Here is a 57671-nt window from a genome sequence, read left to right as displayed (position 1 = left end):
GCATTAGTTTGCAGCAAAAAGCAAATCTAATAAACTGAATACTAATCCTGATTCCGAATAATCGGGACGGGACTGAACACTGAACACTAAATAATGGATACATTACAGGCTATTGTTTTGGCAATTATCGAAGGAATCACCGAATTTCTTCCGGTTTCTTCAACAGGACACATGATTATTGCTTCTTCTTTTTACGGAATTGCACAAGATGATTTCACCAAACTTTTCACTATAGTAATCCAATTGGGAGCCATTCTTTCAGTTTTGGTACTTTACTTCAAACGCTTTTTTCAGTCTTTTGATTTTTATTTCAAATTATTGGTCGCTTTTATTCCCGCGGTAGTTTTTGGTTTACTTTTCAGCAAAAAAATAGATGCTTTATTAGAAAATCCGTTAACGGTAGCCATTTCGTTATTAGTGGGTGGCATCATTCTGCTAAAAGTAGATGACTGGTTTAGCCATTCAACCGAAACCGAAATCAGCTATTTAAGAGCTTTCAAAATCGGATTATTCCAATGTCTTGCCATGATTCCTGGAGTTTCCAGAAGTGGCGCTTCTATTGTAGGCGGAATGTCTCAAAACTTATCGAGAACCTCAGCAGCCGAATTCTCTTTTTTCCTGGCGGTACCCACTATGTTAGGTGCAACAGTAAAAAAATGCTACGATTATTACAAAGACGGTTATGTATTGACCGAAGACCAAATTAACATATTAATCATTGGGAACATTGTTGCTTTTATCGTGGCCATGTTAGCCATTAAATCATTCATTGGTTTTCTAAGCAAAAAAGGATTCAAAATTTTTGGTTATTACCGCATTGCAGCAGGAATTATTCTACTGATTATCCATTATTTTATTCACCCATTGACTATTATCTAATGAAACCCGAAGAATATTTAGAAGGACAGGTTTTACTGATAGACAAACCCTTGAAATGGAGTTCATTTCAGGCGGTGAATAAATTAAAATACCTACTCATCAACAAAGTAGGATTACCTAAAAAATTCAAAATTGGTCATGCAGGAACTCTCGATCCATTGGCAACCGGATTGCTATTAATTTGCACCGGAAAATTCACTAAGAAAATAGCAGAACTTCAGGGTCAAGCCAAAGAATACACCGGTACTTTTTATATTGGAGCCACTACTCCATCCTATGATTTAGAAACCGAAATTGACGAAACTTTTCCAACGGAACATATTAATGAAGCCTTAATTTACGAAACAGTGAAACATTTTTTGGGCGAAATTGATCAAAAACCACCTATTTTTTCTGCAATAAAAAAAGATGGTAAACGCTTGTACGAACACGCTCGTGCCGGAGAAGAGGTAGAAATTGCAAGCAGAAAAACGACCATTCACGAATTTGAAATCACCCGAATTGCACTACCTGAAATTGATTTTAGAGTAGTTTGCAGCAAAGGAACTTACATCCGTTCTTTGGCTTATGACTTTGGAAAAGCATTGAATTCTGGTTCACACTTAACCGTTTTGAGAAGAACAAAGATTGGTGATTATAATGTAAAAAATGCCATTGACATCACTCTTTTCGAGGATAATTTAAAATCCAATTCCTAATTTCCACCTTATAAATTTGCTTAACTTAGTACAATAAGAACAAGGAATCTGTTTACAGAAACACTATATCGATAATTTAAAAATCCATATATGAAAACCTTAGCTTGTTTACTAATTACAGTTGGTTTTTCTTGGCCTCTTTTTGCTCAGTTTAATCAAGGCTCTTATACCCAATTCAGTATATCTACCCCCATGAGAGCCAACTTAGACGATGACGATGAAGACACCTATTGGTTCACACCTAACGGTTTAAGCCTTAAATTTGGACAAGGCATCCATTTTAACAGAACAATTGCTGCCGGTTTAAACACAGGCGTAGACTGGATAGCCTCCCGAAAACTGGTCGTGGTTCCTGCATTTGCCAATCTCAAATTAAGCCTCAAAGTCACTCCCGAAATGTTCCTTTATCTCCAAACCGATTACGGAAAATCCATTGCCTTAGGCCGCGGAAGCCTGCACAGTGATTATAAAAAGCTGGGACTAGGCATAGAAAGCCCGGATGGCTTTGCTATCTTTATAGAACTAACACAATACGGTTTTAGTCTCGACAGCCCTGAAAAGGTTGCAAACATCAGCTTGGGAATATCCAGTTCTTCATTCAAATCCAAGCAACCTAAAAACAAAATCAGTAACCCTGACTAAGAAAAATAATCACTCCCAATATTTTTAATTTCTTCCTTATAAAATCACTCCCAAATCAGCAAAAAGTGTATTTTTATCAAAATTGCAAAAGATGAACTTAAATTCAAAATCAATTGGCTTAGCGCTTTCGGGTGGCGGGACAAAGGGTTTGGCCCATGCGGGTGCTATCAAATTTTTAGAAGAAAAAAACATTCGCCCTAATCAAATTGCGGGAACCAGTGCCGGTTCTATCGTTGGTGCCATGTATGCCTGGGGAAAAACACCTGAAGAAATCTTAGAATTCTTCAAATCTATTTATTTATTTCACTGGAAACACATAACCTTTACTAAGGCAGGTTTGATTGACTCGGAAGCATTTCGTGAATATTTCCGGGTGGTTTTTGAAGATGCAACTCTGGCTGATTTGAATATTCCAACACAAATCACTGCCACCGACATGATCAAAGGACAATTAAAAATATTTGAACCTGAAACTAAAATTGTCGATGCCCTTATCTCTTCGTCTTCCTTTCCCGGGATTATTTCACCTTATGAAATTAACGGCAATCATTATAGTGATGGCGGTATTTTAAACCACTTCCCTACCGATTTATTAAGAGACAGCTCTGATATGATTATTGGCGTTTATGTAAGCCCTATTAATATGATTACCGCTAAGGATTTAAGTTCTATCAGAGCTGTCACCACCAGAGCTTTTGATATTCTTTCGGAAAACTCTAATATCACAAAGTTTAATCATTGCGACTGGATGATTCAACCTAAAGAACTCAGCATCTACAGCACCTTTGAAACTAATAAAGTCAAGATGGACACTATATTCAATTTAGGTTATCAGGCGGCAAAATACAGTTACGAAAACAAAATCTATAAAATTTAAGTTGCCCTATTTCAGAAAAAAAGAATATCCCTATATTTGCACCAATCAACGCAACAAAGACATGAAATACAAAAGAATTCTTCTAAAATTAAGCGGTGAAGCTTTAATGGGAGATCGTCAATATGGAATAGATCCTGTAAGATTAGCTGAATATGCTGAAGAAATCAAAAAAGTTCACGCCAAAGGAGTAGAAATCGCCATCGTAATAGGTGGAGGAAACATCTTTAGAGGAGTTGCCGGAGCCAGCAGCGGAATGGACAGAGTGCAAGGAGATTATATGGGAATGCTTGCTACCGTTATTAACGGAATGGCTTTGCAAGGTGCTCTTGAGGACAAAGGCATGAAAACGCGTTTGCAAACTGCCTTAAAAATGGAGTCTATTGCTGAACCTTATATCAAAAGAAGAGCCGATCGTCACTTAGAAAAAGGTCGAATTGTAATCTTTGGTGCCGGAACAGGAAATCCTTATTTTACTACTGATACAGCTGCTGTTTTACGTGGAATTGAAATCAATGCCGACGTAATCCTGAAAGGAACCCGCGTAGATGGTGTATATGATTCAGATCCTGAAAAAAATGCTTCGGCAGTAAAATTTGACTATATTTCGTTTGATGATGTCATCAAAAAAGGATTAAATGTAATGGACACAACTGCTTTTACATTAAGCCAGGAAAACAAATTACCGATACTTATTTTTGACATGAACCAAAGCGGAAATCTGGAAAAAATCTGCGATGGGGAAAATATTGGAACTGTAGTTAATATATAGTTTATGGTTTTGAGTTTATTGTTTATAGTTCAGTTAGATTCCAAAAGACACCATCTGAATTAGAACAATAAAACAAAACAAGCTATAAACAACAAACTATAAACATTAAAGAAATGACTGAAGAAATAGATTTTATATTAGAAAGTACCGAAGAATCAATGGAAGGTTCTATAGGACACCTTGAAAAAGAATTTCTAAATATTCGTGCCGGAAAAGCATCTCCTGCTATGCTAGGAAGTGTTTTTGTAGATTATTATGGTTCGTCAACAGCTCTTAATCAGGTTGCTAAAATCAGCACTCCGGATGCCAGAACCATTACATTGCAGCCTTTTGAAAAAAATATGTTGCAAACTATTGAAAAAGCCATTATGATTGCTAATCTTGGGTTCAACCCAATGAACAATGGCGATATCATTATCATTAGTGTTCCGCCTTTGACAGAAGACCGTCGTCGTGAACTGGCAAAACAAGCTAAAGCTGAAGCTGAAGACGCAAAAATTGGTATCCGAAATGCTCGAAAAGAAGCCAATACTGATATCAAAAAATTAGAGAAAGAAGGAACATCAGAAGACATTTGTAAAAGTGCCGAAGAAGAAGTTCAAAATCTTACCAATACTTATATCAAAAAAATTGACGAACTTCTTGCTGCTAAAGAAGCCGAAATAATGAAAGTATAACTTTCGAAAAACTCATTTAAAATCCGTCTTGTTAAAAATAATAAGGCGGTTTTTTTATTCTTACTTTTGCCATACCAAAACACGTTTATCCACGTTTTTGATTCAAACAGCAACCATGAAGCATTTTCTATTGTTATTCTTGTTCTCGATTTCGCTTCAGGCACAATTTCATATTAGCGGAATTGTAAAAGAATCCGGTTCTAACAAAACATTACCATTTGCTACAATAAGCACAAACAATGGCATTAACAGCATTAGCGATGTAGATGGAAAATTTGAAATCAACTCAAAAACTACCATTGTTTCCTTCACTGTTTCTTACATTGGCTACAACAAAATAAAAGTTGAAGTTCAAAAAAACAAGTTGTTTTTTAATTTGAAATTAACTCCAAAAACGGATCGTCTTAACGAAATTATCATCAGCAATGAAAATACAGCATTAAGCATCATCAAAAAAACCATTGCATTAAAAAACAATAATGATCCTCAAAAAAGACTTTCTAATTTTGCATTTAAAAACTACAATAAATTAATTGTTTCCGCCAATCCGGATTCTATTTCAGGACAAATAGATTCTGTCTTTGTTAGAAAATACAAACAAGGAGCCTTATACAAAATCAATTCTACAAATTACAAATTTAAAAATACGGTTAGCAAACGTCACTTATTCCAGACCGAAAAAGTATCCCAACATCAGTTTAGCAACAACCAACTAAAAGAAACTATTTTAGGCACAAAAATGGCCGGATTAAAACAGCCGTTGTACGAAATAATTGCTTTCAACCTCCAATCTTTTTCTATCTACGACCCGAAATACGAACTCTTTGAAACCAAATATAACAGCCCGATAGCTGACGATGCCGTCAAAGAATACAACTACAAATTACTGGATACCGTAGCCATTAATGGCAGGAGTTCCTATATGATTTACTTTAAGAACAAAAAGAAAAGCAAAGCCAAAGGTCTTGAAGGGGTTTTATACATTGACCAAAACAATTTTGCCGTTTCTAAAGCCATTATGCGTATAAGAGGCTTACTCAACATTAGCGGAACACATGAATTCGAATACTTACCCGAAGAAAATATCTGGTTTCCTGTTCATAAAACCTTTCAAATCATCAAAGGCCACAATGACGACGACATCAATATTTTCGGAGGTACCATTCAGTTTGACGGTGATATCGAACAAGATTTCAAGTCCCGAAAAAAACAGCCTTCGGATTATATTTATCTGCGCTCGGAAAACCATATTTTTGACATCCAAAAAAACAAAAATACTCCTATTGAAAACCCTTATTTTACTGTCGAAATTAACAAAAATGCTTTTGACAAAGACGAATCTTTTTGGGAACAGTATCGAAAGGACAGCATTGATATTCGCTTTAAAAAAACCTATAGCGAACTTGACAGTATTGCAATTAAGAAAAAATTTGCCAATAGGCTGTTTTTTGGAAAAAAAATCATCAACGGCTATTTGCCAATTGGTTTTTTCGATCTGGATTTACGAAAAATTTTCAGCTACAACAACTACGAAGGTTTCCGTTTGGGATTAGGCGGAGTAACTAACGAACGTTTATCTAAAAATTTCAGAGTTGAAGGTTATTATGCTTATGGAACAAAAGACGGTATTTTTAAAGGCAGCATAGGTGCTGCAGCAAAAATTAACCAACAAGCTAATTCCTGGCTTGGTTTTTCATACACCGACGATATTCGGGAAATTGCGAGTACTTCTTTTTCAATCGAAAAAAAACCTTATAAAATCTACGACCCCAGACCTATCAATATCAGCACTTTTTACAATTATATTAGTTGGAAAAGCTATTTTGAAACCAAACTAATTCCAAAAACAGAAAGCATTTGGGAAATTGCACAGGCCGAAATCCAACCCAAATTCAATTATGCTTTTAATCCAAAAAATCAATTATATACTCATTACACCATGACAACCGCTATGGTTTCACTGCAATGGAGTCCGTTTAGCGATTTTATGCAAACGCCAACAGGACAAATTGAGATTGAAAAACGCTTTCCAAAATTCAGTTTTCAATACACCCAATCCTTAGGAAGAGTATTAAACAATGACTTTGATTTTAGCAAATTTGACTTTAAAACTGAATATGAAAAGAAATATTTGAACGGTCAAAAAACCAGCTTACTCTTTCAGGCCGGATATGCCTTGGGCGATGTACCGCTAACGCATTTGTACAATACCTCTCCTAACAATATCACTAAAGAAACAATTATTCAAAGAATTACCTTTGGCGGAAAAAACAGTTTTGAAACCATGTTTTTTAACGAATTTTTCTCAAATAAGTACAGCTTATTTCAAATTAAACACGCTTTTAACAGAGTTACATTATTCAAAAAAGTAAAACCTTCGTTAGTTTTAGTTTCCCGAATGGCCTGGGGCGATTTAGACAATCCCGAAGAACACCTGGGACTTAATTTCAAAACCCTGAACAGAGGATACTTTGAATCAGGAATTGAACTCAATCAAATTTTTAATGGATTGGGATTGACTACTTTTTTCCGTTACGGCCCTAATCAACTAGCAAAATTTGAAGACAATATCGCCATCAAACTAAGTTATGTTTTGAATTTAGGGTTTTAGAATTTTAGAATGCAGATTAACAATTTTTGACCCGAGCGATAGCGAACTGGCGAAGCATTTCAGATTTTTATACACTAACACAAAATCTGAAATCATCTTTAAAGTTTTATAATCAAAACTGAGATAACGCAATTACCTAAAAGAGCCATAGGCTCGTATAATATTGTAACAACCTCCCGAAAGCATTCGGGATTAATCCGTTGAGAAAAGATGATAACACATAAAAAAGTTCCGTAGAAATAATTCATTTCAAACACAGCTTTTGTCATTGATTAGATGGTATAAATGAATCGTTCCTACGGAACTTTTTTACTATGCTATTTTTTTAACGGAATAAACTGCCTCGGGGCAGAGCCCACGAGGTATTAAAAAAACAACCGCAGATTCGCAGATTTTCATATTATAATCTGCCAATCTGCGGTAAAAAACCAAGCAGAACTTCGAGGAATTAAACCTAAAGAGATTAAAATCCGTTGTTACAATATCAATCGTCCGCTATGCGGACTATTAAATACCAATCAACAATTTTTGAATTCAGATTTTTATATTAGCATATAACTTTTAAGGACTTATACGTCTGAAATCTAAAATCTAAAATCTAAAATCTAAAATCCTTTTTACGGTTTTATAATCAAAACTGAGGAAACATCTACCAGCCAATTGGTATCCGCATCAATAATATGTTTCCAACTTTCCAAACTTATAATCATTAAGTTCTGACTTTGCAGAAACTCTTTTCTAATAATTTTATCATTCATAATCATAATATGATTAGGAGCAATTTGCTCAATAGAGCGAATCGATTCCTCAATATCACGGGTCTTTTTAATCTCGCCTACAGCGTCCAAAATCGTAATTTGAGAACCATTATTATTGATTAATTTTTTGGCATACTCAATTAAGAAAGCATCTTCTTTGCTGAAAATCGGCATAAAAACCTGATCGATTTCGTCTAAATCCTTATCAATAAAAATTCCGACAGGCATTTTGCTTTTAGCAATAATATGACGGGTTTTTTCGTCAAAAGGGGAATTTTCAAACAAGCCTTCTTTTCCTGTAAACTTATCTATCAATCGATCCGGATTGACAATTTGAGTAGTAAAACCTAAAATTTTTCCCAACAGGGTTTCATCAAAAATAGACTGACCTAAACCAACTAACAACAAGTCATATTCACCCTGATTAGCGGTATCAATTATATCCGTTACAATATCGTTAGTCACCTTAAAAACACTTACCACTTCCTGATTTAACAACTGCGATTCTTTAATTACGGGTGCTAACATATTTCGCTCATGATCTTTTACATCAAACGAATGTATTTCGGTACTTAAAGAACAGTACATTGCAGCAACAATCGAACTATCGGCTTGTTTTTTAACCAAACTATTGGCAATTTTCAATAACTTCTTACCTTTTTGGGAAGTAGAAAAAGAGAATAAAATTTTGTATTTACTCTTATTGGCAATTTCCTCGGGAACTACTGTAGCCTTATCTTTAAAAATAAGATTGATAAAATCTAGAGCCGGTCCGGTCATAAAAGTGGTTACTAATGCCATGATAACCATCATTGTAAAAATCTCAGTTGACAAAACCCCTAAATCATAACCAATATTCAAAACGACCAGCTCCATTAACCCACGGGTATTCATTAAAGCACCAATAGCCAGACTATCTTTCCAGCTTTGCCCCATAAATTTAGCCGCAAGGGCACTTCCGAAAAATTTTCCAACCACAGCAACAGCAATAATTAAAGCTGTGATTTTCCATAAATAAGGATCGTTTAACAAGCCTATTTGGGTACGCAAACCTGTAAAAACAAAAAACAAAGGCAATAAAACAATAATAGAAACGTCTTCTACTTTTTCGATAAAAATATTTCTAAATTTACTGTTTTCAGGCATAATAGCTCCAGCCAAAAAAGCTCCAAATAACGCATGAATCCCTATTAATTCAGAAGCATAAGAAGAGAATAAAAGGGTTAAAAAGAAAATAGCCACCACAGGTTTATTCAAACTTTCGGGAGTGGAATTCAAATCGCCTACACGTTTTAGAAATGGACGAACTATCTTAAGCATTACAATTACATACAAAACAGCCAAACCAATTACATATAATGCACTGGTAAATGAACCTGCTTTAACAATAGCAATTACTACAGCCAGAATACACCAGGCCGTAATATCATCGGCAGCGGCACAGGTGATAACAATAGTTCCTAATTTGGTTTTTTGCATTTCACGTTCCTGAACAATTCGGGCCAGCACCGGAAATGCTGTGATACTCATGGCAATTCCCATAAACAATCCGAAAGAGGAAAACTCAACTCCCATGGGTGCAAAAATAGGATAAATAAAAAAAGCCAAAGTCAATCCTAAAGCAAACGGAATAACAATACTGGCGTGACTAATCACAACCGCATCACTGGCTTTATTCTTAAGCACTTTCAGGTCTAATTCCATCCCAATAACAAACATGAAAAATATTAAACCTATCTGACTCAAAAACTGCAAATTCCCTAAAGATGCCACAGGAAATAAGGCAGCGGAGAATTCCGGAAAGTACATTCCAACTACCGATGGTCCCAGAAAAATTCCGGCAATCATTTCGCCTATTACTGATGGTTGTCCTATCTTTCTAAAAAGCCAGCCAAACAAGCGTGCTACCAAAATAATAGTCACAATTTGAGCCAATAAAATAGCCAAAGGATGCTGCAAGTTTTCAACCATCGAATGTATAAAATCATTCCAGTGATTGCTTTCTATGCGTTTATGAACAATTCCACGACCTACTTCAAGCGAAGGCCCTATAGAAAGCAGCCAATATATTAAAGCTGTAAAACCACCTATAACAGAAACGTAAAACAAAGAATTCTTAATATTAGCCATACGCCATTTTTAAAATTTATTGGCAAATATCAGAAGTGATTTTTAAGTACAAAAAGAATTTTAAGGCTAATTTTTAATCTATGTAATAAACAGGAAAAAATTTGTAATAAGTTAGATTTTTATCTTTTTCAAAAAATCAGCCCGATAGGTTTCACTCAGTATTAGCGTAGTATTCTTAGCATTAGCATCTAAATGATGTAGCACAATTTCGTTATGATTGAAAAACTTTATCGCCTTTAAGGACACTATTTCTTTCTTGTTAATACGACAAAAATCAGCTTCGGGCAATTCATCCAAAAGCGAATCGAACTTTACATTTTTTAAATTCAAAAAACTGCCATCGGTTAAAAGCACCGTTTTGTCACGGCTATCGCCCAAAGCGGTTTTGATATACAAAACTTGGTTAAAATACAACAGACTCTTTCCTTTATCAGTATTGAGCTGAATGAACTTTTTAGTCTTTGCAGCATTCTCAAAACGTTCCACAGCCTTTATAATTGCTTTTTGCAAACGCTCTAATTTTACCGGTTTGGTAATATAATCAACGGCATCAATAGTAAAAGCATCAGCAGCATAAGCTTTATATGCTGTACAAAAAACAACTAATTTGTCTTTTAGCAAAGTTGCCAAATGCAAGCCGTCAATTCCGGGCATTTCGATATCTGATATTAATAAATCAAAATCGAGATTTGGAATTTCGGTCAACAGTTTCTCCGGATTATTAAACGTCTTTACGATTTCAACTTCGGGAATTTGTTCGCAAAGCATTTTCAAATACGTTAATCCCGGCAACTCATCGTCCAGCAGTAAACATTTCAGTTTTGTATTCAAGCAAATTAATCTTTAAATGAGCAATATAGATATCGTTTTCTACAAACTTATCGAGCTTAAAATTATTTTTATAAATAATGCGCAAACGTTGTTCTAAAGTGGCATTTCCTATACCGCTTCTTTCTTTTTTCAACACCTTTTTGTCCGAAATTTTATTCGAAACTGTCATTGCAAAAGCATTGTTTTTAAACTCAAAAATAACCGAAATAAAAGCATCAGGGCTTTGCAAATCAGCGTGTTTAAAAGCATTCTCAATCAAATCAATCGAAATTAACGGTGCCAGTAAAGGCTCTTCATACAATTTATTTTCCTTATCGATATGCGTTTTTATCTTTAATTCAAAAAGCGGACTGATTTTAATTTTGTTGATTTCGATTAAGTTCAGTGCAAAATCAATTTCTTCTTTTGGAGTAACAAATTTTTTCTTGCTTTCATACAAAATATAATCCAGCACATTAGCTAATTTATCCAACGCAAAATAAGTTTGGTAGGCATGGGATTGAATCGAATTGAGGATATTCTTAAAAAGATGCGGATTTAGTTTTGACTCTAAGGTTTCCAATTCCAAATCATTGACTTTCCTTTCGAGTACATAAAAATTATTTTCGAGCTCTCTTTTTTCTTTTTTGGCTTGCAGCAAATGATACAATACAAAGCTAATAATTACTATTAAAAGCAAAATGATGAGACCCAAAATACAACCCAGATTATTCGTTTCCTGCATACTATTGAAGTTGTCAATTGATTAATGACTCGACACAAATTTTAAGCCGATGATAGACGAAATAAGTGTCATTAAAAAAAATAACCTCCAAAAACCCGCCGGTTCTTTAAAAACAAAAATACCAACTAAAACGGTTCCTACAGCTCCAATTCCGGTCCAAACCGCATAAGCTGTCCCAATGGGTAAGACCTGAGTAACCTTGTACAGCAAAAACATACTTACTGATAGACAAACAAAAAAACCAAGCATCCAATAGGTCGAAATTATTCCCGTTGTTTCTTTAGCTTTTCCAAGACAGGAAGCAAATGCTACTTCAAACAATCCTGCAATTACCAGCAAAATCCAATTCATTTTTGTTCCATTTTTAAATAAAATACAAATATGGGAAAAGCTACCATAGGAATTATAAAAACCTTAAAGAATTCGCACATCTTCAATGGTAAATTTTTGTTAACATACGGTGAAAGCTAGTGTATTATTTATGATTCCGAGCATTATTCACTACATTTGCGCCCGTTAAATATTCATTATGATTAAGTGGTTTAGTTTAGGATTCTGGGAGTTAATTGCCCGTGTTGTCCTCCGAAATAAAATTTTAATGCTATCGATTATTGTTGCTGCAACAATTTTCTTGTCGATGCAATGGAAAAACATCCATTTTACTTTTACAGAGGCCAATATGTTACCCAGCGATAACATTGCTAATGTTGAATACAATGCGTTCTTAGATAAATTTGGCGAAGAAGGAAATCTGGTTATCATTGGGGTAAAAGACAACACTTTCTTTACTCCAAAAGCTTTTAAAGCCTGGAACACCTTGATGAATAGTCTAAAAAAAGACAAAGCTATTGATCTGGTAATTTCGATTAATGACCTGAAAAAATTACAAAAAAACGATTCCCTTCAAAAATTTGAATTAATTTCTTTTGTTGACCAAAGTAAAACCGTTGACGAAGCTTATTTAAAAAACATCCAAAAGGATCTTTTTAATAACATGCCTTTTTACGAAGGATTGTTGTTCAACAAGAAATCCGGAAGTATTCGCTCTGCCGTTTACATGGACAAGAAAATTGTAAACACTAAGGAGCGCAAAGACTATATCTTAGAAAAATTAATCCCTGCAGTTGAAAAATTCGAAAAAGAAACCAATATCGATTTGCGTGTTTCGGGTATGCCTTACATCCGAACCCTGAATGCCCAGACAATTACTGACGAAATCAGTATTTTTATTGGAGCTTCATTATTAGTAACCTCTTTACTGTTTTTCTTCTTTTTTAGAAGTTTCAGAGCCACTTTAATCTCCATCATTATTGTGATTATTGGTGTTATGTGGTCCTTTGGATTTTTAGGATTATTTAATTACGAAATCACGGTTTTAACAGCTCTGGTTCCTTCGTTGATTATTGTTATTGGGATTCCAAATTGCATTTTCCTGACTAATAAATACCATCAGGAATACAAGGTTCACCGCAATAAAGTCAAAGCTTTACAAAGAGTAACCACTAAAATTGGTATGGCAACATTGATGACAAATGTTACCACTGCTATTGGTTTTTTTACCTTTATTTCTTCAAATAACAAATTGCTTATCGAGTTTGGAAATGTAACTTCCATCAACATTATGGCGTTGTTTTTCCTGTGTATCATAGTAATTCCTATTTTCCATAGTTACATCCCGGCACCAATAGACCGTCACATCGAACACTTAGACAGAGGTTCGGTAAAAAGATTCATGGATTGGATTCTGCGCAACGTAAAAACCAATCGCTTTTCTATCTATGTTGTTGCCATTTTATTACTTGTTATTAGCATCATCGGAATTTACAAAATGCGTATTTCGGGAAGTTTGATTGAAGACATGCCTAAAAAAGAAGCCTTTTTCCAGGATATTGTTTTCTTCGAAAATGAATTTGATGGTGTAATGCCACTGGAAATTATGATTGACACCAAACGTAAAAAAGGCGTAATGAAACTCTCTACGCTAAAACGAATGGACGAATTAGAACAGGCTATTGATGAAATCCCTGAACTGTCTAAACCTATCTCTATTGTCAATTTAGTAAAATATTCCAAACAGGCTTACTATAACGGAAACCCGGAATATTATGAATTACCTACTTCTCAGGAACAAGGATTCATTTTGTCCTATTCTAAAAATGCCACTAAGAATTCCAAAGAAAACCTAATGAAAAGCTATGTGGATTCGACAGGACAATTTGCCCGAATTACCACTTTTATGAGGGATGACAACGGAGGAGCAATACCAAAAGTGGAAGCTGAAATCAGAAAACAAGCCGACAAAATATTCCCACCGGATCGCTACAATGTAAGCATTACCGGAAAAGCATTGGTTTTCCAAAAAGGAACGGGTTACTTACTGGATAACTTGCTTTCGTCACTGGTTTTTGCCTTTTTCTTAACGGCACTTTTAATCGGATTTATGTTCCGTTCGTTCAAAATGATTTTGGTTTCCATCATTCCAAATTTATTACCATTATTGTTAACCGCAGGACTTATGGGCTTTTTAGACATTCCGTTAAAACCATCCACAATATTGGTATTCGGGATTGCGTTTGGACTTTCGGTAGATGATACTGTTCGATTCCTGGCACAATACCGTGAAGAATTAAAGAAAAACAACTGGAAAATTCGCAAATCAGTTTATGCAACTTTTAACGATGCCGGTTTGAGTATGTTCTATACTTCTATCGTATTATTCTTTGGATTTTCGGTATTTATGCTCTCCAGTTTTGGTGGAACCATCGCCCTTGGCGGATTGATTTCATTGACTTTATTATTCGGAATGCTGTCTAATTTAATGTTATTACCTGCTTTGGTATTAACCTTAAACAAAACATTGGCAAACGAACAGGAATTTATCGAACCAAAAATTGACATCATCGAACATAGTGATGAAGAAATCGATGCTTTGAAAAAAACTAAATTATTATAAAGGAAAAACAATTAAAATGTTAATAGATCAACAAGTTACACTAGTAAATAAGTACATCGAAAAATCAATCGATTTTGGTTTTGAATACGCACCAAAATTAGTTGGCGGAATGATCGTTCTGGTAATTGGTTTATGGTTTACCAAAATAGTTACCAAAGCAGTTGGAAGATCATTAGAAAAATCAAAGATTGATCAATCTCTGATTCCATTTTTAAGAAGTTTAACTAACATCACCCTAAAGGTTTTAGTCGCCATCACCGTAATGGGCATGATTGGCATCCAAATGACTTCGTTTGTAGCTATCCTGGGAGCTGCAGGTCTGGCCGTGGGTATGGCACTATCAGGAACACTTCAAAATTTTGCCGGAGGTGTAATTATTTTAATCCTGAAACCTTTTAAAATAGGTGATACCATCGAAGCACAGGGTTTTGTAGGAACTGTAAAAGAAATTACTATTTTTTCAACCCTACTCAATACTGCCGATAAAAAATTAGTTATTATCCCTAACGGACCACTTTCAACAGGAGCATTGACCAATTATTCTTTTGAGACAACACGAAGAGTGGACTGGACATTCGGAATTTCCTATGGCGATGATGTTGAAAATTTCAAAAAAGCGCTGAATGATTTTATTGCTGAGGATTCGAGAATTTTAAAAAATCCTGAGCCTTTTGTAGGACTTTTGGCACTTGCAAGCAACTCTGTTAATTTTACGGTAAGAGTATGGGTAAATAGTCCGGATTATTGGAATGTATTTTTTGACATGAATGAAAAAGTATATACCAAATTCCCTAATTACGACCTTCATATTCCTTTTCCTCAAACGGATGCTCCAATTAATAAGAAATAAAAAAGAACCTATTTTTTTTCAAAATACCAAAACTCCCCTCTTTTGAAGACGGGGAGTTTTTTATATAAAATAGTTTTTTCTTACAAACAAAATAAAATTGATATATTTGAAATTGATTATTATAAAACCAATTCCAAATGACCAAAAACTTAATCTTCCTTTTTTTATTAGTTAGTATTATTTGCAATGCTCAAAGCACAACAATCACTACAACTGGAAAAGACTCCATCTTAATTTGTCCTTTTCCAACAAACTGCGGTTATTACAAAGGAGAAACAACCATAGTAAATGGGAAAAGTGAAGCCAATGGAAAAGGCAAAGCAAATTTACGTGGCGGTATTGCAGAAGGCAACTGGAAAAACAATAGACTAGAAGGTTATGGAACTTATGAAGTTAAAAATGGATATAAATATATTGGCAATTTTAAAGATGGCCAGTTTTTCGGGCAAGGCTCAATAATTTATAATATTGGCAACAAATATGTTGGCGAATGGAAAGACAGTAAATTCTACGGACAAGGTGTTTTTTACACATCAAATGGCACTAAATATGCTGGCAAATGGAGTTCTGGTATAGGTAATGACTTAGGATTTGTTATTTTTATTAAAAACTCTATGTATACCGGTACAAAATATAACGGTAAAGGAACTCGAATAAACCAAAATGGAGATGTTTATACAGGCGATTTTAAAGATGGAAAACCAAATGGTCAAGGAACTAGAAAATACCCAAATGGAGCTGTTTATACAGGTGCATTTAAAGATGGAAAACCAAATGGTCAAGGAATAGAAACTTATAAAGATGGCCGGAAATATACTGGTCAATGGAAAGAAGGCAAATTTGATGGAAAAGGTACACTTAGAAATACTATAATAGACTTCAGTTATACTGGTGATTGGAAGGACGGAAAGCTTAACGGCAAAGGAACTTACATTGATACGAAACAAAAATACATTGGGGAATTTAAAGATGACCAAATGTACGGACAAGGAACAATTTCATACGAAAACAAAGAAAAATATTCCGGAGAGTGGAAAGAAGGCTATCGAGCAGGACAAGGCACTTACACTTGGCCTAATGGAGACACCTATACAGGTCATTTTGAAAAAAACAAACATCAAGGCCAAGGAACCATGATTTATGCCAATGGAGAAAAATTTGTTGGCGAATGGAAAGTTAGCAAAGAATTTAACGGAATTCTTTACAATAGCAATGGAACAAAAAAATCCAGCTATAAAGACGGTCTTCTAATAGAATAAAACGAGTACTACTTCATCAAAAAAATCGCTTATTTTTTTTCGAAAAACAAAAAGATTCTTAACAATACCAACAATTAGACAATACTTCTTCATCGAATGGGCAGTTGTGGAAAAAAATCTTATTTTTACTAATGACCGTATAGAAAATTACATTGAAAATGAGTTTTTAAAAACAGGTCTTAGCATTTAAATACCACTAACTAGCACACAAACAATATGGGGCATACCAATTCGGAAACAGAAAGACTAGCCGTTCCTAATAATTACAAAAATTGGAAAAAATGGGGCCCTTATTTAGCCGAAAGGCAATGGGGAACTGTTCGCGAAGATTACAGCGAGCACGGAGAAGCCTGGGAATTTATCGATCACGACAAAGCGCGTAGCAACGCCTACCGATGGGGAGAAGAAGGAATAGGAGGTTTTTGTGATTCCCGTGAGATTTTATGTCTGGCTCCTGCCTTTTGGAATGGCAAGGATCCTATTTTAAAAGAACGTTTGTTTGGTCTTACCAACAATCAGGGGAATCATGGCGAAGACGTAAAAGAACTCTACTTTCATCAACTTTCCACGCCTACGCACACGTACAACAAATACCTTTATAAGTATCCACAAAATGAATTTCCTTACAGCGATTTAGTCAACAACAATAGGAAAAGTAGGGAAGAAACCGAATTTGAACTACTGGATAGCAATGCCTTTAAAGACAATGCTTATTTTGATTGTTATATCGAATATGCTAAAGCCGGTATAGATGATATCCTGATGAAAGTTACCGTGGTCAATAGAGGTACGAATGATGCCAGCATACATGTGTTACCTCATCTTTGGTTTCGCAATTTCTGGAAACACAACAACAGACATCCGAGACCTAATATGGAGTCGGTTTCTAATAATGCGATACTTTCTAAAAGCAGCAGAAACGGAGACTATTATTTCTATCATGAACATGGCGAACAGCTATTTTGTGAAAACGAAACCAATAACGAACGCATTTATAAGTTTGATAACGAATATGAGTACGTTAAAGACGGAATTAACAATCATGTTGTAAACGGAGAATCTTCTGTGAACCCTAACAAAATTGGGACTAAAGCAGCTATTTGGTACAAACTAGATTTAAAAGCAGGTGAAGAAAAAAGTATTAATCTTCGCTTAAGTAACGTTGCCTTAGAAAATCCCTGGGCCGATTTTGAAAATCTATTTGACCAAAAGAAACAGGAATGTGAAGCTTTTTATAACGAAACCATAAATGAAAAAATCCCCGAAGCACACCGAGCGATTGCAAAAAGTGCTTTTTCAGGTTTGTTATGGACCAAGCAATTTTATTATTTTAATATCCACAAATGGCTATTTGGTGGTACCGAGGAAACACCGGCAAACAGAAGCAATCCGCGTAATTTTAGCTGGCAACATCTTAACAACCGTCACGTTATTTCTATGCCCGACAAATGGGAATATCCTTGGTATGCCGCTTGGGATTTAGCATTTCACATGGCATCGTTTGTAGAAATCGATCCTTGTTTTGCTAAACAGCAGCTGCTGTTAATTTTACAGGAAAGTTATATGCACCCTAATGGTCAAATTCCGGCTTACGAATGGAATTTTAGCGATGTGAATCCTCCGGTTCATTCCTGGGCAGTTTGGCATGTTTACGAAAAAGACAAAGTTCGCACTGGCAAAGCCGATACCCCATTTCTGGAAAAAGCATTCCAAAAACTACTTATTAATTTCACTTGGTGGGTAAACCAAAAAGATACCAGCGGAACCGACTTATTTGAAGGTGGATTTTTAGGATTGGATAACATTGGGGTTTTCGACCGCAATCACATGCCGGAAGGAATTAAGAAAATGCAACAGGCCGATGCGACGAGTTGGATGGCTATGTTCTCGTTAAATATGCTTCGCATGTCGCTCGAGCTAGCAAAAACCAACAAAATCTACGAAGAAGTATCTGCTAAGTTTTTCAGACACTTTTTGAATATTGCGTGGGCGATGCACCATATCGGAAAAAAAGACATTTCGCTTTGGGACGACGAAGACAATTTCTACTATGATGTTGTCGAAATGTCAAATGGAAAAACGGATCGTTTAAGAGTTCGCTCTTTAGTGGGCGTGATTCCAATGTTTGCTGTCGAAATCATGCATAAAGATTTATTTGATGAATTAAAGGATTTTAGAAGACGCGCCAACGAAATTATAAGAACACGTCCAGACCTGGCTTCGTTGATTTCTAATCTAGAAAAAGCCAACGAGGAAGGGAATTTTCTATTCTCGATTATGCGTGGTTTTAGGTTAGAGAATCTGTTAAAACGCTTACTGGACGAAAATGAGTTTTTATCCGAGTTTGGAATTCGTTCGCTTTCTAAATTCCACAAAGACCATCCATTTGTGTTTAATGGTTCGCACCAAATTCAGTATGAGCCTGGTGAAAGCCGTTCGGCTATGTTTGGCGGAAATTCTAACTGGCGAGGCCCTATCTGGATACCATTGAATTATATGATTATTCAATCCCTGCGTAAATATTATACTTTTTATGGGCCAACTTACATCTACGAATTCCCAACAGGTTCCGGAAACAAATTAAACTTAAAAGAAATTGCAAACGAACTGAGCAAACGTTTAATTAAACTTTTTGAAAGAAACGAAGAAGGCAAATTTCAATACCATGCCGATGACCATGAAAAGCTTTTTACAAAAGACGAGCATTTTAGAAACGAGCACTTCTTTTATGAATTTTTTGACGGTGATACCGGTAAAGGACTCGGTGCTTCTCATCAAACAGGTTGGACAGCGCTTATTGCTAATTTGATTTTGGAATTAGACGAATAAAATATTTTTACAAATTATAAAATCCCGTCTCGTTTTTAGGAACGAGGCGGGATTTTATATGCAAACTAAATGACTTTAAAAAGAATTGACAAGCTTAGGGTTACTATACTTTACAAACTTTCGCATTGCAAATTAAATGTTCCGTACCTACGGCACTCAAACAAATTATCGTCAATTGTGGATGGATTAAAATCCATCCCTACAAAATATACCGAGCCTACGGCTCTTTGACATGCTTCTATAAAATGAATTGTATTTCTATACCCAATTTACACCGAAAAGTTCCGTAGGAACGGTATGTTTATAGCTCCGTAGGAACGACACATTTTGTAGCCCCGAAATTTATTTCGGGGGAAATTGTTGATACGCATTAGAAAGTCCCGTAGGGACGACACATAATTCTTTTAATTAACCGATTAAAAACCTCGTGATTCTTTGTATTTCCTTTGGGCATCTTTGTGAAATAGCTCACCCCAATGCTCTTTTTTGATGATAAACGATAATTCCACTACACCCTAGCCCCGATAGCAATGGAAATCCTTAATGTTTTTGTTGCCAAAAACATTAAGATTGAAATGGATTGCTTCGCCAATTCGGCTTTCAGCCTCGTGTGCGGGAAATTGCTACAAAAATCAGCAATAACAGCTCCCGATTGCTTTGTTAGTGGCAATGGCATTTCCAAACAAATCCTTTATATTTGCAATACGAACAAGAGCGAATTTTAAAATCAACTCTATACATAAAATGAGGCATACAAAAGTTAAAGACTTACTAAATAGTACCACGACGCTTCAGGAAGTAAATGCAAAAGGTTGGGTAAGAACTTTTAGAAACAACCAATTTATTGCTTTGAATGATGGCTCGACCATCAAGAACATACAATGTGTAGTCGATTTTGAGAATACTCCTGACGAAGTTTTAAAAAGAATTACTACCGGAGCTGCAGTTTCTGTAACCGGAAGTTTGGTAGAGAGCAAAGGTGCTGGCCAAAAATATGAAATTAAGGTAGCGAAGTTAGAAATCTTAGGAGACTCAGACCCAGAGAAATTCCCGATGCAACCCAAAAAACACTCTTTGGAATTCCTTCGTGAAAACGCGCATTTGCGTGTGAGAACGAATGCTTTTGGTGCGATTATGCGTATCCGTTCGGTATTGTCATTTGCGGTGCACAACTATTTTCAACAAAAAGGTTTTGTGTATGTCAATACACCAATCATCACTGGAGCTGATGCGGAAGGTGCCGGTGAAATGTTTCAGGTAACTTCGTTGCCTTTGGAAAATTTGCCAAAAACAGAAGAAGGAACTATCGATTATAAAAAAGATTTCTTTGGAAAACATACCAACTTAACGGTTTCCGGACAACTGGAAGGCGAAACTTTTGCGATGGCTTTGGGACAGATTTATACTTTTGGACCTACATTTAGAGCGGAAAACTCCAATACTTCCCGACATTTGGCTGAATTCTGGATGATTGAGCCGGAAGTGGCTTTCAATGATTTGGATGCCAATATGGATTTAGCAGAAGATTTTATTCAATATGTAATTAAATATGCTTTGAATAATTGTGGAGACGATTTGAAGTTTTTAGAAGGAAGACTTTTAGAAGAAGAAAAATCAAAACCTCAGGCGGAAAGAAGCGAAATGACTTTGCTTGAGAAACTGAATTTTGTTTTAGAAAACAATTTCAAACGTGTTTCTTATACCGAAGCCATTGATATTTTAAGAGAATCCACTCCAAATAAAAAGAAAAAATTCAGCTATATCATCAACGAATGGGGCGCCGATTTACAATCGGAACACGAGCGTTACTTGGTAGAAAAACACTTTAAATGTCCGGTAATTTTGTTTGATTACCCTTCTAATATTAAAGCGTTTTACATGCGTTTGAACGAAGACGGAAAAACCGTTCGCGCCATGGATATCCTTTTCCCGGGAATTGGAGAAATTGTTGGAGGCTCACAAAGAGAGGAACGTTTTGATGTTTTGGTCGAAAAAATGAAAGCCTTAGGAATTGACGAAAAAGAACTATCATGGTATTTAGATACCAGAAGATTCGGTAGTGCCGTTCACTCAGGTTTCGGACTTGGATTTGAAAGATTAGTGCTTTTTGTAACGGGGATGTCCAATATTCGTGATGTAATTCCGTTTCCTAGAACACCGGGAAGTGCAGATTTTTAAAAAAAGTTAGAAGCTGGAGGTTAGAAGTTTAACAAAACCTCGAACCATAAGTTCAAAAAATAAACATTTATGAGTTATGCATCAAAAGCGAACTCTTAATTTAAAAAAATTAGAAATTAGAAGTTAAAGGTTAGAAGTAATGAGTTAGGCAGCAAATCCCAACTCATAACCCATAACTCATAACCCACAACTAGAAATATGCTAAAGCAATTCTTAAATTTAAAATTATCACAGAAATTATCTCCACAGCAAATTCAGCTGATGAAGTTAATTCAATTGCCTACGCAAGCCTTTGAACAACGTCTTTTAGAAGAAATGAATGAAAATCCAGCTTTAGAAACTGGAAAAGAAGAAGAGGAATACGAAAAAGACGAGTTTGAAAACGACGATTATGATGATTACGATGACTCTGAGAGCATTGATGCCGACGACATCAATATTGACGAATATTTAAGCGACGACGACACTCCTGATTATAAAACCCAGGCTAATAATTACAGTGACGACGATGAATCGCGCGAATCGCCACTAGCGGCACCTATCAGTTTTCATCAGGATTTAATCAATCAATTAAATACTTTTATTCTCGACGATCACGAAAGAGAGATTGCCGAATTTTTGGTGGGCAGTATTGATGACATGGGTTACATCCGCAGAAGCATTCCCGATATGGTAGATGATATGGCATTTACTCAGGGAATTTACACCGATGAATACATGGTAGAACGTATGTTGCAGGTCATTCACCAATTAGAACCTTCAGGTGTGGGCGCTCGCGATTTACAGGAATGTCTATTATTGCAACTAAAACACAAAACACCTACAGATTCGGTTGAATTAGCTGCAGACATTATCGAAAATCAATTTGATGCTTTTACCAAAAAACATTACGACAAACTCATCCAGAAATACAACGTTTCGAATGAGCAATTGAAAAAAGCGATTTACGAAATTGAAAAACTGAATCCAAAACCGGGAGGCGGTTTTACAGGAAATAATAAAATCACTGAAAATGTGGTTCCGGATTTTGCCATTCGAATTATTGATAATGAACTCGAACTAACCTTAAACGGTCGAAATGCACCTTCGTTACACGTTTCTAAGGATTATCAGGAAATGATGCAAACCTACAAGGCTTCAAGAGACAAATCGAATTCTCAAAAAGAAGCCGTTCAGTTTATCAAACAAAAACTAGATTCGGCCAAATGGTTTATCGATGCTATCAAACAACGCCAGGAAACATTGTTTGTAACCATGAACGCCATCATGCACTATCAGGAAGAATATTTCTTTGATGGTGACGAAACCAAGTTGAAACCAATGATTCTAAAAGACATTGCCGATATTGTAGGACTTGACATTTCTACAGTTTCACGTGTTGCCAACAGCAAATATGTAGAAACGCCTTATGGCACAAAACTAATTAAGGAATTTTTCTCGGAAGCAATGAAAAACGACCAGGGTGAAGATGTTTCAACTTTGGAAATTAAAAAAATACTTCAGAATATTATTGAAGAAGAAGACAAGAAAAAACCACTTCCTGACGACCAACTTGCCGAATTATTAAAAGAAAAAGGCTATCCTATTGCCCGAAGAACTATTGCCAAATACCGCGAACAACTCGATATTCCGGTAGCAAGAATGCGAAAAAAGATATAACATTTTCATTTATTTCGAAAATAAGAAAGGCTGTTTCAAATTCATAAAACAGCCTTTATCTATATAAAAAACAATCTATTATTCTTTCTTACTGTCAATAATAGCTCCTGTACCAGCACCAACACCTGCACCAGCCAAACCACCAATAATAGCACCTTCGCCTTTTTTCTTACTGATAATTGCTCCTGTTGCCGCACCTACTCCGGCACCAATAACAGCACCTTTAGCCGTACTACTCCATTTTTTCTTCTCCGGAGCCGGAGCCGCCTGAGTAGTTTGGTTAACAACCACTACTTCTTTCTCTTTAGCTGCTTGCTGTTTTTCCATTTCTATTTTCATGGAATCAATAGCCTTTTGTTTTACTATTTCCATTTTCATAGAATCAATACTCGCTTGTTTGATTGAATCGATAGTTGCCTGATTATCGTTCATTACGCCTTCTTTATCCGCTTTTTTACAAGAAATAATCATTAAAGAAGCTACTAATACATACATATATTTCATGACCTAAGATTTTAAATATTAATACTAAACAAAGATACACCCAACTCCTACCAAAATCTTTTATATGATTCTGCTTATTTTTTACAGAATTTTAATTTCATCTTCAGGAAAACCTTAATCTTCCTGACTTTTCTGCATGGCTTCAAAATATGCCGCACGACTTAAGGGTTCGTATTCCTCTGTTTCTCCTAACAAGACTAATTTATCATTGGCTGTTTTTCTGAAACTATAATGCGCCAAATTACCTGTTCGGGTACACACCGCATGAACCTTGGTTACATATTCGGCTGTTGCCATCAGAGCTGGCATGGGACCAAAAGGATTTCCTTTGAAATCCATGTCTAATCCGGCAACAATAACACGGATTCCTTGGTTAGCCAAATTATTGCAAACGGTCACAATTTCGTCGTCAAAAAATTGTGCTTCATCAATGCCTACCACATCACAGCCCTGAGCCAGAATAGCAATATTAGCTGCTGCGGGAACCGGTGTGGAACGAATTTCATTGGCATCATGTGAAACCACCATATCCTGATGGTAACGGGTATCGACTTCCGGTTTGAAAATTTCTACTTTTTGTTTGGCAAACTGTGCTCTTTTTAATCGACGAATCAATTCTTCCGTTTTACCCGAAAACATCGAACCGCAAATAACTTCAATCCAACCAAATTGCTCTTTATGATTTACTGTATTTTCGAGAAACATTTTGTATTTTTCTAACTTAAAAAATGAATAGTTTTTATTACTTTGTAAACTTATAAATCGACTTAAGATTTTATACTTTTACACATTCTCAAAAGTAGAAAATTTTTAGCAATTCGAAGGTTTATGACTGTTTTATTAAAAACAATCGTTTAAAGCCTTACGCTAGTAAATAAACTAAAAAGACATTCGCCAAAATACATACTATAATTTAACTATTATGAAAAAAAGATTAGAAGCCGATTTAATTAGCATTGCTCACCGAATTTTACAACTCAAAGATAAATCCGACATCAATCAATTGTATTTGGAAACCCAAAAACTCTACGAAAAACTCTCTGTTTTAAAATTTATAGACGAAAATTATGCAGATGTAAAACCTACAATTGGCAACTACAGCGAGATTGAAAAAGAAATTGAAAACATCTACGACAAAGAAGCTTCTCAAACAGTTGAAACTGAAATAACAGAAATTAACTTAGCCCCGGAAACTGAAATTGTGGAAACACCAGAAGAAGTTCAAGAAATAGTTGCTCCGGAAACCGAGATAGAAAACCCGGATGACGAAATTCCTTCCGAAGAAATAATCGCTATTGAAGAAGCCGAACTAGAAAATAACGAAGCTGATTTCCAGGAAGAAGAACCTGAAATTGAAGACGAAGCTGAAATTGAAACTGAAGAGATTGACGAGAATACAGCCAAAGAAGAAGTAGAAATCCCTGAATTCAAAGCTGCATTTGAACTTGACAAAGAAGCTGAAACAGAAGAATTAGAAGAAGCTAAAAAACCGGAAGCTGTTCAAATCTCATTTGAAGATTTATTAGGATTAAGCTATAACGAACCTGAATTTGTAAAAGTGGACGAGGTAGCCGCTCCTCCTGCTAAAGATATTATTTTTGAAAAAATAGAAGAAGTTGAAGCTGCGGAAGAGGTTGGAAAAGAAATTGAAGAAACAGAAACTCCACTACAAAAAGAGATAGAAACTACTGAAAAATCAAGTCCAAAAACAGTTTCCCTAAATGAAAAATTCTCAAAAGGAATAGATATCGACTTAAATGATCGCATTGCATTTGTAAAACATCTTTTTGGCAACAGCAACGAAGATTACAACCGTGTAATGAATCAGTTAATTACCTATGATAATTTTTACGAAACAAAAAGTTTCATAGACGAAATGGTAAAACCAGATTACAATAACTGGGAAGGAAAAGAAGAATACGAAGAACGTTTTATGGAATTAATCGAAAAAAAATTCCTTTAAAAACACACAAACAGTAAATCACTGTTTAAAGTTTTAAAATTACTTATGTCAAAATTATATATCGTTCCCACGCCCATTGGAAATCTTGAAGACATGACTTTTAGAGCCATTAGAATTCTAAAAGAAGCCGACTTGATTCTTGCCGAAGACACACGTACCAGCGGAAAACTCTTAAAGCATTTCGAGATTAGCACCCACATGCACAGTCATCACATGCACAATGAGCACAAAACCATCGAAAATGTAATTTCCCGACTCAAAGCTGGCGAAAATATTGCACTTATTTCGGATGCCGGGACACCAGCCATTTCTGATCCTGGTTTTCTTTTAACGCGTGCCTGTGTCGAAAACGGAATTGCCGTAGAATGCCTTCCGGGCGCTACCGCTTTTGTTCCCGCCTTGGTCAATAGTGGCTTGCCAAATGATAAATTTGTTTTCGAAGGTTTTTTGCCTGAGAAAAAAGGCCGTCAAACCCGATATTTAGAACTAGCCGAAGAAACCCGAACAATGATTCTGTATGTTTCTCCACATAAATTAGTCAAAACACTGGCTGAATTTGTGACTTTTTTTGGCGAAGACCGACAAATATGTGTTTCCAGAGAACTCTCTAAATTACACGAAGAAAACCGCCGGGGAACAGCAAAAGAAGTTTTGGCTCACTTTGAAAAAACAGCTCCACGTGGCGAAATTGTTGTGATTGTAGCTGGAAAAACCATCACTAAAGAACCTAAGAAAAGTAAATTTTCGAAAGAAGAAAAAGAAGAATAAAAATCCATTTTGTCACATCGAGCGAAGTCGAGATGCTGCGATAAGTTCTCGACTCCGCTCGAACTGACAATAAAATCATATAATAAAATAGTAATAAATCATGAGCATCCAAGCCTTTTTAGAAAAAGTAAAACAAACTCCGGAAACAATAACTTTTCCTGAAACTATAGCTGTAATCGAAGAAAATTATCTTTTTACTCCAACAGCTTTCCAAAATGGGAATACCCATAATGCAGCAGGAACCAATTCAGGTTCTTGTAAATTATTTGCTTTTGCCCAATTGCAAAACTTATCCAAAGACGAAACCTTAGCTTGTTTTGGTGCTTTTTATCGTGACGAAGTATTGGGAGATCCTGAAGGAACCAATCACCAAAATATCAGAAACTTTATGATTCACGGTTGGGACGGAATCCAGTTTGAAGGAACAGCTTTAGAATTAAAATAAAAATATTTTAGATTTCTGCATTCTGAAATCTAAAATCTAAAATCTAGTATCAAAATGCGTTGGACTCTTAAACCCAAACCTTCGGAAGACAAAATCAAACATTTGGCGCAAGCCTTAAACGTTGAAGATTTTGTTGCCCAATTGTTAGTACAACGCGGCATTGAAACTTTTGAAGAAGCCAAACATTTTTTTCGCCCTTCCTTAGAACATTTACACGATTCTTATCTAATGAAGGATATGGATAAGGCAATCGAAAGAATTGAAAACGCCATCGAAAACCAGGAACGCATTCTTGTTTTTGGGGATTATGATGTAGATGGAACAACAGCAGTTTCGCTTGTTTCTTCTTATTTAAAAAGTTTTTACCCCAATGTGGCCACTTATATTCCGGATCGTTATGACGAAGGTTATGGGGTTTCTTTTAAAGGAATTGACTTTGCCGACGACAATGGATTTTCATTAATTATTGCACTGGATTGTGGTATCAAATCCATTGATCATGTGGCTTACGCCAAAGAGCGAAACATCGATTTCATTATTTGCGACCACCACCGTCCCGGAGAAACTTTACCCGAAGCCGTTGCTGTTCTCGACCCAAAGAGAAACGATTGCAACTATCCTTATGATGAATTATGTGGTTGCGGAATTGGTTTTAAACTTATTCAGGCTTTGGGATTGAATCGAAATCAAACTATCGAAGATTTAGCTCCTTATTTGGATTTGGTTGCCACCGCCATTGCTGCCGATATTGTTCCAATGACTGGCGAAAACCGGGTATTGGCTTATTTTGGTTTGCAGGTCATTAATAACAATCCAAGACCGGGAATTAAAGCTTTGATTCATCAGGTAAAAAAACAAAAATTAGACATTACCGACGTTGTTTTTATAGTTGCACCCCGAATCAATGCCGCAGGACGCATCAAACACGGCAATCATGCAGTGGAATTGTTAAGCGAATTTAACTTTGAACAAGCACAACAATTTGCTTCTGAAATTGAAAAATACAATGCCGACCGCAAAGATTTAGACAAGCACATTACCAAAGAAGCTTTTCAGCAAATAGTAGAAAATGATGAGCAAAACCGATTTACGACCGTAGTTTTTCAGGAAGACTGGCACAAAGGCGTTATCGGAATTGTAGCTTCCCGGTTAATCGAAACTTATTATCGTCCTACCTTGGTTTTTACCAAAAGTGGCGATAAATATGCTGCTTCAGCTCGCTCAGTAAAAGGATTTGATGTTTATAATGCTTTAGAAGCCTGTTCGGAACATTTGGAGCAATTTGGAGGACACATGTATGCCGCAGGAATGACTTTAAAGGCTGAAAAATATGCTGTTTTCAAAGAAGCTTTTGAAAAACAAGTACAGAAAACCATCCATCCTGACCAACTAATCCCTGAAATAGAAATTGATGCCGAAATCAACTTTTCGGACATTACACCAAAACTCAGCCGAATCCTGAAACAATTCGAACCTTTTGGCCCTCAAAACATGACACCTGTTTTTTTAACCAAAAATGTTATCGACACCGGTTATGCTAAAAAACTGGGGGCAGAAGACGAACATTTGAAACTATTTGTAAAACAAAATAATTCCGAAGGTATTGCCGCTATAGGTTTTGGATTAGGAAACAAAATCGATTTAACCACCAATCAAAAAACATTTCAAATTGCTTATTGCATTGATGAAAATGAATGGAATGGTAAAGTTTCAACTCAATTACGATTAAAAAGCATTCAATAATGAATTCCAAAAAATTAGACAAAAAAGACCCTTACGCAGCCTTGCGTTACAAAGAATTTAATACTTTTTTATTGTTGCGCTTTGCTATGGTTTTTGCCTGGTCAATGCAATTTATCGTTATCGAATGGCAGGTTTACAGCATCACTAAAGATGCACTTTCACTAGGAATAATCGGCTTAATGGAAGTAATTCCGGCGGTTTCATTAGCCTTATTTGCTGGACATATCGTTGACCAAAAAGAGAAAAAAGGATTATTGATGAAATGTATCTTTGGTTTTTCAGTAATTAGCTTTGGACTTTTCCTTCTCACTTGGCCAGCCGTAGTCGAAGGATTTTCGAAACAAATTATATTGTATTCCATCTATTTTCTGGTTTTTTTAGGCGGATTAGTTAGAGCCTTTCTTGGACCAACTATTTTTTCTCTTTTGTCTCTAATTGTACCTAAAAAAGTCTATCCAAATGCAGCCACCTGGAGCAGTAGTGTTTGGCAAATTGGTTCGGTTGTAGGACCTGCTGTCGCTGGTTTTTCAATTACTTTAATGGGAGTTCATTGGTCGTTATGTCTGGTTTTTGCCTGTTCAATAATGGCCCTTTTAGCCTTGTCCCAAATAAGTGAAAAACCTATTTTAAATCCAAAAATTGGAGAGCCTGTAATGCAAAGTTTGACCGAAGGTATTAAATTTGTTTTCAATAATAAAACGGTTCTAGGGGCTATTACTCTGGATATGGTTGCAGTTCTCTTTGGAGGCGCCGTAGCCTTATTACCTATTTTTGCTCAGGACATTCTAAAAGTAGGACCGGAAGGTTTCGGATTCCTAAGAGCAGCACCAGCTGTCGGGGCGTTTTTAACTATGCTAATTACAGCTTATGTTCCTCTGAGTAAAAATGCAGGAATGAAATTATTGGGAGCCATTTTTGGTTTCGGAGTCTGTATTATTGTGTTTGGACTTTCTACCCTATTTTGGGTTTCCCTTTTTGCCTTATTCTTCAGTGGTGTTTTTGATGGTATTTCGGTAGTCATTCGTCAAACCATTTTACAGATTAAAACTCCTGACAATATGCGCGGAAGGGTTTCTGCTGTGAACTCGATGTTTGTGGGGTCTTCAAATGAGTTAGGCGCATTCGAAAGTGGATTGACTGCCCGATTGATGGGAACCGTAACAGCGGTTGTTTTTGGCGGAAGCATGACGCTTTTAGTGGTTTTAACTACCGGAATTATCTCTCCATCTTTTAGAAAGTTAGATTTGACTAAAGATATCGAAGAACATGAAAAAGAAGGATAAATAAAATCTCTAAAATTCTTTCTAACTTTGTTATTTTTATTTAGAATTAATATAAATAAAATATTTATATTTGTTTCATACATTAGAAATTATGGAACAAATACACCAAATTTATTTAAATAGTCTGGGAATAGCTTTTTTTTGGGAAAAAGAAGAAGGAAACATTCCAAACAGAGTTCAATTGATATTCAAGGAAATAGGTTTGTTTTTCTCTATAACTGAGCTCCGAGAATTTGAATATTTAATCAATGAAAGTATTGCCAAAAACAGCTGCTGCGAAGGCTGCGCCTTAAGAAACAGCAATTGCAAATTTTTACTAAAAACACCCTTGCATCAAATTGATTTATCCGTTTCTATGGACGAATTGAATAAGATTAAAGATTTAGTAAACGGAACTTTGTTTAGAATAAATATGGAAAGTTATTTAAACGGAGAAGGTAAAAATTAATTTTCGAATGTCTTGATTTCGAAATTTTCTCCATCGAAAACGCCATAAGTAAAATACGAAATCCAGTCGCCTAGATTGACATAGTCGGAGTTTTTACCTACTGAATGAATCATTGGTAAATGACGATGACCAAAAACCAAATAATTATAATGTTTGGTTTCTAATTTTCGTTTGGCGTAAAGAATTAGCCATTCATTGTCTTCTCCTAAAAATTTAACGTCAGATTCTCCGGAAATCAATTTGTTCTTTACCGAAAGATATTGTGCCAAACGCACTCCAATATCCGGATGAAGCCACCTGAAAAGCCATTTAGAAAACGGATTGGTAAACACTTTTTTCATGCGTTTGTATCCTAAATCACCAGGTCCTTTACCATCTCCGTGACCTATAAGAAAAGTTTTTTCATTAAAAGTAAATTCCTGATTATCGTGATAGACTGGAATATTCAATTCTTTTTCAAAATAGTCATCCATCCACAAATCATGATTTCCAACGAAGAAATAAATTGGGATTCCGCTGTCGCGAATTTCGGCCAGTTTCCCTAAAACACGTACAAAACCCTTTGGAACTACGGTTTTGTATTCAAACCAAAAATCGAATAAATCGCCTAAAAGAAAAATGGCTTCAGCATCTTTTTTCACTTCGTCAAGCCAGGCAACGAATTTCTGTTCTCTGGGAAAACTCGATTCGGCTGTTGGCGCTCCAAAATGTTGGTCAGAAGCAAAATAGACTTTTTTCATTTAGATAAACTTGGAATTTGGAATTTAAAAAATTGGAATTTCTACAAATTATCACTCGCAAACCATTCTGCAAACGAAGATTCTGTTTCCTGCAATTTTAAGGAGAAAAGCGTAATTCTTTCAGGCAATCTTCTGATTATTCTTTCTGCAAAATCAACTACCATATTTTCACTGGTAGGCTGGTAATCCACTAAAATTACGTGATGTCCACGGTTTTTTAATTCCTGAGCCAACTCTACGTGAGGAGTTGTTTCGTTAAAAACAGTCGCATGATCAAACTGATCTACAATTTCTTCTTTGACGATTTTTTTTAAATCCGAAAAATCGATTACCATTCCGAATTTCACATCATTACGGTTTGTAATTGGTTTTCCAATAACCGTTACAGACAATTTATAACTATGACCATGTACGTTTTTACACTTTCCGTCGTAGCCGTATAAGGCATGACCTGTTTCGAAACTAAATTGTTTTGTAATTCTGATATTACTCATCGTGGATTTATTTTGAGTGCAAATTTAAGGAATTGATATGAGAAATGACTTGCCTTCTATGAACTTATGCAGATTGCAAAATATAAGCTTTTGACTTTTTAAACCATTTAGAAATTAAGAATCATTTAGAAATACATCTTCTATGAACTTATACTATTACAAAAACTGATCTTTTAATTAAGAATAAAACTTAAATGACTTATATGGTAAATCAATTATTTACGTTTAAATTGTTCCAAAGCATTTCTAGTAAAATCAGACATAACCAATTTTCCCGTAATTGCGGCTCTTCCCAACAAAAGTGATTCCCAATTTTCAGTTCCTTCCCAAATCACTTTCTTCATTTCCAATAAAGCATCAGGATTATAGGAAGCTAATTTGAAAGCAAAATCGACAATAGCATTATCTAATAATTCTGGAGTTTCAAAAACGGCAGCATACAATCCTTTTTCTTGTGCCCAAGCTGCCGATTTCCATTCGTGAGCGGCTAAAGTCATTTCGGTCATCGCTGTTTTCCCTATTTTTCTACTCACGGCTGGTTCAATCACAAAAGGACCAATTCCAATGGCTAATTCCGATAATTTAATCGAAGCATTTGCTGTTGCAAAAACATAATCGCAGGCTGCTGCAATGCCCACTCCTCCTCCAACTGCTTTTCCATGAATACGTCCGATAATCAGTTTAGAACAACAACGCATCGCATTAATTAAATGAGCAAATCCGGAAAAAAACTCCAATCCTTCTTCGGGATTTGAAACAGCCAAAAGCTCATCAAAAGAAGCACCTGCACAAAAAGCAGCCGTTCCCTGACTCTTTAAAACAATTACATTAACAGTATCATTATCACTTAATTTATTGATTTCGGAAGTCAACAAGTCTAATAACGAACGAGGAAAAGAATTACTTGCCGGATGTCCAAACTCGACCGTAGCAATATTATTCTCAATAGTGGTATTTAATGAACCATTAGAATTTTGCATATCCATTGAATAGTTTTTAGGTAAAGTTAAAAATATTCGACAGAAAGAATACTTTTTTCAAAAGTTGTTTTTTTAATCCTATAAAATGCTATATTTGCGACTCTATTGGGGGATTAGCTCATTTGGCTAGAGCGCTACGCTGGCAGCGTAGAGGCGACCGGTTCGAATCCGGTATTCTCCACAAAATCATAAACTCAAGTCCAAAAGGCTTGAGTTTTTTTTATCCTAAACCTATGTTTTACATCTATATTTTATATTCTGAAACATTAGACAAATATTACGTTGGTCCTTGTCAGGATATACAAGCACGTCTTCAAGACCATTTAAACAGCAGAAGTAAATACACAAAACAAACAAAAGATTGGGTTTTAAAATATTCCGAAAATTTCCAATCAAGAGCTGAAGCAGTTCGGCGAGAATTAGAAATCAAGAAAAAGAAAAGCAGAAAACATATTGAATATCTCATATTGAGCAACTCAATTACCTAGAGCGTCCCGAAAGCATTCGGGAAGGCGACCGGTTCTCCCGAAATTTCGGGACGGTATTCTCCACAAACAAAAACCGTCTCGTTTTTTTAGAACGAGACGGTTTTTTTACTTTCTGAAAAATTCAAAAATCGCTATTTAATTTCAATAACACTAATAGCATATCCTCCGCCTGGAGCAGAAAACTGAGACAACTTAGACTTACTATTTACTTTTATTTTTCGAATATTATAAGCCTGTGGATTAGTTTTATAATGCGCATCTTTTGCGTCAGCATAAATAGTAGCTTCATATTTTTTTCCTTTTTCAAGGAAATCGAATGTAATATTTGAAACACGAGCTGTTTCGCCGTTTACATTTCCAATGAACCAATTGTTAGTTCCTTTGGCTTTTCTGGCAACACTAATATATTCACCCGGTTCAGCTTCTAAATATTTACTGTCACTCCAGTCTATTGCTACATCCTTAATAAACTGAAAAGCATCTGCAAAGCGCATATAATTTTCTGGTAAGTCGGCTGCCATTTGTAGCGGACTATACATAGTTACATACAATGCCAGTTGATTAGCCAACGTACTGTTTAAGTGCGAAGTATTGCCTGGATTTAATTTACTAATATCCATTTCAAAAATACCCGGAGTATAATCCATTGGTCCACCAATCAAACGAGTGAATGGCAAAATGGTAACATGATTTGGTTTAGACCCACCAAAAGCCTGGTATTCGGTTCCTCTTGCCGATTCGTTTCCAATTAAATTTGGGTAGGTTCTACAAATTCCTGTTGGTCGGATTGCTTCGTGCGCATTGACCATAATTTTGTAATCGGCTGCTTTTTCAATAGCATATTGATAATGGTTTACAGTCCATTGATTGTAGTGATTTTCACCACGCGGAAGAATTGGCCCTACATAACCACTTTTTACAGCATCATAGCCATTGTCTTTCATAAACTGATACGCTTTATCCATGTGACGCTCATAATTGCGGGTAGAACCTGAAGTCTCATGGTGCATAATCATTTTCACGCCTTTAGATTTTGCATAATCACGAATCCCTTTTACATCAAAATCCGGATAAGGAGTTACAAAATCAAAAACATAATCTTTAAATTGACCAAACCAATCTTCCCAACCTTCATTCCAGCCTTCTACTAAAACTGCATCAAATCCATGAGTAGCTGCAAAATCAATGTATTTTTTCACATTAGCAGTATTGGCTCCGTGTTTGCCATTTGGTTTGGATTTAGCATAATTAGTTACTCCTAATTGTACTGTTGAAAAATCATCAGTATAAGCCCAAGAACTTTTTCCGGTAATCATTTCCCACCAAACACCAACATATTTAACCGGTTTTATCCAAGAAGTATCTTCAATTTTACAGGGATCATTCAAATTCAAAGTCATTTTTGAAGACAAAATTTCGGTAGCATTATCACTAACCATAATTGTTCTCCATGGCGAATGATCCGGTGCCTGCATGTAACCTTTGTCTCCATTAGCATCAGGTGTTAACCAGGATTCAAAAATCATGTTTTTATCATCCAGATTCAGGTGCATACAGGAATAATTAATCAAGGCAGCTTCGTGTAGATTAATATACAATCCATCGGCTGTTTTCATCATCAAAGACGTTTGTACTCCGGTAGGCGAAAATGTTTTTTGAGATACATTTTCGGTAGTTGCTTTTGTTGTTAAGCCTCTAATTTCGGATAATTTTGAAGTGGTATAATCGTATTCCTGAGTATCATAATCTCCCGGTAACCAAAAAGCAGTATGATTTCCTGCCATAGCAAATTGGGAGCGCTCTTCTTTGATTACAAAATAAGTCAGATTCTTTTGCGCAGGAAATTCATAACGAAATCCAAGTCCGTCATCAAACAAACGAAAACGTATAATCAATTGTCTTTCGCTCACTTTTTGATTTAAGGTTACCACTAATTCGTTATAATGATTACGAATAGAAGCTACTTCGCCCCACACTGGTTTCCAAACTTCATCAAACGTACTGGTCTTTGTATCTGAAATTGTAAAATCGTTCAATAATGATTTAGCATCATTTTTTAGTTCTAATCCTAATTTACTTGGTTTTACAACAACTTTTCCTTTGTAATTTAAACTGTAAACAGGCGTACCATCACTTTGCAGGGAAAACTCCATTTGGAATTTTTGATCAGGTGATTTTAACTGCTGCGCAAAAGTGGTATGAACTAATGCAAAACAGCACAGCGTTAATAAATAGAATTTCTTCATTTGGTTATATTAATAGATTAATAATTTGCTTAAAAAAGCATTCGATAACCAAATTTATATTGATTTTATCCGACTAATTTTTATTGATAAAAAATGGTAGTCAAAAACAATACAAAAACACAATAACTTACTGATTTACAAGAAATTACATAGTTTTAAAAGAATCAAAAAAGTAGTAAATCTGTAGTTTAAAAATCAACTTTTATAGTCAAAAAATGAAGATAAACCTAAGTAAAAAAAGTAAATTACTTATTTGTTGATTCTATACGCATCACATTTGCCTCAAATTCATCACGAGGTCCTAAAGCCTTATTTCTTAATTTAGTTCTATAATTATAAATAGTTGATAATGAGTAACGTAAAAACTCCGCTATTTTCACACTGTCTGAAATTCCTAAACGAATCAATGCAAAAATTCGCAACTCGGTATTCATCAATTCGCCTTGTTTTAGCTTAATATCTTCATTGTCAACTAGCAATTTATTAAAATCTTCAATAAAGTTAGGAAAAAGTAACAGGAAAGTTTTATCAAAGTTGTGATAAAAATCTTTTAGTTCTTCCTCAATAAATTCTTTTGATTTGATCACTTTTACCAATTCGGCGGTTTTTCCACTGCTGACAATGACATTTAATTTTCGTCGGTATTCGTCTAATTTGCTAATGTAAACCGAACATTGATCCATATAGCGACCGATGTAAATTTCTTTAACCAAATTAGCTTCTTTCAGCGTATTATTGGTTTCATTCAACTTTTCGTTAAAAAGATGCAATTCATTATTAAGTGCAACTAACTGAGCATTTGTCGAACTAATTTCCTGTTTGGCTTTGGATAATTTTTTCATTTGTTTGAACAACAAAAACAAAACAACCATCAGAAATAACGACAAAATACTGGCACTCACCAAAAACGTAATCAATTGTTTGCGATTAGTATCATTTTGTTTTTGATAAGCATCATTAATGATGGGCATCATCTTCGAAATTTCGTAGGTTCTTAAACGTGCATTACAAAAAAGCGCATCGTCCAGTGAACGTTTGATATATTTATAAGCACGATCAATATCACCTTCTTTGTACATCATAAACGCTAACGAACGAAGAGAAATGTATTCTTTTTTCTCTAATTGCAAATCGGATATTGCCGAAAGAATCAACCATTTTTTTTCCTGTTGCAAGTCTTTTTTTCGAAAATAAGTTTGCGAAATGATATAAGCCACAACCGCTTTATCAGTATTATTATCATCCATTTTAGAGAAATAATTTTCTAATAAGCGAATTGTTTCATCGTATTTTCCTTTTTCAAAAAGTTTATTAGCCTGAGTAATAAAATAGGAATTTGAACCCACAGCATCGGACTGAAAGGTCGAATCGCGGTACTTCATCGTCAACAAATCGTATTTCTCTTTCTCCTGATTTGAAGCAGCATATTCGGCCATATTAAGGTAAATAGAGCTATTCACACCATAATACAAACTCTTAATTTCGGGAGTGGACTTAATGTCAAAACGGTACAATATATCAGTAGCTTCTTTGTACATCCCCAAGGTTCCCATGATAGAAGCCAGATTTATCTTTGCCGTATTTATCTTAGTTAAATCTTTTAAAGTATTGGCAACCGCCAGACTTTTTCTGGCATAGTTTAAGGCTGAATCCGATTGATAAAACTTAAACTCAGTAAACAACTTTTCATAAATTTCATATTTATGAACCTCTGTAGAAGTCAGTTTCAACAGACTGCGCAGTTTATTAATTTCGGCTTCTTTTTTATCATGATATAATTCACTTTTGTCTATAACAGCATCTAACTCTTTTAATAATGAGTCTATTCCAGCTTGAGAAAAAAGAAATAATGGAAAAAAAATAACAAGGATTGAAGTCCAAAATTTAAACATTGCAGTGATTTTAGTTTTATGTTAAATTAAAACTAATTTATTAAATATTCCTTATTTTAATGCTTTTTTTAAGTCAAAAAAAATAGTATTTATAAAAAAGCCAATCTATATTATCTAAAAATATAAGACACACTAATAGAACCATAAAAATAACCGATGTTTCTGTAGAATTTTAGTTCTTTCCCTCTGTAAACAAAAGCATAGGAAAGATTCAAATTCTTTCGGCGATACCTTAAACCTGTTTCGGCATTAAAACGAAAAGGAATAATATCAAAAGTAACCGGACTGTTATCATTAAAAAGACTTCCCTGAATGGTGGCATCATAAAATTGATAATTAACTGTAGGCAAAACATAGAAATACAATTCGTTATCTAATAAACTATTAGCTTTATTTAGTGAAGCTCCGTAAAAATTGGAATCCGAAAAAGGAACTAATTTTTTTATCCCGATTCTGCCAACAAATCCGGTTGAAAGTGATGTAAATATGGTTCCTAACTTCGCTTCCGATTGCCATCTAAAATCGATTGTTTTACTCTTCAGAGCATTAAAAATTGGCTTAGAAAACATAAAATAAGTTTGTATTCCCAGCGTATTTTTAATTTGATAATCCCATTCTTCAAAAGCGGTATAATCAAATAATTTATGTGTTTCTGATTGAATTTTGTCAGCAAAAGAATTTGGTCCTACGTACCCCAGTTGAATGTGTTTTTTAAACACAGACTGATTGGCATAAAAATTAGTACTGGCAAATTCCCCAAAAAGATAACCCGCAAAAGGCCTGTCAAACATTTGCTCTTCATCTTTATAAATAAACCGGGGGCTGTACATATACTGTCCTATCCTTATTTCATTGATTTTTTTTAAAAGTTGAGGCTTTTCCTTTTTAGACAAATACCGATAAAAAATTTCTAAACCATTGGTATAATACTGATCGTTTTTAGAAGAAGTATATAAATCATTATCGGTAACAACACCTATTTCAACCGCAGTATGCTGCCCCGATACCACCACCGAAAACAGAAAGAACATATTGAAAAAAAGTACTGTTATTAGTCGCATCTAATATTCAATTTTTCCAACGGTACGCATCACACGCATAATTTTATCTTTTCTTCGATTGATATAAGAAGACGAACTGGTTGCAGTATATTTTCTGGGATTTGGCAGGATGGCAGCAATTCCGGCTGCCTGTTTTCGCGTTAAATTGGCAGCATCTTTTCGATACCAATGTTCTGCGGCGGCCTGAGCTCCATAAACGCCATTACCCATTTCTATACTATTAAGATACACTTCCATAATGCGTTCTTTTCCCCAAATCAACTCAATCAAAACCGTAAAATACGCCTCTAAACCTTTCCTGATATAGCTTCGGCCCTGCCACAGAAATACATTTTTGGCCGTTTGCTGTGAAATAGTACTTCCGCCTTTTATTCTTCGACCTCTTTCGTTGTTTTTATAAGCTTTTTGCATGGCTCTAAAATCAAAACCATTATGTGTTAAAAACAAACCGTCTTCGCTGGCAATAACTGCTTTTTGTAAATTGACTGAAATATTCTCTAAAGGTTCCCAGTCATGACTAAAATAAACCGGTTTACCAGCCACTTTATTTTCTATTGCGCGGATAACCATCAAGGGAGTAAATGGCACCGGAACAAATTTAAAAAAGACAACAGAAAACAAAGAAAGTCCAATAAACCATAGAATTATTTTGAACAAAAACACTCTCAATCGAGCCATAAAACCTTGAGATTGTTTTTTTACGGGTCTTTTACCTGAGGAATTAGAAGTGATTTTTGTTGCCATTTATCTGTACTCTTAATGCTATTTTCTTTAAAAGATTTTAAAACCCTAACACTCAAAATCGATTAGAATTTTATAAAAAGTAAAATTACTTTTTTTAGCTAATCATCCAATAGATTTGTCTTTATTTCTAATTCATTTTAAATTAAGTTAAAAAAAATCTGTTGCCATTAAATTAAACTATTTTTATACTCCCAAAACAATAGTAGCTCAAAAACAATGACACAACATAGAATGACAGCCCATTTGCTATGGCAATTAGGAAGAATAACAGCGCTTGGATTTTGTAAAGACAAACAAAATATTGTTTACAAAGTCAGCACCCCTTCGGTTGAAGAAAACAAACAAAACACAAAACATTATTATATTCCAATAGAAGGCGGAAATCCAAGCGAAATTGAAGACCCAAATACTATTTTAACCAATAAAAATCTATCACCCGATGGCAAATACCTGCTTTCCCATCAAGAAGTAAAACTTCAAAATATTTTGGGAAAAGATTATTATCCCGAACTGGAAAAAGCCGAAGTACAAATCTATGATTCTTTAAATTACCGCCATTGGGATACTTGGAACGAAGGCAAATTCAATCATGTTTTTTATAAAGAAAATAAAGAAGATGCTACGCAAATTGACATCATGAAAGACGAACTTTTTGATTGTCCACAAAAACCTTTTGGTGATGATGAAGATTACATTTGGTCGCCCGACAGTAAAAGCATTCTTTATGTATCAAAGAAAAAAACAGGCACCGAATATGCTATTTCTACCAATAGTAACATTTTTCAATACGAACTAGCAACAGCAACAACTACTAATCTCACCGAAGAAAATTTAGGTTATGATGTTGCTCCGCAATTTTCAAAATCAGGAATTTTGGCTTGGTTACAAATGCATCGCGATGGTTACGAAGCCGATAAAAATGACATTATAATTCTTTTTCAAGGAATAAAAACCAACCTCACTGCACACTGGGACGGAACTGTGGATAGTTTTATTTGGAGCGAAGACAGTCAAAAAATTTACTTTATTGCCCCAATTGATGGCACCAAACAATTATTTGAAATTCATTTGCCCGAACTTACGAAGATGCTGCCTCAAATAAATCAAATTACCGATGGATACTTTGACATTACTAAACTTATTGGTCTAAACAACAATAAAATTCTCGTTTCCAGAGAAGACACCAACCATGCAGCAGAAATTTTCTCTTATGATTTAATGGAGAAAAATTGGCAACAATTAACCAATATCAACACAGAAATTTATCAGTCTTTAGCTTTAAGCAAAACCGAAAAAAGATACGTAACTACCACCGACGGAAAGAAAATGTTGGTTTGGGTAATTTTCCCGCCTGATTTCGATGCTTCTAAAAAATACCCCACCTTACTTTATTGCCAGGGTGGTCCGCAATCTGCCTTGAGCCAATTTTATTCATTCAGATGGAATTTTCAATTAATGGCGGCCAATGATTATATTATTGTAGCGCCTAACCGCCGTGGAATGCCGGGTCACGGAGTAGAATGGAACGAACAAATCAGTAAAGACTGGGGCGGTCAGGTTATGAACGATTATCTTTCGGCTATTGATGATATTTCCAAAGAATCTTATGTTCATCCTAACCGATTGGGTTGTATTGGAGCGAGTTACGGCGGTTATTCTGCTTTTTATTTGGCTGGAATACATCAAAATCGTTTCAAAACTTTCATTGCTCACGATGGCGTTTTTAATACCCAAAGTATGTTTGGAACTACTGAAGAAGTATTCTTTAACAACTGGGATTTTGGCGGAGCTTACTGGGAAAAAGACAATGCTGTTGCTCAAAAAGCCTACAACGAATTCAATCCGATTAATTTTGTAGAAAAGTGGAATAAGCCTATCTTGATTATTCAGGGAGGAAAAGATTTCCGAGTTCCTATTGGTCAGGCTCAGGAAGCCTTTCAGGCAGCACAATTACGCGGGATTAAAAGTCGTTTTCTCTATTTTCCTGACGAAAACCACTGGGTTCTCAATCCGCAAAATGCACAGGTTTGGCAAAGAGAATTCTTTAAATGGCTGAAAGAAACTTTATAAAACCAGAAATTCAGAATTAAAAATGAGCAACAAAAACAGTAATATTCCTGTAAAAGTATTTATCAGTTACATTCTACTTGTGGCACTTGTAACCAGTGTGGGCTGGATTTTGTATTCTGAAAACAGGGATTATTCAAAAATTGAAAACAAAATTGCTTTCGAAAAAAACAAGGTGCTAAAAATAAGCCAACTCTTTTCGAATGTATATAAAACGGAGAATTTAGCCCGAAAAACCATTCAATCTAATTCAGAAACCGACTATAAAAACTACATTCAGGAAACCGATTCTTTGCAAAAGAGAATTGGCTCCTTAAAAAAAACACTTTCGAGTGACTATCAAATCAAATTATTAGATAGTGTAATGATTTTGCTTACCGAAAAAACGCAAAATATTAAACAACTCAAAACCATAAAAAACAAAACTTCTGATGAGGCTTCGGTTAACGAAGCCATCGAAGAACTAACCCAATTGGAATTTTCGCTTAGCAAATTAAAACTGGAAGATTTCACCAAAAACCCCGAAAACCTTAGCAGCTACCATCGCAAAGTTTTACAAAACTACGTTGACTATCTCAATCAGAATATTCCTGATGACACCAGCAATACATTGACAAAAAAAGAAACCGATTCAATTTTAGCCGCTTCTAAACGATTGCTTAGTAAAGTAAAAATAGAAACCGAAAAGAAAAAAGAATCCTTAAATATCCAGGAAAGCAAGTTACTTACTAATGAACTTTTAATTTCAGATCAACTTAGAAAAGTACTACGAATTATCGAGCAGGAAATCCTGACTTCATCAATAAAAAACAACACCGAAAAAGAAAAATCACTAAAAAAAATCAATCAGATTGTAACTTATGCCGCTATTTTAGGTTTATTGCTCACTGTCTTTTTCTCGGTACTAATTGCCAATGATTTTTCGAAAACACAGCTGTATAAAAAACAACTGGAAATAGCCAATTTTAAAACGCAAAACCTGTTAAAAAACCGGGAGCAACTTATCTCTACGGTTAGCCATGATCTTAAAACGCCATTGAGCACCATAACAGGTTATGCCGAATTATTAGGAAATTCGACCTTGACAAGCAAACAAAATTATTACACTAATAATATCAAAAACTCTTCAGAGTACATTTCGAGATTAGTCCAGGATTTATTAGACTTTTCGCAAATTGAAGCCGGAAAAATCAACTTAGAAAAAAATCCGTTTTCCTTAGCCGAAACCATCAACGAAGTAGCTAAAAATATACAGTCTGTTTACCCACAAAAAAATATCGATTTACAAATTTCTATAGACGAAAAATTCCAAAATCCTATCATTGGTGACGTTTTTCGATTGAAACAAGTATTAATAAATATCATTGGAAATGCTTATAAATTCACCGAGGAAGGCTACATAAAAATAAACGCCACTCTGAATTCTGATGAAAACAAAGCTTTGATAAGCATCGAAGATTCGGGAATTGGGATTGAAAAAGAAAGTCAGGATTTGGTTTTTGAAGAATTTGCTCAGGCCAATGAAAATATCGAAAAAAAATATGGCGGAACAGGTTTAGGATTAGCCATTTCTAAGAAAATCATTGCGCTGTTAGGCGGTGAGTTGTACCTGAAAAACAGTTCTAAAAAAGGAAGTTGTTTCGAAATAAGTTTAGCCATCTGCTTTGACAAAGAAGCAAAAATTGAACAAAACAATCCATCAATTTACATTCCAACTTTGCAAAACAAAAAAATTGTGGTGGTTGATGACGATGTTAATTTACTACAATTAACCTCGGAAGTTTTAAAAGAATATTATCAGCTAATTTCTTTTTCGAATGCTGAAGAAGCATTAGGATTTATGACTTCAGAACATTTTGATGTATTGATAACCGATATTCAAATGCCCGAAAAAGATGGTTTTGAATTGGTTAAGGAATTGCAAAAAAGAACTATTTACAATAACCAACCTCTGATTGCCGTAACCGGAAGAACCGATTTGAGTGAGGATATTTACACCAAAGCCGGATTTGTCACAGTACTTAAAAAACCGTTTACACCTAATATACTGTTACAAACTATTGATGCGGTTTTCAAAAAAAATATTTTCCCTTTGCAAGATTCTAAAACTAAAAATTCTGAAAATCAATTTACTTTGGATTCCTTAAAGTTGTTTTTAAAAAACGATGAAGAAGCGATACAAACAGTTCTTGAATCTTTTATGAACACTACAAATTCGAATCTTATTTTACTCGAAAATGCTATTCAGGCAGTGGAACACCAAAAAATAAAAGAACTTGCTCACAAAATGGCTCCGATGTTCAAACAAATTGAAGCTACCGAAATTGCTGCAATTTTAGATTTACTTGAAACCCATGAATTTTCCAAAACAGAATTGGCTACTCGTTTCACGGATTTAAAATTCAAAATCAACGAATTATTTACAGCACTTGAAAAGCAGAGTTAATTTATATCATACAACTTGAGTTTATTGTACAAGGTTTTACGGGTAATTTGCAACAATTTTGCCGCTTCTGATTTATTGTTTTTGGTTTTAACCAAGGCATTTTCGATAGCCTCTTTTTCGTTTTCAGACAAAGAAAACTGTGCTGTTTTAGTTTTATTTTGATGAAAAAATTCAGCAGGCAAAACCGCGCTTTCAATAAAATCGCCTTGGGTAAGCAAAGTTGCACGCTTGACACAATTTTGCAATTCTCTTAAATTACCTGGCCAATCGTAGTTTTGAAAAATAGTAACAACTTCTTTAGAAAAACCAATCACTCCTTTATGTAGTTGCGCATTGGCTTTTTCAAGAAAAAATTCGGCAAACAAAATCAAATCTTCTTCCCGCTCTGTAAGTGACGGCGAATGAATCGAGAATTCATTAATTCGATGATACAAATCTTCTCTAAAATCACCATTTTTGACTGCTTCACGCAAATCTTCATTGGTTGCTGTTATAATCCGAATATCAACTTCTATTTCCTTGTTACTCCCAACCGCTTTTATTTTACGCTCCTGCAAAGCACGCAGCAGTTGAATTTGATTTTCATAAGACAAATTCCCTATTTCATCCAGAAAAATAGTTCCTCCATTAGCGGCTTCAAAATAACCTATTTTATCCGAAATGGCACCTGTAAACGATCCTTTTAAATGCCCAAAAAATTCGCTGGCAGCCAACTCTTTTGGAATAGCACCACAATCAACCGCGATAAAATTATTGTTTTTTCGATGACTTTGTTGGTGGATACTTTGTGCAATTATTTCTTTTCCGGTTCCGCTTTCGCCAATAATTAATACCGACATATCGGTTGGACTCACGAGTTGGATGTGTTCGGATAATTTTTTGGAAGCAGCAGAAATTCCCTGAACATATTCGGTTGTAGTAGCTGGTTTAGCTCTTTTAACAGTTTGTTTTTTAGCTGTATCCGCAATTGTTTTTGAGACTAAAGCATTCGTAATAACCGCTAAAACTTCATCAGGATTGAAGGGTTTCGAAATATAATCGGAAGCTCCGTTTTTTATGGCTTTTACGGCCGTGCTCACTTCTGAATAACCAGTCATTAAAACCACAGGAATAGTTGGAAAAGCTGATTTGAATTCTGCTAATAATTCAATCCCATCAGCATCAGGAAGACGCAAATCTGTTAAAATCAAATTGAATGTTTCGTTTTGAATTGCTAAACGAGCTTCGGTTGCTGAAAAAGCAATGTTAACCACATAATTATTTTTGATTAGAAATTTTTCTAACAATTTGCAAAACGAAATATCATCTTCAATAATTAAAATCTTCAACATTAGACAGCCACTTTTTATGCTAAATTAAGGCTAATATTATTGTATTTTCATAAAATTATGCAAAAAAGAAGGCTGTCCTTTCGAACAACCTTCTTAGAAAAACAATAAGCTAATTCGCATGCTTATTTTTTCAACCAGTTTCCATCAACATCTGTAAAAACAGTAGCCGATTGGTCTTTAACTGTGATTTCTAGTTTGTATTCTTTTTTCTCGTTTACATAAGCCTTTGCCAAAACAGCATCCGGATAGGATTTTTTCAAAGCTTCGGTTACGGCAGTAGGCAAATCTTCTGTTTTAACTTCAGTAAACTCTTGTGTTGCGGAAGCTGTTTGCTCTGCCGGAGTTGCATTTTGAGCCTGATCCTGAGCGTTCATTGTGGTTAAACTTCCTAATAGAATTGCGGCTGATAAGATTATTTTTTTCATAATGTGTATCTTTTAAAATGTTATTTTTTTAGAATCTGTCGAATGAAATCTTAGCTATTTTTAATCCATTTTCCGGTTTCGTCTGCGTATAAAGCTCCTTCTTTCTCACCCACTTTTACCTCAAGTTGGTATTCTTTTTTCTCGTTAACCGAAGCTTTCTTCAATATCGCTTCAGGAAACGCTTTCTTCAAAGCCTCAGTTACTGCTGCCGGAACTTCTTCTAATTTAATTTCAGTATAAGTAGTTGTTGCTTGTGCTACCTGCTCTGTTGCAGTTGCTTCTGCTGCCGGAGTTGCATTTTCTGCCTGATCCTGAGCATTCATTGTTGTTAAACTTCCTAATACGATTGCGGCTGATAAAATTAATTTTTTCATAATGTGTATAATTTAAAGTGTTATTAATGTTTTACACTTTGGACAATGAAATTATTATACCATTATTTTTTTTCGACACACAAAAACACATAAAACACTAACAAACAACAAAATACACACTTACAACTCTTTCAAAACTTTGTACAATAGTGTGTAAATTGTACCTAAAGTGTATCTTTTTTACACAGTTAAGGGCATAAAAAAAGCCGCCACAAAATATCGTGACGGCTTGATTCTATAATAGAAAGAACTTTATTCCGGTTCATTCATTTTAAATGTATCCATAAAGGCAGTGGTATAATCACCCGCAATGTAACGAGGATCATCCATTAATTGCCTATGGAAAGGTATTGTTGTTTTGATTCCTTCAATTACGAATTCGTCTAAGGCTCTTCTCATTTTACTGATTGCTTCTTCACGAGATTGTGCAGTAGTAATCAATTTAGCAATCATCGAATCATAATTTGGTGGAATTGTATAACCAGAATATACGTGAGTATCTAAACGCACTCCGTGTCCACCCGGCATGTGTAATGTAGTAATTTTTCCTGGCGAAGGTCTAAAATCATTGTATGGATCTTCGGCATTGATACGACATTCGATAGCGTGTAACTGCGGTAAATAGTTTTTACCCGAAATTGAAATTCCGGCAGCTACCATAATTTGCTCACGAATTAAATCGTAATCAATTACTTGCTCCGTAATAGGATGTTCCACCTGAATACGTGTATTCATTTCCATGAAATAGAAATTACGGTGTTTATCTACCAAAAATTCCACAGTTCCGGCACCTTCATATTTAATATATTCGGCTGCTTTTACTGCTGCTTCACCCATTCTCTGACGCAATTCGTCAGTCATGAATGGCGAAGGAGTTTCTTCAGTTAATTTTTGGTGACGTCTTTGTACAGAACAATCTCTTTCAGAAAGGTGACAAGCTTTTCCATAAGCATCTCCAACAACCTGAATTTCGATATGACGTGGTTCTTCAATCAATTTCTCCATGTACATTCCGTCATTTCCAAAAGCAGCTGCTGCTTCCTGACGAGCACTTTCCCAGGCTTTATGAAGATCTTCTTCTTTCCAGATAGCACGCATTCCTTTTCCACCACCACCGGCAGTAGCTTTCATCATCACAGGGTAGCCTATTTCTTTAGCTACTTTTTGTGCTTGTTCGAAAGATTCTAAAATTCCTTCAGAACCAGGCACACAAGGAACACCAGCCTCAATCATAGTAGATTTTGCAGAAGCTTTATCTCCCATTCTGTCAATCATTTCAGGCGCAGCTCCAATGAACTTGATACCGTGCTCCTGACAAATTTTTGAAAATTTAGAATTTTCAGAAAGGAATCCATATCCCGGATGAATTGCGTCAGCATTAGTAATTTCGGCTGCAGCAATAATATTTGACATTTTCAAATAAGAAAGGTTACTGGGAGCAGGCCCTATACAAACCGCTTCATCAGCAAACTTAACATGCAAACTTTCGGCATCGGCAGTAGAATAAACCGCTACTGTTTTAATGCCCATCTCTTTACATGTTCTAATTACACGAAGTGCAATTTCCCCTCTATTTGCAACTAATATTTTTTTAAACATCTTTTAAAAGTTAGAAGTTAGAAGTTAGAAGTCCCGATAGCTATCGGGAGAAGTCAGGAATGCAATTAATTTGAATCTAAATATTAATTCAGTGTTCAAAACTGCAATCTAAAATCTGTAATCTAAAATCTTAAATTTATGATGGATCTACTAAGAATAATGGTTGATCAAATTCAACTGGTGACATATCATCAACTAATATTTTAACGATTTTTCCAGAAACTTCAGATTCGATTTCGTTAAATAATTTCATTGCCTCAACCACACAAAGTACATCTCCTTTAGCGATAGAAGTTCCTACTTCAACAAACATTGGTTTGTCCGGAGAAGGTTTTCTATAAAAAGTACCAATCATTGGCGACTTAATAGTGATGTATTTAGAATCATCAGTAGCTGGTGCAGCAGCAACCGGAACAGCAGCGGCAGGCGCAGCAGGAGTTGCTACAATTTGTTGTACTGGAGCCTGAGCTGGCAATTGTTGTACATAAGTTGGCTCAGGAGTACTTGTTTCTAATGTTGTTCTAATGGTAATTTTAACATCATCCATTTCTAACTTTACCTCAGCAACACCAGAATTAGATACAAATTTGATTAGGTTCTGAATTTCTTTTAAATCCATAATATTTGTGATTTTAGTTTAAATTTATTGTTTGTTGTATGCCCATTTCAGATAGATAGAACCCCAAGTGAATCCTCCTCCAAAAGCAGCAAAAATAATAGTATCTCCTTTTTTAAACAAATGTTCGAAATCATTTAAAACCAAAGGCAAGGTTGCCGATGTTGTATTTCCATATCTTTCGATATTCATCAATACCTTAGATTCCTCTAAATTCATTCGGCTTGCAGTAGCATCAATGATGCGTTTATTAGCCTGATGTGGTACTAAAAAGTTAACATCCTCATTAGTAAGATTGTTTCTTTTCAGGATTTGTTCACTTGCATCAGCCATATTGGTTACAGCATATTTGAATACTGTTTTACCATCTTGTCTAATACTGTGTCTTTTCTCTTCTATAGTTTGAATCGTTGTTGGATGAAGTGATCCTCCAGCGTCAATTTTCAGGAAATCACGTCCTACACCATCACTTCTTAAATATTCATCCTGTAATCCTAAACCTTCGTGATTAGGTTCGAATAATACTGCTCCAGCACCATCACCAAAAATAATACAGGTTGTTCTATCAGTATAATCAACGATTGAAGACATTTTATCAGCACCAATTAACAATACTTTTTTATATCTTCCTGATTGTATGTAAGCTGCAGCTGTGGACATTCCGTATAAAAAACTGGAACAAGCTGCCTGTAAATCATAAGCAAAAGCATTTGTAGCCCCAATTTGAGTAGCCACATAAGCTCCGGTTGCCGAAACCTGCATATCGGGCGTGGCAGTTGCCATTAAAACTAAATCAATTTCTAAAGGGTCGATATTGGCTTTAGCAATTAAATCTTCAGCTGCTTTTATGGCCATATAAGAAGTTCCTTTATCAGCATCCTTTAAGATTCTTCTTTCTTTTATTCCTGTACGCGAAGTAATCCACTCGTCGTTTGTATCAACCATTGTTTCAAGAACCTGGTTTGAAAGTACAAAATCAGGAACATAAGCTCCAACAGCAGTAATTGCGGCCGTAATTTTATTCATTTTATTCGGATATTTTTCCTTCCGTTTTTACACAAAAGAAAACGTTTAAAAAGGGGTTAAAAATACAAAAAAAATCTAAACCCTTTATCTTTAAAAACCTCTTATTTAACGAAAATCTTAAACAACAAAAAACTCTCACAATGTGTGAGAGTTCTCGTGTTATCTATAAAAACGTATTATGCAAAAGTAGCTTCTGACTTATCAATAACCACTTGTCCTCTGTAGTACATTTTTCCTTCATGCCAGTAAGCTCTGTGGTATAAGTGAGCTTCTCCTGTAATAGGACAAGTAGCGATTTGTGCTACAGTAGCTTTATAATGTGTTCTTCTCTTGTCTCTTCTTGTTTTCGAGGTTTTTCTTTTAGGATGTGCCATTTTACTATATTATTTATCCGTTAATAGTTGCTTTAATTTGTCCCAACGCGGGTCTATATTCTCTTCTTTATTCTCTTTTTCACTTACTTCTTTTACCTGTAATTCATTCAGTTTATCCAAAACTTCCGTTTTTAAACTACCGTCTTTAACACCTGGATGAACTCGTTTTAAAGGCACAGAAAGCGCAATCATTTCATAGATATACTGTGCTATATCTATTTCAAATTCACCAAAAGGCAAAATCAACAACTCTTCATTATCATTATTAAACACTTCCCCAAAACGAACGATTAACTTCATTTTACCTTTAATTGGCAAATCAAAATCCTCACCCGTTAAGTCGCAAGGCACATTTACTGTTCCTTTGTGCTTAAAATTCAACTCAAGCATATTGCTTTTCTTCTCTAAAACTACAGCTACTTTGATATCCGAATTTTGAAATTCGTCATACTCAAAGTTCTCAAAGAACGCATTACTTATTTGATACTCAAAATGATGTTTCCCTAGCTTTAAGCCTACGAAAGGAATTAAAAATTCTTTTGTCCTATTCATTTCAACAAAATTTTGCCCAATTCCGAAGCTTCGGAACGGGAGTGCAAAGATATAAAATTATTATAAATCCAATAACCTTATCAATCTTTTTTTATCTACATTTATTTTTCCTTAACTTTTAGCGGCTTTTCAGTCATTTCTTCATACTGAATCCTTGAACGATAGACATCTAAAGCTAAATATACCGCTTCTTTAAATGAATTAAAATCCGCTATTCCTTTACCCGCAATATCATAAGCTGTTCCGTGATCCGGAGAAGTCCTCACCTTACTCAAACCGGCTGTAAAATTAACTCCTTTTCCAAAAGACAAAGTCTTAAACGGCACCAATCCCTGGTCGTGATAAGTCGCAATAACAGCATCAAATTTTTCGTAATGACCACTTCCAAAAAAACCATCCGCAGCAAAAGGACCAAAAACCATCGTTCCTTTGTCGAACATTTTTTTTAAAACCGGCTTTATCAACTCCTCATCTTCCTTCCCAATTACACCACCATCACCACAGTGTGGATTCAAACCTAAAACAGCAATCTTTGGATTACCAATACTAAAATCACGTATTAAAGACTGTTTTACTGTTTCAATTTTCTTCACAATCAAATCTTCAGTCAGTCGCGATGCCACTTCGTTTATAGGTACGTGATCCGTCAATAAGCCTACCCTTAAATTATCCTGCACCATAAACATCAAAGCATCACCTTCTAGTTCCTGATCCAAATAATCCGTATGACCCGGAAATTTAAAATCTTCCGATTGTATGTTGTATTTATTTATTGGTGCAGTTACCAAAACATCTACCAATCCTTCTTTCAATGCTTTTGTAGCAGCAACAAAAGATTTAATAGCATATTCTCCAACCTTATCATCATTTACTCCCAAATTCAAATCAACCCCTTCTTTCCAAACATTCAACACATTGATTTTACCAGGAACAAGTTGGTCTAGCTTATCAATTCCATGCAAAACAACTGTAGATTCCAGATTTCTTTTTATAAAAGACAAAATCTTTACATTAGCAAAAACCACAGGCGTACATAGTTCTAACATTCGAGCATCTTCAAATGTCTTTAGAACCACCTCGCTTCCAATACCATTCAAATCTCCAATCGAAATTCCTACGATAATATTTTCTGCTTTTTTAATCATATCCACAAGTATTTATTGCTAATTTTGAAGTGCAAATTTAGTAAAATAAAACAAGAATGTTTACAGGAATCATAGAAACCCTTGGAACCATCCAGGAAATAAAAAAAGACAAAGACAATATCCACGTAACGATTGACTCTTCAATTACAAACGAACTCAAAATTGATCAAAGCGTAGCCCATAACGGAATTTGCCTAACCGTAGTAGCCATAAAAGAAAACAGCTACACTGTAACCGCAATTGACGAAACTATAAAAAAAACAAACTTAGGAGAATGGCAAAAAGGAGATTTAGTCAATCTGGAAAGAGCAATGAAACTAGGCGATCGCCTGGATGGACATATCGTTCAAGGTCATGTTGACCAAACCGGGACTTGCATTTCCATACAGGAAACTAACGGAAGCTGGCTTTATACCTTTGAATACGATGACAAACTAAACAATCTAACCATCGAAAAAGGCTCTATCACTGTTAACGGAGTAAGCCTAACTGTTGTAAACTCTAAGAAAAACCAATTCAGCGTAGCCATCATCCCTTACACTCACGAGCATACCAATTTTAAAAATTTTACAGTGGACTCAAAAATTAATTTAGAGTTTGATGTTATTGGGAAATACGTTTCCAAACTACACGGAAACAAACCATAAAAAGAAACGCTCGGTTAAACCGAGCGTTTCTTTTTTACAGTAAAAACACATATTTTATAAAATCCGAATAACAAGCCTAAAGCCAACAAGCCCAACAAACCTTTATCTATTGGCAATCCAGGAGGCGAGGGAGGACACACAGGACACGGAGGCTCCTCCCCTCCCTGTGCAACAGCCGCAACACTCACATAGAAGCAGGCAATTAAAAAAATATATTTATTTAACATTTCTCTCATAGAATAGAAAAAAAATGTTTAGAAATTCCAAGCATATTCAACCAAATACATTAGACTCAATCTACATAAACTAAACATTGAAAGCAAAGATATAGCATTTGAATTGATTTACTACAAAATAAAAAGCCTTTAAAACGTTAATTTTAAAGGCTTTTTATCGATTATTAATCAACTTACATCGATTGACTTTTGTTAAATATCGTAACATTCTATTGAATTAAAAGAATTTAAACCCAAATTAAAAAAATCAGCCCCTCATTCCGTCCCCTAAAATTAAAAAAGCCTCGTAAAGTATTAATTTACAAGGCTTTTTAAACTTAAAATGTGGTCCCACCTGGGCTCGAACCAGGGACCACCTGATTATGAGTCAGGTGCTCTAACCAGCTGAGCTATAGGACCGGTTAAGAGTTTGCAATATTACTATTATTTTTTGGTTGCTCCAAATATTTTTGACTTAGTTTTTTAGGCAATCACTAATATAAAAAATCCATTAATACAAAAGTACTGATTATTAGAATCATACTTTGATTATAAAATCTAAATGCTTTGACACAATTCCACCAAAACCCCATTGGTACTTTTTGGATGCAAAAAAACTACCCATTTATTATCAGCACCCTTTTTAGGGATTTCATTCAAAACAACAAAACCTTCACTCTTTAACCTTTCAACTTCTTCCTGAATGTTCTCAACCTCAAAAGCAATATGATGAATTCCTTCTCCTTTTTTTTCTAAAAATTTTGCTATCGGACTCTCTGGATTTGTTGCTGCTAAAAGTTCAATTTTATTGGCATCTGTTTTAAAAAAAGAAGTCAAAACCCCTTCGCTTTCTACTTCTTCTAGCTTATAAGGCGAAACTCCTAATAGTTTTTCAAACAAAGCATTCGAAACATCAATATCTTTTACTGCAATTCCTACATGATCTATTTTTTTCATAAAATCCCAAATTTTAAACAACAAAAACTCCAAAATCAATTTTAAAGATACTTATTATACAACTCAACTCCCTTAATAATTCTATAAAAAGTTTTAATTCCAGTAATTATAATTGTTATTTTGTACTTCTAAATTCTAAATTACATGTTGAAAGACAAACTAAAATACATTTCGATACTATTAATCCTGATTATAGCAAGCTGCGCCAAAAGAGGAAGCATTACCGGCGGATTAAAAGATACCATTGCTCCAACTTTAAGAACAAGTTTCCCAGAAAATTTCAGCACTAATTTTAACGATAAACAAATCAAATTAGAGTTTGACGAAATTGTAATCCTTAAAGGCTTGAGCAAACAATTAGTGATTTCGCCACCCATGAAATACGAACCTCTAATTATTCCTACCACTGCCAGCAAATACATTACTATAAAAATAAAGGACACCCTTAAACCCAACACTACCTACAGCTTTAACTTTGGACAAAGTATAACCGACAACAACGAAGGAAATCCGCTCAACCAGTTCAAATATGTTTTTTCTACAGGAAGCTACATCGATTCTTTAGCTCTTAACGGAAAAGTAAAATATGCTTTCGAAAAAGAAGCAGAACCCTTTGTTTCAGTTATGCTTTATGAAGTAAATGACAACTTCAACGATTCGATAATTTACAAAGAAAGCCCAAGATACATTACCAACACCTTAGACAGTTTAAAAACATTCTCTCTGGAGAATTTAAAAGAAGGAAAATACTTTTTAGTCGCCTTAAAAGACCTAAACAAAAACAATAAATTTGACCCAAAAACAGAAAAAATAGGATTCATAAAAGACTTTATAACTATTCCAAACGACACTGTTTTTGAACTAGAATTATTTCAGGAAAAAATCCCTTTTAAAGCATTCAAACCTACACAAGAAACAGCAAACAGATTACTGATGGGCTACGAAGGCGACCTTTCTAAAACCAAAACAAAACCCCAAATTAGCCTAAAAAACAACAACGAAATACTCCCAAGCATTGTTACTAAAATGCCAAAAAAAGATTCGCTCCAAATATGGTTTAAACCCATCAAAACCGATTCTTTAAAAGTAGCTATTAGTCATAATCAATACGAGAAAGATTTTAGTCTTAAAATCAGAAGTCCCAAAAAAGACAGCTTAAGCATCAACGCCATAAGCCCAACGAGTTTTAAAGATATTTTTGCTCTTGAATCATCGACTCCCTTAGTTAAATTTGACGAAACAAAAATCAACTTGATTGATGGTGATTCTACCGCTATAAAATTCACCAAAACCTATGATGAATTCAACCAAAAATTATATTTAGACTTCAAAAAAGAACCTGCTAAAAAATACAATTTTAGCATTTTACCAGGCGCATTAACTGATTTTTACGAGCAAACAAACGATACTTTAAACTATCAAATAAGCACCAAAGAGCTTGAACAATATGGTAATTTGAAAGTAAAACTCGAAAATGTAAAATCATTTCCCGTCATTATCGAATTATTAAAATCTACCGGTGAAGTTGTTAGCAGCGAATATATCGAAAAGTCAGGCACAATTGATTTCAATCTGCTGGATCCTGCCAAATTTAGCCTACGCGCTATTTACGACACAAATAAAAACCAACAATACGATCCCGGTAACTATTTAGAGAAAAAATATGCCGAAGAAGTGGTTTATCTTTCCGGAGAAATTGATGTAAGAAGCAATTGGGATGTAGAACAAACTTTTGATTTAAGTATCCCCTACACACCTCCTCCTCCAATCAAAAAAGAGGACTTAAAAAAGAAGAAAAAACAATATTAAAACAACTTAAACGAATCCCGATCATTCAAAAAACCCAATTTTTGTCGGGTTACAATCATTTTTTGTTTGTCTAATTCGGCTATAAAAACATTTTCTTCCTCCGTTGGAGCCACTATATAATCACCCAGACAATCCAGCAACTGAGAATGTCCGGAATAATGATGCTCGTTATTATCAATACCAATTCTATTGACACCAATAGTATAACTCATATTTTCTATGGCACGGGCTTTAAGAAGCGCATCCCAGGCATTTACTCTTTTTTCCGGCCAACTTGCCACATATAAAAGCAAATCATAATTTTCTACATTTCGGGAAAACACTGGAAAACGCAAATCATAACACACCATCGGACAGATTTTCCAGCCCAGATAATTCACAATTAATTTTTGGTTGCCTGCCGTATAAACTTTATCCTCACCAGCCAGCGTAAACAAATGCTTTTTATCATAAAACTGTATTTCACCTGAAGGAAACACAAACAGCATTCGGTTATAAAAATCACCCGATTCTTGAATAACCACGCTTCCTGTAATAGCCGTTTTTTTGGCTTTCGCCAAAGATTGCATCCATAACACCGTTTCTCCCTGCATTGTTTCAGCAACAACGCCAGGATTCATTGTAAAGCCTGTAGAAAACATTTCAGGAAGCACAATCAAATCAACAGACTCTTTTATTCCATTGATTTTTTCTTCGAAAGAATCTCGGTTAGCTTTAGGATTTTCCCAAACTAAATCTGACTGGATTAAGGCTATTTTCATAACAAAAAAGTTGTTTCACAAAGATACACAAAGTTTGTCCCAACAAAAAAAGCGCATTCAAATCAATGAATGCGCTTTTATAAAATATATTGAAAAAATATTATCCTTTCAAACTTGCTGACATGTACTCTCTATTCATACGAGCAATATTTTCTAGAGAAATTCCTTTTGGACATTCTACTTCACAAGCTCCAGTGTTAGTACAGTTACCAAAACCTTCCTCGTCCATTTGGCTTACCATGTTCAATACACGATCAACCGCTTCTACCTGACCTTGTGGCAATAGCGCAAATTGAGAAACTTTAGCAGCAACGAATAACATAGCCGATGAGTTTTTACAAGTAGCTACACAAGCTCCACATCCAATACAAGTTGCAGCATCAAAAGCAGCATCAGCATCTTTTTTATTTACCGGAATTGTATTTGCATCGATAGTGTTTCCTGAAGTATTTACCGAGATAAATCCTCCTGCGTGTTGAATTCTGTCAAAAGAACTTCTGTCAACAACTAAATCTTTAACTACAGGGAAAGCAGCTGCACGAAATGGCTCAATAGTGATAGTATCACCATCTTTAAACATACGCATGTGCAATTGACAAGTTGTAACTCCTCTGTCCGGTCCGTGAGCTTCACCATTGATGAATAAAGAACACATTCCGCAGATTCCTTCGCGACAGTCGTGGTCAAAAGCTACTGGCTCTTCACCAGCATTGATTTGTTGTTCGTTGAATACGTCAAGCATTTCAAGAAATGACATATCAGGTTCAATTCCGTCGATTTTATAATCGACCATTTTCCCTTTATCTTGGGCGTTTTTTTGACGCCATATTTTTAATGTAAGTTTCATTTTGTCTAAGTATTAAGTATTAAGAAACAAGTATCAAGACTTTCTCAGAATACTATTTATAACTACGTTGAACTAATTTTATGTTTTCGTAATTCAATGGTTCTTTGTGTAATACTGCATCACTCGGTTTTCCTTTGTATTCCCAAGCTGCAACGTATGCAAAGTTTTCGTCATCACGAAGTGCTTCTCCTTCTTCGGTTTGGTATTCCTCACGGAAGTGACCACCACAAGACTCTTTACGGTGTAAAGCATCTTTAGCAAACAATTCTCCTAATTCTAAGAAATCAGCAACACGAATTGCTTTTTCTAATTCCTGATTGAATTCTTTATCTGTTCCAGGTACTTTTACATCTTTATAAAACTCCTCACGTAAAGCGGCAATTTCTTCCATTGCTTCAGTTAAGCCTTTCTCATTACGAGCCATACCTACTTTATTCCACATAATTTTACCTAATTTTTTGTGGAAATAGTCAACTGAATGCGTTCCTTTATTATTGATAAAGTTTGCAATCAAATCTTTTACTGATTTTTCAGCTTCTTCAAATTCAGGTCTATCTGTAGAAATAGGTCCCATTTTGATATCCGGAGCTAAATAATCACCAATTGTATAAGGTAATACGAAATATCCGTCAGCCAAACCTTGCATCAAAGCAGAAGCTCCCAAACGGTTAGCTCCGTGGTCAGAGAAGTTAGATTCTCCAATGGAGAAACATCCCGGAATTGTAGTCATCAGGTTATAATCAACCCAAGTTCCTCCCATTGTATAGTGAACCGCAGGGTAAATCATCATTGGAGTTGTATACGGATCCTCATCTACAATTTTATAATACATTTGGAACAAGTTCCCGTATTTACTTTTTACAATTTCAGTTCCTAATTTAGTTACTAAAGCTTTATCATTAGCATCTAAACCTTTTACATAAGCCGCTTCAGTTCCGTAACGTTGGATTGCCGCAGCAAAATCCAAGTAAACAGCTTCTCCTGTTTTGTTAACACCAAAACCGGCATCACATCTTTCTTTAGCAGCACGAGAAGCTACGTCACGTGGTACCAAGTTACCAAAAGCAGGGTATCTTCTTTCCAAGAAATAATCTCTGTCAGCTTCAGCTAAATCAGTTGCTTTTTTCTTTCCTTCACGAATAGCCTGAGCATCTTCTAATTTTGCAGGAACCCAGATACGTCCATCATTACGCAACGACTCTGACATCAAAGTCAATTTAGACTGATGATCTCCTGAAACCGGAATACAAGTTGGGTGAATTTGAGTATAACAAGGGTTTGCAAAGAAAGCTCCTTTTTTGTGGATTTTCCAAGCTGCAGTAGCATTAGAACCCATTGCGTTAGTTGATAAGAAGAA

50 protein-coding genes and 2 tRNA genes (1 of these 52 cut by a window edge) are annotated in these 57671 nt (G+C 35.1%); 25 read left to right on the top strand and 27 right to left on the bottom strand.

Annotated elements, in window-relative coordinates; genetic code table 11:
- Positions 1–93 precede the first annotated feature (93 nt).
- From FDM27_RS06245 to FDM27_RS06215, 7 genes are all read left to right on the top strand, one after another.
- The gene (locus tag FDM27_RS06245; RefSeq protein WP_071184613.1) at positions 94–879 is read left to right on the top strand and encodes an undecaprenyl-diphosphate phosphatase; all 786 of its coding nucleotides are present in this window, start codon (positions 94–96) and stop codon (positions 877–879) included.
- Positions 879–1577, top strand: coding sequence for a tRNA pseudouridine(55) synthase TruB (gene truB / locus FDM27_RS06240; protein WP_140485624.1), 699 nt, complete (start codon positions 879–881; stop codon positions 1575–1577). Before FDM27_RS06245 ends, truB begins: the two co-directional genes overlap by 1 nt.
- Before the next feature lie 90 nt (positions 1578–1667).
- Entirely contained in the window at positions 1668–2219 is a 552-nt protein-coding gene (locus tag FDM27_RS06235) for a hypothetical protein (RefSeq protein WP_140485623.1), read from the top strand.
- 91 nt (positions 2220–2310) lie between these two features.
- Positions 2311–3096 carry a patatin-like phospholipase family protein gene (locus FDM27_RS06230; RefSeq protein ID WP_071184610.1) on the top strand — a complete coding sequence of 262 codons (786 nt, stop codon included), beginning with the start codon at positions 2311–2313 and terminating at the stop codon, positions 3094–3096.
- Between the two features lie 61 nt (positions 3097–3157).
- Complete coding sequence (pyrH, locus tag FDM27_RS06225; protein WP_071184609.1) at positions 3158–3865, top strand: UMP kinase; 708 nt, start codon at positions 3158–3160, stop codon at positions 3863–3865.
- Between the two features lie 113 nt (positions 3866–3978).
- Positions 3979–4542 (top strand): ribosome recycling factor, encoded by a 564-nt coding sequence (frr, locus tag FDM27_RS06220; RefSeq protein WP_071184608.1) that lies wholly within the window; start codon positions 3979–3981, stop codon positions 4540–4542.
- 115 nt (positions 4543–4657) lie between these two features.
- A complete protein-coding gene (locus FDM27_RS06215; protein ID WP_140485622.1) occupies positions 4658–7153 on the top strand; it encodes a DUF5686 family protein in 2496 nt (831 codons plus the stop codon).
- Between the two features lie 617 nt (positions 7154–7770).
- On the opposite strand, the gene FDM27_RS06210 is transcribed toward FDM27_RS06215, so the two are convergent.
- The 4 genes from FDM27_RS06210 to FDM27_RS06195 form a co-directional block, all read right to left on the bottom strand.
- Positions 7771–10041, bottom strand: coding sequence for a cation:proton antiporter (locus FDM27_RS06210; protein WP_140485621.1), 2271 nt, complete (start codon positions 10039–10041; stop codon positions 7771–7773).
- 111 nt (positions 10042–10152) lie between these two features.
- Positions 10153–10872, bottom strand: a complete 720-nt coding sequence (locus FDM27_RS06205; protein ID WP_140485620.1) for a LytR/AlgR family response regulator transcription factor — start codon at positions 10870–10872, stop codon at positions 10153–10155.
- Positions 10835–11596, bottom strand: coding sequence for a sensor histidine kinase (locus FDM27_RS06200; RefSeq protein WP_140485619.1), 762 nt, complete (start codon positions 11594–11596; stop codon positions 10835–10837). Before FDM27_RS06200 ends, FDM27_RS06205 begins: the two co-directional genes overlap by 38 nt.
- Before the next feature lie 21 nt (positions 11597–11617).
- Complete coding sequence (locus tag FDM27_RS06195; RefSeq protein ID WP_140485618.1) at positions 11618–11947, bottom strand: DMT family transporter; 330 nt, start codon at positions 11945–11947, stop codon at positions 11618–11620.
- A gap of 178 nt (positions 11948–12125) precedes the next feature.
- On the opposite strand from FDM27_RS06195, the gene FDM27_RS06190 reads away from it, so the two are divergent.
- From FDM27_RS06190 to rpoN, 6 genes are all read left to right on the top strand, one after another.
- Positions 12126–14549: an efflux RND transporter permease subunit gene (locus tag FDM27_RS06190; RefSeq protein ID WP_140485617.1), complete on the top strand. Its 2424-nt coding sequence runs from the start codon at positions 12126–12128 to the stop codon at positions 14547–14549.
- 16 nt (positions 14550–14565) lie between these two features.
- Positions 14566–15399, top strand: coding sequence for a mechanosensitive ion channel family protein (locus tag FDM27_RS06185; protein ID WP_181161641.1), 834 nt, complete (start codon positions 14566–14568; stop codon positions 15397–15399).
- Between the two features lie 137 nt (positions 15400–15536).
- Positions 15537–16658, top strand: a complete 1122-nt coding sequence (locus FDM27_RS06180) for an MORN repeat-containing protein (RefSeq protein WP_071184601.1) — start codon at positions 15537–15539, stop codon at positions 16656–16658.
- Between the two features lie 216 nt (positions 16659–16874).
- Complete coding sequence (locus tag FDM27_RS06175) at positions 16875–19487, top strand: MGH1-like glycoside hydrolase domain-containing protein (RefSeq protein ID WP_140485616.1); 2613 nt, start codon at positions 16875–16877, stop codon at positions 19485–19487.
- A gap of 744 nt (positions 19488–20231) precedes the next feature.
- Positions 20232–21665 carry an asparagine--tRNA ligase gene (asnS, locus tag FDM27_RS06170; protein ID WP_140485615.1) on the top strand — a complete coding sequence of 478 codons (1434 nt, stop codon included), beginning with the start codon at positions 20232–20234 and terminating at the stop codon, positions 21663–21665.
- Positions 21666–21863: 198 nt separating this feature from the next.
- On the top strand, positions 21864–23324 hold the full coding sequence (gene rpoN / locus FDM27_RS06165; protein ID WP_140485614.1) for an RNA polymerase factor sigma-54: 1461 nt from the start codon (positions 21864–21866) through the stop codon (positions 23322–23324).
- 78 nt (positions 23325–23402) lie between these two features.
- On the opposite strand, the gene FDM27_RS06160 is transcribed toward rpoN, so the two are convergent.
- Together FDM27_RS06160 and FDM27_RS06155 are read right to left on the bottom strand one after the other, a co-directional pair.
- Entirely contained in the window at positions 23403–23828 is a 426-nt protein-coding gene (locus tag FDM27_RS06160) for a YMGG-like glycine zipper-containing protein (RefSeq protein ID WP_071184597.1), read from the bottom strand.
- Between the two features lie 114 nt (positions 23829–23942).
- Positions 23943–24533, bottom strand: a complete 591-nt coding sequence (locus FDM27_RS06155) for a thymidine kinase (protein WP_140485613.1) — start codon at positions 24531–24533, stop codon at positions 23943–23945.
- 217 nt (positions 24534–24750) lie between these two features.
- Here FDM27_RS06155 and FDM27_RS06150 point away from each other — a divergent pair, with 217 nt between their 5' ends.
- The 6 genes from FDM27_RS06150 to FDM27_RS06125 all read left to right on the top strand — a co-directional run bounded on the left by FDM27_RS06150 (position 24751) and on the right by FDM27_RS06125 (position 30478).
- Positions 24751–25791: a hypothetical protein gene (locus FDM27_RS06150; protein WP_140485612.1), complete on the top strand. Its 1041-nt coding sequence runs from the start codon at positions 24751–24753 to the stop codon at positions 25789–25791.
- 45 nt (positions 25792–25836) lie between these two features.
- Positions 25837–26559, top strand: coding sequence for a 16S rRNA (cytidine(1402)-2'-O)-methyltransferase (rsmI, locus tag FDM27_RS06145; protein ID WP_140485611.1), 723 nt, complete (start codon positions 25837–25839; stop codon positions 26557–26559).
- A gap of 100 nt (positions 26560–26659) precedes the next feature.
- Positions 26660–27004, top strand: a complete 345-nt coding sequence (locus tag FDM27_RS06140; protein ID WP_140485610.1) for a HopJ type III effector protein — start codon at positions 26660–26662, stop codon at positions 27002–27004.
- A gap of 54 nt (positions 27005–27058) precedes the next feature.
- Positions 27059–28747: a single-stranded-DNA-specific exonuclease RecJ gene (gene recJ / locus FDM27_RS06135; protein WP_140485609.1), complete on the top strand. Its 1689-nt coding sequence runs from the start codon at positions 27059–27061 to the stop codon at positions 28745–28747.
- Positions 28747–30030, top strand: coding sequence for an MFS transporter (locus FDM27_RS06130; protein ID WP_071184590.1), 1284 nt, complete (start codon positions 28747–28749; stop codon positions 30028–30030). The genes recJ and FDM27_RS06130 overlap by 1 nt, the downstream gene beginning before the upstream one ends.
- 91 nt (positions 30031–30121) lie before the next feature.
- Positions 30122–30478, top strand: coding sequence for a hypothetical protein (locus tag FDM27_RS06125; protein WP_140485608.1), 357 nt, complete (start codon positions 30122–30124; stop codon positions 30476–30478).
- Here FDM27_RS06125 and FDM27_RS06120 read toward each other — a convergent pair.
- The 3 genes from FDM27_RS06120 to FDM27_RS06110 form a co-directional block, all read right to left on the bottom strand.
- Positions 30475–31218 carry a UDP-2,3-diacylglucosamine diphosphatase gene (locus FDM27_RS06120; RefSeq protein WP_140485607.1) on the bottom strand — a complete coding sequence of 248 codons (744 nt, stop codon included), beginning with the start codon at positions 31216–31218 and terminating at the stop codon, positions 30475–30477. The two genes, FDM27_RS06125 and FDM27_RS06120, sit on opposite strands and share 4 nt — an antisense overlap.
- A gap of 41 nt (positions 31219–31259) precedes the next feature.
- Positions 31260–31712 (bottom strand): 6-pyruvoyl trahydropterin synthase family protein, encoded by a 453-nt coding sequence (locus FDM27_RS06115; RefSeq protein WP_071184587.1) that lies wholly within the window; start codon positions 31710–31712, stop codon positions 31260–31262.
- A gap of 215 nt (positions 31713–31927) precedes the next feature.
- The gene (locus FDM27_RS06110) at positions 31928–32698 is read right to left on the bottom strand and encodes an enoyl-CoA hydratase/isomerase family protein (protein ID WP_140485606.1); all 771 of its coding nucleotides are present in this window, start codon (positions 32696–32698) and stop codon (positions 31928–31930) included.
- Positions 32699–32799: 101 nt separating this feature from the next.
- On the opposite strand from FDM27_RS06110, the gene FDM27_RS06105 reads away from it, so the two are divergent.
- A tRNA-Ala gene (locus FDM27_RS06105) sits at positions 32800–32873 on the top strand.
- Between the two features lie 52 nt (positions 32874–32925).
- Complete coding sequence (locus FDM27_RS06100) at positions 32926–33180, top strand: GIY-YIG nuclease family protein (RefSeq protein ID WP_140485605.1); 255 nt, start codon at positions 32926–32928, stop codon at positions 33178–33180.
- A 131-nt stretch (positions 33181–33311) separates the two neighbouring features.
- Here FDM27_RS06100 and FDM27_RS06095 read toward each other — a convergent pair whose 3' ends face one another.
- The 4 genes from FDM27_RS06095 to mtgA form a co-directional block, all read right to left on the bottom strand.
- Complete coding sequence (locus FDM27_RS06095) at positions 33312–35426, bottom strand: glycoside hydrolase family 97 protein (RefSeq protein WP_140485604.1); 2115 nt, start codon at positions 35424–35426, stop codon at positions 33312–33314.
- 245 nt (positions 35427–35671) lie between these two features.
- Entirely contained in the window at positions 35672–37318 is a 1647-nt protein-coding gene (locus FDM27_RS06090) for a DUF6377 domain-containing protein (RefSeq protein ID WP_140485603.1), read from the bottom strand.
- A 110-nt stretch (positions 37319–37428) separates the two neighbouring features.
- A complete protein-coding gene (locus FDM27_RS06085; RefSeq protein WP_181161640.1) occupies positions 37429–38379 on the bottom strand; it encodes a lipid A deacylase LpxR family protein in 951 nt (316 codons plus the stop codon).
- Positions 38380–39123: a monofunctional biosynthetic peptidoglycan transglycosylase gene (gene mtgA, locus FDM27_RS06080; RefSeq protein WP_071184581.1), complete on the bottom strand. Its 744-nt coding sequence runs from the start codon at positions 39121–39123 to the stop codon at positions 38380–38382.
- Between the two features lie 216 nt (positions 39124–39339).
- Between mtgA and FDM27_RS06075 the strand changes: the two genes are divergently transcribed.
- Both FDM27_RS06075 and FDM27_RS06070 read left to right on the top strand, forming a co-directional pair.
- Positions 39340–41193: a prolyl oligopeptidase family serine peptidase gene (locus tag FDM27_RS06075; RefSeq protein ID WP_140485602.1), complete on the top strand. Its 1854-nt coding sequence runs from the start codon at positions 39340–39342 to the stop codon at positions 41191–41193.
- A 22-nt stretch (positions 41194–41215) separates the two neighbouring features.
- On the top strand, positions 41216–43636 hold the full coding sequence (locus FDM27_RS06070; RefSeq protein ID WP_140485601.1) for a hybrid sensor histidine kinase/response regulator: 2421 nt from the start codon (positions 41216–41218) through the stop codon (positions 43634–43636).
- Here FDM27_RS06070 and FDM27_RS06065 read toward each other — a convergent pair.
- From FDM27_RS06065 to pdxA, 9 genes are all read right to left on the bottom strand, one after another.
- Positions 43633–44967 carry a sigma-54-dependent transcriptional regulator gene (locus tag FDM27_RS06065; RefSeq protein WP_140485600.1) on the bottom strand — a complete coding sequence of 445 codons (1335 nt, stop codon included), beginning with the start codon at positions 44965–44967 and terminating at the stop codon, positions 43633–43635. The two genes, FDM27_RS06070 and FDM27_RS06065, sit on opposite strands and share 4 nt — an antisense overlap.
- A gap of 122 nt (positions 44968–45089) precedes the next feature.
- The gene (locus FDM27_RS06060; protein WP_140485599.1) at positions 45090–45392 is read right to left on the bottom strand and encodes a hypothetical protein; all 303 of its coding nucleotides are present in this window, start codon (positions 45390–45392) and stop codon (positions 45090–45092) included.
- Positions 45393–45442: 50 nt separating this feature from the next.
- Positions 45443–45766, bottom strand: a complete 324-nt coding sequence (locus FDM27_RS06055; RefSeq protein ID WP_140485598.1) for a hypothetical protein — start codon at positions 45764–45766, stop codon at positions 45443–45445.
- Between the two features lie 252 nt (positions 45767–46018).
- Positions 46019–47365, bottom strand: a complete 1347-nt coding sequence (accC, locus tag FDM27_RS06050) for an acetyl-CoA carboxylase biotin carboxylase subunit (protein WP_140485597.1) — start codon at positions 47363–47365, stop codon at positions 46019–46021.
- Positions 47366–47501: 136 nt separating this feature from the next.
- The gene (gene accB, locus FDM27_RS06045; protein WP_140485596.1) at positions 47502–47984 is read right to left on the bottom strand and encodes an acetyl-CoA carboxylase biotin carboxyl carrier protein; all 483 of its coding nucleotides are present in this window, start codon (positions 47982–47984) and stop codon (positions 47502–47504) included.
- A gap of 24 nt (positions 47985–48008) precedes the next feature.
- Positions 48009–49007 carry a beta-ketoacyl-ACP synthase III gene (locus tag FDM27_RS06040; RefSeq protein ID WP_140485595.1) on the bottom strand — a complete coding sequence of 333 codons (999 nt, stop codon included), beginning with the start codon at positions 49005–49007 and terminating at the stop codon, positions 48009–48011.
- 176 nt (positions 49008–49183) lie between these two features.
- Positions 49184–49381 (bottom strand): 50S ribosomal protein L32, encoded by a 198-nt coding sequence (gene rpmF / locus FDM27_RS06035; protein ID WP_035659528.1) that lies wholly within the window; start codon positions 49379–49381, stop codon positions 49184–49186.
- A 9-nt stretch (positions 49382–49390) separates the two neighbouring features.
- Positions 49391–49933 carry a YceD family protein gene (locus FDM27_RS06030; RefSeq protein WP_140485594.1) on the bottom strand — a complete coding sequence of 181 codons (543 nt, stop codon included), beginning with the start codon at positions 49931–49933 and terminating at the stop codon, positions 49391–49393.
- Between the two features lie 101 nt (positions 49934–50034).
- Positions 50035–51078, bottom strand: coding sequence for a 4-hydroxythreonine-4-phosphate dehydrogenase PdxA (gene pdxA, locus FDM27_RS06025; protein WP_140485593.1), 1044 nt, complete (start codon positions 51076–51078; stop codon positions 50035–50037).
- Positions 51079–51134: 56 nt separating this feature from the next.
- Here pdxA and FDM27_RS06020 point away from each other — a divergent pair, with 56 nt between their 5' ends.
- Positions 51135–51725, top strand: coding sequence for a riboflavin synthase (locus FDM27_RS06020; RefSeq protein WP_071184571.1), 591 nt, complete (start codon positions 51135–51137; stop codon positions 51723–51725).
- Between the two features lie 561 nt (positions 51726–52286).
- Here FDM27_RS06020 and FDM27_RS06015 read toward each other — a convergent pair.
- Both FDM27_RS06015 and mce read right to left on the bottom strand, forming a co-directional pair.
- Positions 52287–52360 (bottom strand) — tRNA-Ile (locus tag FDM27_RS06015).
- Between the two features lie 138 nt (positions 52361–52498).
- Complete coding sequence (mce, locus tag FDM27_RS06010; protein ID WP_140485592.1) at positions 52499–52897, bottom strand: methylmalonyl-CoA epimerase; 399 nt, start codon at positions 52895–52897, stop codon at positions 52499–52501.
- Positions 52898–53041: 144 nt separating this feature from the next.
- Between mce and FDM27_RS06005 the strand changes: the two genes are divergently transcribed.
- Positions 53042–54706: an Ig-like domain-containing protein gene (locus FDM27_RS06005; protein WP_140485591.1), complete on the top strand. Its 1665-nt coding sequence runs from the start codon at positions 53042–53044 to the stop codon at positions 54704–54706.
- On the opposite strand, the gene FDM27_RS06000 is transcribed toward FDM27_RS06005, so the two are convergent.
- From FDM27_RS06000 to FDM27_RS05990, 3 genes are all read right to left on the bottom strand, one after another.
- Positions 54703–55467 (bottom strand): amidohydrolase, encoded by a 765-nt coding sequence (locus FDM27_RS06000; RefSeq protein ID WP_140485590.1) that lies wholly within the window; start codon positions 55465–55467, stop codon positions 54703–54705. The genes FDM27_RS06005 and FDM27_RS06000 overlap by 4 nt on opposite strands.
- 100 nt (positions 55468–55567) lie before the next feature.
- Positions 55568–56314: a succinate dehydrogenase/fumarate reductase iron-sulfur subunit gene (locus FDM27_RS05995; protein WP_140485589.1), complete on the bottom strand. Its 747-nt coding sequence runs from the start codon at positions 56312–56314 to the stop codon at positions 55568–55570.
- Between the two features lie 52 nt (positions 56315–56366).
- Positions 56367–57671 carry the 3' portion of a fumarate reductase/succinate dehydrogenase flavoprotein subunit gene (locus FDM27_RS05990; protein ID WP_140485588.1) on the bottom strand. It continues 696 nt past the right edge of the window, so 1305 of the gene's 2001 nt are visible here — the last part of the coding sequence; the start codon falls outside the window, past its right edge — the gene reads right to left on this strand; the stop codon is at positions 56367–56369.

The sequence above is a fragment of the Flavobacterium sp. GSA192 genome (genome assembly GCF_006386525.1).
GTDB lineage: Bacteria > Bacteroidota > Bacteroidia > Flavobacteriales > Flavobacteriaceae > Flavobacterium > Flavobacterium commune.
Note: the sequence above shows the minus strand (reverse complement) of the source record. Positions and strands in the feature narration are given on the sequence as shown.

Coding starts and splice junctions, on each gene's coding strand:
- FDM27_RS06245 (WP_071184613.1), top strand. CDS start 94: ATGGATACATTACAGGCTATTGTTTTGGCAATTATCGAAGGAATCACC.
- truB (WP_140485624.1), top strand. CDS start 879: ATGAAACCCGAAGAATATTTAGAAGGACAGGTTTTACTGATAGACAAA.
- FDM27_RS06235 (WP_140485623.1), top strand. CDS start 1,668: ATGAAAACCTTAGCTTGTTTACTAATTACAGTTGGTTTTTCTTGGCCT.
- FDM27_RS06230 (WP_071184610.1), top strand. CDS start 2,311: ATGAACTTAAATTCAAAATCAATTGGCTTAGCGCTTTCGGGTGGCGGG.
- pyrH (WP_071184609.1), top strand. CDS start 3,158: ATGAAATACAAAAGAATTCTTCTAAAATTAAGCGGTGAAGCTTTAATG.
- frr (WP_071184608.1), top strand. CDS start 3,979: ATGACTGAAGAAATAGATTTTATATTAGAAAGTACCGAAGAATCAATG.
- FDM27_RS06215 (WP_140485622.1), top strand. CDS start 4,658: ATGAAGCATTTTCTATTGTTATTCTTGTTCTCGATTTCGCTTCAGGCA.
- FDM27_RS06210 (WP_140485621.1), bottom strand. CDS start 10,041: ATGGCTAATATTAAGAATTCTTTGTTTTACGTTTCTGTTATAGGTGGT.
- FDM27_RS06200 (WP_140485619.1), bottom strand. CDS start 11,596: ATGCAGGAAACGAATAATCTGGGTTGTATTTTGGGTCTCATCATTTTG.
- FDM27_RS06195 (WP_140485618.1), bottom strand. CDS start 11,947: ATGAATTGGATTTTGCTGGTAATTGCAGGATTGTTTGAAGTAGCATTT.
- FDM27_RS06190 (WP_140485617.1), top strand. CDS start 12,126: ATGATTAAGTGGTTTAGTTTAGGATTCTGGGAGTTAATTGCCCGTGTT.
- FDM27_RS06185 (WP_181161641.1), top strand. CDS start 14,566: ATGTTAATAGATCAACAAGTTACACTAGTAAATAAGTACATCGAAAAA.
- FDM27_RS06180 (WP_071184601.1), top strand. CDS start 15,537: ATGACCAAAAACTTAATCTTCCTTTTTTTATTAGTTAGTATTATTTGC.
- FDM27_RS06175 (WP_140485616.1), top strand. CDS start 16,875: ATGGGGCATACCAATTCGGAAACAGAAAGACTAGCCGTTCCTAATAAT.
- asnS (WP_140485615.1), top strand. CDS start 20,232: ATGAGGCATACAAAAGTTAAAGACTTACTAAATAGTACCACGACGCTT.
- rpoN (WP_140485614.1), top strand. CDS start 21,864: ATGCTAAAGCAATTCTTAAATTTAAAATTATCACAGAAATTATCTCCA.
- FDM27_RS06160 (WP_071184597.1), bottom strand. CDS start 23,828: ATGAAATATATGTATGTATTAGTAGCTTCTTTAATGATTATTTCTTGT.
- FDM27_RS06155 (WP_140485613.1), bottom strand. CDS start 24,533: ATGTTTCTCGAAAATACAGTAAATCATAAAGAGCAATTTGGTTGGATT.
- FDM27_RS06150 (WP_140485612.1), top strand. CDS start 24,751: ATGAAAAAAAGATTAGAAGCCGATTTAATTAGCATTGCTCACCGAATT.
- rsmI (WP_140485611.1), top strand. CDS start 25,837: ATGTCAAAATTATATATCGTTCCCACGCCCATTGGAAATCTTGAAGAC.
- FDM27_RS06140 (WP_140485610.1), top strand. CDS start 26,660: ATGAGCATCCAAGCCTTTTTAGAAAAAGTAAAACAAACTCCGGAAACA.
- recJ (WP_140485609.1), top strand. CDS start 27,059: ATGCGTTGGACTCTTAAACCCAAACCTTCGGAAGACAAAATCAAACAT.
- FDM27_RS06130 (WP_071184590.1), top strand. CDS start 28,747: ATGAATTCCAAAAAATTAGACAAAAAAGACCCTTACGCAGCCTTGCGT.
- FDM27_RS06125 (WP_140485608.1), top strand. CDS start 30,122: ATGGAACAAATACACCAAATTTATTTAAATAGTCTGGGAATAGCTTTT.
- FDM27_RS06120 (WP_140485607.1), bottom strand. CDS start 31,218: ATGAAAAAAGTCTATTTTGCTTCTGACCAACATTTTGGAGCGCCAACA.
- FDM27_RS06115 (WP_071184587.1), bottom strand. CDS start 31,712: ATGAGTAATATCAGAATTACAAAACAATTTAGTTTCGAAACAGGTCAT.
- FDM27_RS06110 (WP_140485606.1), bottom strand. CDS start 32,698: ATGGATATGCAAAATTCTAATGGTTCATTAAATACCACTATTGAGAAT.
- FDM27_RS06100 (WP_140485605.1), top strand. CDS start 32,926: ATGTTTTACATCTATATTTTATATTCTGAAACATTAGACAAATATTAC.
- FDM27_RS06095 (WP_140485604.1), bottom strand. CDS start 35,426: ATGAAGAAATTCTATTTATTAACGCTGTGCTGTTTTGCATTAGTTCAT.
- FDM27_RS06090 (WP_140485603.1), bottom strand. CDS start 37,318: ATGTTTAAATTTTGGACTTCAATCCTTGTTATTTTTTTTCCATTATTT.
- FDM27_RS06085 (WP_181161640.1), bottom strand. CDS start 38,379: ATGCGACTAATAACAGTACTTTTTTTCAATATGTTCTTTCTGTTTTCG.
- mtgA (WP_071184581.1), bottom strand. CDS start 39,123: ATGGCAACAAAAATCACTTCTAATTCCTCAGGTAAAAGACCCGTAAAA.
- FDM27_RS06075 (WP_140485602.1), top strand. CDS start 39,340: ATGACACAACATAGAATGACAGCCCATTTGCTATGGCAATTAGGAAGA.
- FDM27_RS06070 (WP_140485601.1), top strand. CDS start 41,216: ATGAGCAACAAAAACAGTAATATTCCTGTAAAAGTATTTATCAGTTAC.
- FDM27_RS06065 (WP_140485600.1), bottom strand. CDS start 44,967: ATGTTGAAGATTTTAATTATTGAAGATGATATTTCGTTTTGCAAATTG.
- FDM27_RS06060 (WP_140485599.1), bottom strand. CDS start 45,392: ATGAAAAAAATAATCTTATCAGCCGCAATTCTATTAGGAAGTTTAACC.
- FDM27_RS06055 (WP_140485598.1), bottom strand. CDS start 45,766: ATGAAAAAATTAATTTTATCAGCCGCAATCGTATTAGGAAGTTTAACA.
- accC (WP_140485597.1), bottom strand. CDS start 47,365: ATGTTTAAAAAAATATTAGTTGCAAATAGAGGGGAAATTGCACTTCGT.
- accB (WP_140485596.1), bottom strand. CDS start 47,984: ATGGATTTAAAAGAAATTCAGAACCTAATCAAATTTGTATCTAATTCT.
- FDM27_RS06040 (WP_140485595.1), bottom strand. CDS start 49,007: ATGAATAAAATTACGGCCGCAATTACTGCTGTTGGAGCTTATGTTCCT.
- rpmF (WP_035659528.1), bottom strand. CDS start 49,381: ATGGCACATCCTAAAAGAAAAACCTCGAAAACAAGAAGAGACAAGAGA.
- FDM27_RS06030 (WP_140485594.1), bottom strand. CDS start 49,933: ATGAATAGGACAAAAGAATTTTTAATTCCTTTCGTAGGCTTAAAGCTA.
- pdxA (WP_140485593.1), bottom strand. CDS start 51,078: ATGATTAAAAAAGCAGAAAATATTATCGTAGGAATTTCGATTGGAGAT.
- FDM27_RS06020 (WP_071184571.1), top strand. CDS start 51,135: ATGTTTACAGGAATCATAGAAACCCTTGGAACCATCCAGGAAATAAAA.
- mce (WP_140485592.1), bottom strand. CDS start 52,897: ATGAAAAAAATAGATCATGTAGGAATTGCAGTAAAAGATATTGATGTT.
- FDM27_RS06005 (WP_140485591.1), top strand. CDS start 53,042: ATGTTGAAAGACAAACTAAAATACATTTCGATACTATTAATCCTGATT.
- FDM27_RS06000 (WP_140485590.1), bottom strand. CDS start 55,467: ATGAAAATAGCCTTAATCCAGTCAGATTTAGTTTGGGAAAATCCTAAA.
- FDM27_RS05995 (WP_140485589.1), bottom strand. CDS start 56,314: ATGAAACTTACATTAAAAATATGGCGTCAAAAAAACGCCCAAGATAAA.